Below are 55,341 nucleotides of genomic sequence, written 5' to 3'. Positions count from 1 at the left end.
TGCTGCGGCGACCTCGGACGCAAAAAACGTGCTGCCCCGTGTGGCCGCTTTGCTTGATGTGATGATCATTTCCGAAGTTGTGGGCGTTGTGGATGCCGACACGTTCGAGCGCCCCATTTACGCGGGCAACGCCATCCAAACGGTAAAATCAAACGACAGCGTGAAGGTCATGACCATCCGCACCGCAGGGTTCGATGCCGCCGCCACTGGCAACTCGGCCCCTGTTGAGGCCCTTGGCACAATCGCCACAACAGGCCTGTCCCAATGGGTTGAGGATAAAGTGGCTGCTTCGGATCGTCCCGAACTGACCTCTGCAGGGATCGTTGTTTCAGGCGGTCGCGGGGTTGGCAGCCAAGAACAATTCGCCCTCATTGAAGGACTGGCCGACAAGCTGAGCGCTGCGGTTGGTGCAAGCCGTGCTGCTGTCGATTCTGGCTACGCCCCCAATGATTGGCAGGTGGGCCAGACTGGTAAGGTTGTCGCGCCGGATCTCTATGTTGCCGTTGGTATCTCAGGTGCCATTCAGCACCTTGCGGGTATGAAGGACAGCAAGGTGATTGTGGCAATCAACAAAGACGAAGAAGCCCCCATCTTCCAAGTGGCGGATTACGGGCTGGTTGGGGATTTGTTTGATGTCGTGCCTGAATTGACAGGCAAGCTCTGATCCAATCAAACTTGGCTCTAAAGACCCGCGCCCTGAATTGGTGGCGCGGGTTTTGTTTTTTCTACAGCTTGAGGATTTTCTCTGAGAGGTCACGCGCCGCGCGGACATGGATATCAGGCCCAAGCAAAGCGCGCGCTATTTTCTCTTCTCCCAATCCAAAGAACATGCCCCGCGTTGGTTTTCTTGTTCCTCACGCGTTGTCACGCATATCGTCAATGAGGCCGCTTGGGCGGCTATTTCTTCCAACATCCCTTTGGTGACAAAAAGCGGATCTGCCCCCAACTCACGGCAATAGCCCGTTTCCGCAGGCGGGAGGTGCCCGGTCCATAGCAAGTGCACTGGGCAAATGGCGCGGTTCAAAAGGCTACGCATACGCGCCATGCAAGCCATCTTTAATTCATCCACAACGATCTGAAACCGATCTTCGGAACAGGTTAAAAGATGTTCTAACGTATGGCGCGAGAAGTGGAAATCCGTGAAATCAACCTCGCGATAGATTACCCGCAATATGTCAGAGGGTTGCAGGAACCTATCATTGCGGCGTTGATGCACCTGATAAAAGCGGTTGGTCAGGTGATGCGCACCTGTAATTTGCAACACAATCGCCTCGGCCCTACTCATCGCATCGGCGATAGCCCCATCGCCAAGCGCCAATTCCAACCCCGCATTCATTGCGGCCATATTCGCCACGGGGCGCCCCAACATCGCCGACAAGCGGTCAGGATAGGGCTGCGGCACGAATTTGCCGAATGTCTCAGAGCCGCCCAAACACAGCAAAAACGGCTTGGTTAGATCAATTTGCGGCCCACGAAACCGCATCGGTGACCCCTCATAGGTCACAAGTTTATAATCGAGGGGGCCATGCCCCTTGAAGGCAAAGCTCATTGCCTGCTCCCACCTTGATTCGTCTCACCCAAGGAAAAGAATGGCCAAAGCCTCTTACGAATTCCCTAACCATCAGATTTTACGAGATTTTATGTTGATTTTTGAATGATCCTGCAGCTTTGCGTTCTCAACTGCTGCAGCGCTTTTGCGCGGTTACGGCTTGTGTCTTTGGGGCTTCGCCTTTTATGGTGCGGCATGCAAAGACCACGCGTTTTCAAGACAAAGGTTCAGCGATGGAAATCAGCAAAATCGGCATCGTAGGCGCAGGCCAGATGGGCAATGGCATCGCGCATGTCTGCGCCTTGGCAGGTTATGAAATCTGGCTGAACGATGTCAGCCAAGATCAGTTGGACAAGGGCGTAGCGCTGATTGACCGCAACCTTGAGCGCCAAGTGAGCCGCGAGAAAATCTCGGCCGCAGATAAGGCAAGTGCCTTGGCGCGCATCCATACGACACTGCACCTCTCTGACTTAGGCAAAACTGATCTCGTCATCGAGGCCGCGACTGAACGCGAAACTGTGAAGCAAGCCATCTTCGAAGATCTGCTTCCACATTTGCAGCCGCATACTATTTTGACATCCAACACCTCCTCTATCTCCATCACGCGCTTGGCCAGTCGCACGGATCGGCCTGAAAAATTTATGGGATTCCACTTTATGAACCCTGTGCCCGTGATGCAGTTGGTTGAACTGATACGCGGCATCGCAACAGATGACGAAACCTTTAAGGCCTGTAAGGCGGTCGTGGATCGCCTTGGGAAAACATCGGCCACAGCAGAAGATTTTCCTGCGTTCATCGTTAATCGCATCCTGATGCCGATGATCAACGAGGCGGTTTATACCCTCTATGAAGGTGTCGGCAGCGTGCAATCAATTGACGAGTCGATGAAGCTTGGCGCCAATCATCCAATGGGGCCGCTTGAATTGGCGGATTTTATCGGTTTGGACACCTGCCTTGCCATTATGAATGTCTTACATGATGGATTGGCCGATACGAAATATCGGCCTTGCCCGCTTTTGACCAAATATGTCGAGGCAGGGTGGCTGGGACGCAAGACCGAGCGTGGCTTTTACGATTATCGGGGCGAAGTGCCCGTGCCCACCCGCTAGGGCCTAGACATAAATCGCGCGTCAGGGTTGTCTTTCAAAGACAAAACGTGCGCCCTCAAATCAGCCATAAATTGACGCGGGGAGGCGCTGGCCTCCTTCCAGTCTTCTGGTAGGATCGGGTGCCCGATTACAGGGGCCTGCGGTTTATCAAACGCATGGGCTACCTCATGCAGCAAAAGACCCTGCCGCAAAATGGGCGAAATCCGATTGGCAATTTGATACCACCGCGAATTTGATCCAGGGAAATTGAGCGGCAAAATTGTTGCCCCCGATGTGCGGATCATCTTTGCGGTAAACACATTCCATTCCGCTTCAACCGCAGGGCCGAAGGCGGTTTTTGCGGCGGCGACCACCCCTGATGGGAAAAGCGCAATCAACCCGCCCGCCTTGAGATGACTCATCGCTTTGTCGCGCATTTCAACCATTTTGCGCTGGGCCTCGGATTCATGAGGAAACGGCACGGGGATCATGTATTGAGCCGCGCTTTCATCAATCCCAGTCAACAGCGCGCGGGTCAAAATGCGGTAATCTGGCCTTTTGCGCCCGATCAGATCAGCCAAGATCATGCCATCCACCAAACCATGCGGATGATTGGCCACCAACACCACGGGTCCTGTTGCGGGAATACGGTCAAGCTGTGCCTCTGGGGTCAGCAAATCAATGCCCATGGCCTTCATCGTAGCAGGCCAAAACTCCTGCCCTTTCGGGGCACCAAGTTTTTCAAATGCACGCACGCGGCGGATAATCGTGATCTTGCCCGTCATCCATTCTATCGCGCGAATAATCGTGCGTGTGACGGGGCTGTCGAATGTGTTGGAGTAGGTCAGGCTGCGCCGATCATAGACGCGGCCTTGCGGCACTTCGGCCGCCACAATGGGCGCTGCGCCAGATTTTGTTTCTGTCATCTCAGTCACGCAGTCTGTCCCCTCCAGCCGCTTGTCGCAAACGAGCCTTAACGGCCTTCGCCAAATTTATCTGCGACAAGCTCCGTCAGCGCCTCTGCCAGAGATTGCGCTTGAGTGCCAGTCGTTTCAACCTCAATTTCCGTGCCAATCGAGGCAGCAAGCATCAAAAGGCCCATAATCGAGTCGCCCGAAGCAGAAATGCCATCTTTGCTCACTGTCGCTTCGGCATCGAATTTTTCGACTGTTTCGACAAATTTCGCAGAGGCCCGCGCGTGTAGGCCTTTTTCATTCACGATTTTCAGAACGCAGCGTACCGTCTCGGTCATTCAGGGGTTCCATCAAAGCTGTTGATATAGCGCCGCCCCGCCTCGGTGGCGCGCGCCACCGCTTGATCCAAGGGCAAATGGCGCGATTTGGCCAATTTGATCAGCATCGGCAGATTAACACCGGTCAGAATTTTGCGGTTGGCACTGCGGCACGCAGGCAAGGATAAGTTCGAGGGTGAACCACCATACATATCGGTAACCACAACCACACCATAGCCTGTATCCACGGCATCTGCGGCGGCAGAAATATCACGTTGGCAGGTGGCGCGATCATCTTCGGGGCCGATGGGGATCGCGCGGGCCGCGTGAACAGGCCCCACCACATGTTCAGTCGCGGCCAACAATTCGCGGGCCAATCCACCATGTGCAACGATAACAATCCCTATCACCCGCAAGACCCTATTGTATTTCAGGGCGTGGCGATGAGGCCGCGCCGCTCCAATTCTCTATGACGCTTTGACACTTGCCAGCCCGCTTGTGCAAGGTGGCTTACGATGATTTCCGTCATTGCAACAGAGCGGTGTTGCCCCCCCGTGCATCCAAACGCAACTGTCAGATGCGTTTTTCCTTCGTCAACATAAGCTGGAAGGAGCGTTTCAATCAGTCCCAAAACTTGGGTGGAGAAAGGCGCGAACCGCGGATCTTTGGCAATGAAATCGCGCACGGCTTGGTCGCGCCCATCAGATCGGCGCAGATCATCGTGCCAATACGGATTTTCCAAAAAGCGACAGTCAAACACCATATCGGCGCCAGTCGGCAGGCCGCGCTTGTAAGAAAAGCTTTGGATCGTCAGCGCCAAGCGATGCGGGGTTGTTGCGCTAAAATGGCGCGCAATCTCCTCGCGCAACTCATGCGGGCTGAGGGTGCTGGTATCGATCAGGCTTGTGGCGCGGGCGCGCACGGGGCTAAGCAATTCCTTCTCACGGCGTATGCCTGTCAGTGTATCCTCAGCGGGGGCCATTGGATGACGCCGCCGCGTCTCTGAAAAGCGGCGAACAAGAACATCATCGGCGCAGTCGAGATAAACCAGTTCGGATAAAACCTGCTCATGCGCGGCCAATCCATCGACCGCAGCAATCAATGCCTGTGCGGAGAAATCGCGGTTTCGTGGATCTGTGCCCAGCGCCAGAGGCCGCGTCAAAGGTGGGCCTTCCAATAGGCGGGGCAAGAGCGACAATGGCAGGTTATCAATCGCCTCGTATCCCAAATCCTCTAACGTATGGATGGCGCTGCTGCGGCCCGCACCAGACGGCCCTGTGACAAAGACCACCCGTTGCGCCTCGTCATCTCCCGAGGGGCGCGTGTGCTGTGGGTGGCCTGTTTTATCTTCGCGATCCATCGGCTTGGCACTTGTTAAGAACGGGTGGCATTGACTCCTGTTCACAACTGTAGCGCAAATGGGCTGCGATCCAAGCGATTACGCGAGCGGGGCGAAGCCATGTCGCAGGGCGTGAACCACCGCGCTGGTCTGCGGGACGCGCGCATTGACGCCCAAAAGACGCGCAAAATGCCCGCGCCACATCGCCATGCGGGTGGCAGGCAGGCGTGGCTGCGGCATGTCTTGCAGATGTAAGACAAGCGCAAGTGCCGCCTGATCCACCAATGGCCCCGCATTCAAAAGCCCAATCCCCCGCGCCTCAATCATCGGCAGGCGCTCAGGGGGCGCGCGCAAGGTTAAACCTTCGGTATCGGCCTCAAGCAGGATCGCGTCATCGCAGATCAGCTCTGCACCAAACGTCATCAAATCAAGCGCAAGCGAGGATTTGCCTGCACCAGATGCCCCCAAGATAAGCACCCCCTGCCCTCCATACGCCACCGCCGTGGCGTGCAAACGCAGCGCAGCACCATGCATATGGCCAAACTGGGCCAAGTCGAGCGCATTGGCAAAATCCCCACGATCCTCAGCCATAAATTAAATCGGCAAGCCCAAGATGAACCGCGCACCAAGCGGGTCGGAGGTGACATCAGCCTCAGTGGGGCGAATATTTTCAGCCCAGATCACCCCATCATGCGCCTCAACAATCTGCTTGGAAATCGCAAGGCCGAGGCCCGAGTGATTGCCAAATTGTGCTTGGGGCCGCTCTGAATAGAAACGGGTGAACACTTTCGTCAGCGCGTCATCAGGGATGCCTGGCCCTGTATCTTCTACTACCACCAAAATGCGATCCTCTCTTTTGCGCGCCCAGCTGCGGACGGCATCCCCAGCATCGCAGAAAGACAAGGCATTGGACAAGAGGTTGACAAAGACCTGCGCCAAACGCCCCTCTAGCCCGGTGATCAGGATGGGCGCATCTGGCAAATCCGTGATGAAACTCACATCTTTCGCGCGCGCCTCGCCCGCGTGATAGTCGCAGATGTTGCGCAAGGTTCGCAGAAGATCGAATTCTTCTTCCTCCTCCTTGACCAAATCAGCATCTAATCGCGAGGCATTCGAAATATCTGACACAAGCCTGTCCAATCGTTGCACATCATGGGTGATCACCTCATAGAGCCTGCTGCGCTGATCATCCGTATTGGCGCGCTGCAAAGTGCTGACCGCTGACCGCAAACTGGCCAATGGGTTTTTGATCTCATGGCTGACATCTGCGGCAAACTGCTCGTTTGATTCAATCCGATCATAGAGCGCGCCCACCATGCCACGCAGGGCCGCAGAGAGACGGCCTATTTCATCTAGCCGCCCCGTCAGATCAGGGATGCGGACACGGGTGAGGCTAAGCTTGCGGGCATTTTTATCGCGGCCCAGTTCGGCGGCATCGGCCAAATCGGACAGAGGATTGGCAATGGTTGAGGCCAAGACAAGCGACAAAACAATCGAAATATTTCGAATCACGGTTTTTCTGCGGCCAGAATGTGGCATCTGCTTGTGAACGAACCGTTAGCGCCTCAACAAATCGGGCGAGTTCGACAAAATTTGTCCAATCGGGGAAATGGTTGCGCTAACTGTGCGGATGCGTCCTGTTCAGTAATAAAACCGTCATGTTATACGGGGCTTACGCGGGGTTGAGTGCAGCTCTGTTCCCGCGTTGATTTTCATCACTGCCGGGCAGCATCGGCACAGGAGCACAAGAGAACATGAGCACAGGACGCGTGAACCCCGCCCATCGGCTGGAGCATCAAGGCATTTCGGATCTGGGCCAGGTTCACTATAACCTGCTTGAACCTGCACTGATCCAAGCCGCTTTGACCCGCAATGAGGGTCGCCTTGGCAACGGCGGCACTCTGTTGGTCAGCACGGGGAAATATACGGGCCGCTCTCCTAAAGATAAATTTGTTGTCGCAACTCCTTCGGTCGAACCGCATATCTGGTGGGACAACAACGCCCGCATGGAAATGGATGCCTTCGATCGCCTCTATTCCGACATGGTCGCGCATATGAAAGGCGGCGAATATTTCGTGCAAGATCTCTACGCTGGCGCGGATGCATACCACCGCCTTGATGTGCGCGTGATCTCGGAGTTGGCATGGCACAACCTGTTCATCCGTCACCTGCTGCGCCGCCCATTGCGCACAGAACTGGACAGCTTTGTGCCCGAATTCACAATCATCAATTGCCCCAGCTTTAAGGCGGATCCTGCGAAACATGGCTGCCGCACGGATACAGTGATCGCACTGAATTTTGACAAAAAACTGATCTTGATCGGTGGCACCGAATATGCGGGCGAAAACAAGAAATCGGTTTTCACCTTGTTGAACTATCTCTTGCCTGAGAAGGGCGCCATGCCGATGCATTGCTCGGCCAATCACGCCACGGGTAACCCTGATGATAGCGCGGTGTTCTTTGGTCTTTCTGGCACAGGAAAAACCACGCTTTCCGCTGATCCTGTTCGCGTGTTGATTGGTGATGATGAGCATGGATGGTCAGAAAATGGCATCTTCAATTTTGAGGGTGGCTGTTACGCCAAGACCATCAACCTGCGCAAAGAGGCAGAACCAGAAATCTACGCCACGACCCATAGTTTCGGCACTGTGATCGAAAATATGGTCTATGACGAAGAAACGCTCGAGCTTGATTTTGACGATGCAAGCCTGACGGCAAACACCCGCTGCGCCTATCCGTTGGAGCAGATCTCAAACGCATCCGACACAGGGCTTGGCGGGCATCCGAAAAATATCATCATGCTGACCTGTGATGCTTTTGGTGTTTTACCTCCGATTGCGCGCCTGACCCCTGCGCAGGCGATGTATCATTTCCTGTCAGGTTTCACCTCTAAGGTTGCCGGCACAGAGCGCGGCGTGACCGAGCCAGAACCAACCTTCTCAACCTGTTTTGGCGCCCCCTTTATGCCGCGCCGCCCTGAGGCCTATGGCAACCTTCTGCGCGAAAAAATCGCTGTTTACGGGTCGACCTGCTGGCTTGTGAACACGGGCTGGACGGGCGGGGCCTATGGCACAGGGTCGCGCATGCCCATTAAAGCAACCCGCGCCCTTTTGACCGCGGCACTAGATGGGTCACTCAATCAAGGCCAATTCCGCAAAGACCCTAATTTCGGGTTCGAAGTGCCTGTCGGCCTTAAAGGGGTGGATGATGCCTTGCTTGATCCACGCAGCACATGGTCAGATGCCGCAGCCTATGATGCGCAGGCCGCAAAATTGGTTGGGATGTTCGCAGATAACTTTGCGCAATATGTGCCCTACATAGACGAAGACGTAAAAGCAGCCGCGATCAGCTAAACCTCATCGCAAGAGCAAGGCTTCGAAAACCGCCCCCAACACAGGGGCGGTTTTTTCATCAGCCCATCAGACCGCGGCGCACCAAATTGGCCCCTGCCACCAGTAAAACGATCAAAGTGATCTTACGAAATTTGACGGGATCAAGCCGATCAGACAGCTTGAACCCCACCTGCATGCCCAGAAAGGCAGGGATGAGCAGCGCCACCGAAAACGGTGCCGTGGAAAGGTTCAGCACCCCTGAGGAAAGATGCCCCGTCAACAGGCTGACCGACCCCAGGCCATAGACCACACCCTGCACCAACATCTGGCGGGCCTTTGGGGTATCAAGAGCAATGAGATAAAGAACCGTGGGCGGCCCCCATGTGCCTGTCAGCCCCCCCAAAGCCCCCGCCAAAGTGCCGACACCCCATTCCGCCTTGCGGCGGTGCTGCGGTGGAATGTGAAATTTGATGCCCATCAACTGGATCAGGGTTAACACCACCACAGGCAAACCAAGGATCAGATACATCGTTTGGTTTGGTATGACGGTCACAAATTGCGCAACGATAACGATCATCACACAGACGATGAGGATATACCGCCAATATTCCGCGAACGCCGTTTTGGCCTCAGCCCAGCCATAACGGGCCACCTGCAATCCGTTGGAAAGGACGATCGGGAAAATGATGCCTGCAATCGCCAATTGCGGCTCTAGAAACATCGACAGACCCGAAATCATGATCAAGGGCATGGCAAAGCCAACCGCACCTTTCACGAAACCCGCTGCGAAAGTCACGCCAAGGGCGAGGGCGAAAGCCCAATATGGCATAAGGTGTAAGAAATCTGTCATGGCTGCTCCCTGCCTTGGTCAGGGTATTGCGCACATCCAACACCAAAACAAGCGCGACATTTTAATTCTTTTCGGTGCATTTTTTCGAATTAATGTTGCGCTGCACCTGCAAAATGATTTAGAAGCAGGTGCAGAATCGAAAGATAAGCTTGCCCTTGCGCACCCTCAATTTGGAGAGACGCTATGCCCCGTGACGCCGAAATGACCGCTGCCCCTGTGATCTTGGCCAATCTCACCGCTTTGACGGCAGAGGCCCTGCCCCCAGTCGAGGCGGTTTTGGCCCGTGCCAAAGACGCCGTGCGCGATTTGGTGACAGTGGACGGGAAAATCTCGGGCGCGGCGATTGAGACGGAACAGACTGCTGCCCATGGTCTGGCCTGGCTTGCCACCTATGTTGAGGCACTGCGCCAGATGCAAACATGGGCCGAACTCTTGGGCAGTGAGGGCAAGTTTGGTGATATTGAACAATTAATCTTGCAAATTGCTTTTGGCGAATATCTGGCCCAACTTCAGGGCGGGATTGCCATGAACCAAGGCGAAGTGCTGCGCCTGCCTGAACTTGGGCTTGGGAACACAGATGCAAATCTTCTGAAAACGGATGCAATCGCCACATTGGTCATACGCGGCAACACCCAAGCGGCCCGTTTGCGCCTTGTTGAGTTGATGCAGGAGCGCGCCGCAGAAATCACTGTTGGCGCCTCCGGCCTTGAAGATGAATTGGAAATGATCCGCGAACAATTCCGCCGCTATGCGCTGGAAAAGGTCGAGCCTTTCGCACATGACTGGCATCTGAAAGACGAACTGATCCCCCTCTCGGTGATCGAAGAGCTGGCAGAGATGGGCGTGTTCGGCCTCACCATTCCAGAGGAGTATGGTGGCTTTGGCCTGTCCAAAGCGGCGATGTGTGTCGTCTCGGAAGAACTTAGCCGCGGATATATTGGTGTGGGGTCCCTTGGAACGCGTTCAGAAATCGCGGCTGAGTTGATCCTTGCTGGGGGAACGGATGAGCAAAAGGAAAAATGGCTGCCCGCCTTGGCAAGCGCCGAGAAGCTGCCAACAGCCGTGTTCACCGAACCCAACACTGGCTCAGACTTGGGCAGCCTGCGCACCCGCGCGGTCAAGGATAAGGCGGGCAATTACCGCATCACGGGTAACAAGACATGGATCACGCACGCGTCACGCACCCATGTCATGACCCTCTTGGCCCGCACTGACCCCACGACCACCGATTACCGTGGTCTGTCGATGTTCTTGGCCGAAAAGACACCGGGCGATGACGAAAACCCCTTCCCCACCGCAGGTATGACCGGCGGCGAGATCGAGGTCTTGGGTTATCGCGGCATGAAAGAATATGAACTTGGCTTCGACAATTTCGAGGTGAAGGGCGAGAACCTTTTGGGCGGCCAAGAGGGGCAAGGCTTCAAGCAACTGATGCAAACTTTTGAAAGCGCGCGCATCCAAACCGCTGCCCGCGCCATCGGCGTGGCACAATCCGCCTTAGATGTTTCGATGCAATATGCCCAAGATCGCAAACAATTCAGCAAATCCCTAATCGAATTCCCGCGTGTTGCCTCAAAATTGGCCATGATGGCCGTAGAAATCATGATTGCGCGGCAACTGACCTATTTCTCCGCTCGCGAAAAAGACAATGACCGCCGTTGCGACCTTGAGGCAGGAATGGCGAAATTGCTTGGCGCACGGGTGGCATGGGCCGCCGCGGATAACGGATTGCAAATTCATGGCGGCAATGGGTTTGCGCTTGAATATAAAATCAGCCGTATTTTGTGCGATGCCCGTATCCTCAACATCTTTGAAGGCGCGGCAGAGATCCAAGCTCAGGTGATTGCGCGCCGCCTACTGGGCTAATCATGCGCGCCTTGAGGGCATGTGCCGCCCTTCTGGCACTTGCCGCCTGCAATGAAGACACGCCTATGCCCCCTGTCGGGGCATGGGTCTTGCAGTCTGATCCAAGCATAACCTTGGAGGTGGACGCAGAATTTAACTTTTACGGTCAAGGCCCCTGCAACCGTTATTTTGGTCGGTTCGAAGTGGTGGATACTGGCCTTAGGTCAGGCCTAATTGGCGCTACGCTGATGGCCTGCCCCAATCTCGACCAAGAATTCGCCTAATTCAGCGCCCTTGAGGCGACCCGCAGCACGGCTGTGAAGGATGGGCAATTGGTTCTGCGAAGTGCTGAGGGCGCAGCCCTCGTTTTCAGCCCTCAACCTTGACGGTTGAGGATATCCACTAAGCGCCCACGCGCGGCGGGAAGTGGGCGATCCCCCAAACTGGGGGCCAAATGATTGGCCAAGAAATGCCCTGTCAGGCGCAAGCCTGCTTGCCGTTCAGCGTGATCAGCGGGGCCAACCCCCTGCAAAAAACGCGGCAAGGGCAAAAGGCGATCTGCCCATTCACCCGCCGCATCGCGCGCCACAGCGCGCCCTGTGCGCGGCGACACATAGGCCAAATCCTGCGACACACCTGTGCGGGCGCAGTGGCTCAGATCAAGGCCAAAGCCCAACTCAGACAACAGCGCCAATTCCCATTGCACATAGGCATCGAGCCAATGATCCGCACCAAGCCCATCCAGCAGTGCAAGGCTATGGGCATAAATCGCGGGGTAAGCGCTGCGTTCAGGCAGGGCAAAAGACAAAAGTGCGCAAACCGCGTTGAGCCCTGCAAGCTGCACAGGGTCGCTCATCACAGGGGCCGCGCGCGCGATCAAAGGCTCGATTGTGAAGGCGCCCATATGATCCGCGAGACGCGCGCGCCATGTCGCCTGAAGCTGCGTTCCAACTTGCAAATGGGCGGCCATTTTGCGAGAGGCGCCACCCCGCAAAACGCCCACGAAACGGCCCTGCTCTGCCGTGAAAATTTCAAGGATGGCGGCAGATTCCCCATGGCGCCGCGCCGCGAGCAATACACCTTCTGCGTGCCATTCCATCAGATCAGACCCTTTGCTGAGGCTAAAGCAATCCCTCTTGATCTAGCATATGCCGACCCGCACGATCTTCCACCTCAATCACCCAAAGATCAGGGTCAAATTTGCGCTGTTTGGCGATGGCTGCATCCACCTCGGCCTCTGGCCCTTGCGTCAGCACATCCCAGACCCGCGCACCAGTCTCTAGATCAAACCCACGATGAAACAAGGAGGCAGTGCCATCAAGCAAGGACAGCTTAACCAAGACCGCACCCGCATCGCTATCACCCCGCGCCACGACAAAGGCGGGGATCTCGGACAAAGACAGCCGCCGCAGATAGGCCTGAACCCAAAACTCTGCGCGCAGACGGGGGGTCACTTGGTGTTCCCGTCCTTAAAATCGAGGCCCATTTCTGAATAGCGCTCAGATTCTTCGAGCCAATTCGGGCGCACTTTAACCTGCAAAAATAGATGCACTGTGCGGCCAAGAAACTCGGCCAATTCTTCGCGCGCGGCGCGCGAAACAGCCTTAATTGTTTCGCCCCGATGGCCCAACAAAATGCCCTTATGTCCGTCACGGCTGACGTAAATCACTTGATCAATGCGCGCGCTGCCATCATCGCGTTCCTGCCAACTCTCGGTTTCCACCGTCAATTGATAGGGCAATTCTTGATGCAGGCGCAGTGTTAGCTTTTCACGGGTCATTTCCGCAGCGATCATGCGCATTGGCAAATCCGCAATCTGATCCTCAGGGTAAAGCCACGGCCCCTCTGGCATCTCTTGCGCCAACCATTCGCGCAAATCGCCCACACCATGGCCGCGCTCTGCTGAGATCATAAAGGTTTTCACAAATGGAAAAGCCGCGTTGGCCTTTTCGGTCAGCTTCAACAACTGAGGGGCCTCAACGCGGTCGATTTTGTTTATCGCCAAAGCGATCTTCCGACCCGAGGCCTTTTCAAGCAAACCGCTCAAGATTTCCCTCACCCCTTCGGTCAATCCACGATGGGCCTCGATGAGCAGGACAACCACATCCGCATCTGCGGCCCCTGTCCAAGCGGCCGCGACCATCGCCCGATCCAAACGGCGGCGCGGCCGAAACAGACCAGGCGTGTCGACAAAAACAATCTGGCTTTCTCCCTCAAGCACCACACCACGAATACGTGCGCGGGTGGTCTGCACCTTATGGGTCACAATTGAAACTTTTGCCCCGACCATATGATTAAGCAAGGTAGATTTACCTGCGTTCGGCTCACCAATAAGGGCAACAAATCCAGCGCGGCTGGTCATGGGCAGTTCCTTTTTTCAACGATCTTTGGGCATAGCGGGAAATCAGCCCTAGCGCCAGACGCATTAAGCGGAACCACCCTCTAGGGCGGCAAGCAATTTTTTTGCGGCTTCTTGTTCGGCATGACGCTTGGCTTTGGCACTGGCCTGCGCGGCCTCGCCCGAACTGAGCGTAACTTCGATGGTGAAGGTGGGGGCATGATCTGGCCCCTCACGGCTTAGCTCGGCATAGCGAGGCAAGCCTTTGCCCTTGGCCTGCGCCCATTCCTGCAAGGCGGTTTTCGCATCGCGGGCGTCATCGGCCACTGTATCGGCCTTGCCCGCCCAAAGACGACGGATCAGCCCACGCACCGCGTCATAGCCTGCATCCAAATAGACGGCGGCAATCACAGCCTCCATCGCATCGCCCAAAAGGGCATCTTTGCGGCGCCCTCCCGTCATCATTTCGGATTTGCCCAATTTCAACACCGCGCCCAAATCTACGCTGCGCGCGACTTCGGCACAGGTTTCCTTGCGCACAAGTGCGTTAAAACGGGGGGCCAATTGCCCCTCTGGCGCGTCTTGATCCTGTTCGAGCAACAGCTCAGCAATGACCAATCCCAAAACGCGATCTCCCAAGAATTCCAAGCGTTGATTATCCGCACGGGTCGGAGAGGAGAGCGAAGAATGCGTCAAAGCCCGCAAAATCAATTCGGGGCGGGAAAAGCTATGCCCTAAACGGGCGCAAAACTCGTCAATCTCACGCGATAATTTCACTGTAATGCTCTAAAAAACCGATCACTGCGCCATGTCCAGAAATAGACCATGCGATTCCCTGCAGAGGAAAAGATCACCCGATCTGCGCGACCCAAAAGATTTTCAACAGGCACGAATCCAACCCCGCCAATAGAACGTGGGAAACGGCTATCTTGAGAGTTGTCACGATTGTCGCCCATCACGAAGACATGGCCTTCGGGCACGGTAAATTCGGGGGTGTTATCCGCGAAGGAGCGGTCATCAATATTTAACACCGCATGCGATACCCCATTGGGAAGCATTTCAATCGCGCGGTCTTTTTCGCAGATCCCACCCGCCCCAACAGGCGCATTGGAACAGCGCGGCAGGTGGCCCAACGGGCCTTGTGGCTCGAACGCCTCAACGAAAGGTGCTGTTGGCTCTTGTGGGACGGGCGTGCCATTGATGATCAACTGGCCGTCTTGAACTTGGATCACATCCGCGGGCAGACCAATAACACGCTTGATAAAATCTGCGTCATTGGTGGGATGGCGGAAGACGGCGATATCACCACGCTCGGGCAATGTCTCGAAGATGCGGCCCGAGAAGGGACACATCGAGAAAGGGCAGCTGTGACGCGAATAGCCATAGGCCATTTTATTCACAAACAGGAAATCACCGATCAGCAACGTGTCTTTCATCGAGCCTGACGGGATCCAAAATGGCTGAAAGAACAAGGTGCGAAAGACACCCGCAATCAACAGCGCGTAGACAATCGTTTTGATCGTCTCACCAATTCCCTCTTTTTTTGCCTTATAGCTTGCCATGCGTTTCGCCCCATCCGCTAAAAAATCGCGGTGGCCTTCGCCTGTGGCACCCTTGTGTCGCATCGCGGCAGGATTGCCAAAACGTCAACCGACCCATGCCCCTCATGGGCTGCGCGCGCCCTGCTGTCAAGCAAGCGAACGGTTTGGCGGGGTTGGCATAGCGGGAAGTTGCGCAGATATCCCATCAGGCAGCGCCTCGATCACAACGAATGCCTGCGCCCATGGGTGATCATCGGTCAATGTAACGTGGATAACGGCATCATACCCTTCTGGGACCATTTCGTTGAGCCGCTCTTGCGCCCATCCTGTGACGTGCATCACGGGCTGGCCCGTTTCCAAATTCGTCACCGACATATCGCGCCACGCAATCCCCATGCGCAGCCCCGTTCCCAGTGCCTTGGAACAGGCCTCTTTGGCGGCCCATCTTTTGGCGTAAACCGCAGCGGGGTTTTGCATGCGTTCGGCACGTTTTTGTTCATGTTCGGTGAACACGCGGTTGCGGAACCGATCACCAAACCGATCAAGCGCACGTTGGATGCGTTCGATATTTGCCAGATCCGTTCCGATCCCCAAAATCACGCGCGGGCCTCCTCCATCAGGCGGCGCATTTCACCGATGGCCGCAGACAACCCTGTAAACACCGCTTCGCCGATCAAGAAATGACCAATATTCAATTCGCGCACCTCTTTGATGGCCGCAATCGGGGTGACTGTCTCATAATTCAATCCGTGCCCCATATGCACCTCAAGGCCCAGATCAGCCGCCTGTTTTGCACCTGCAATCAAGCGGGAAAGTTCGGCTTTGTGGGCCTCCATCTCACCCTCGGCATGGTAATCGCAATAGGCCCCCGTATGCAGTTCAATAACAGGCGCCCCAATGCGCGCGGCCGCCGCGATTTGCAGCGGGTCTGCGGCGATGAACATCGACACACGGATGCCGGCATCGCGCAAAGGCGCAATGAATTCCGCAAGGCGCGCCTCGTCCCCTGCCACATCAAGGCCACCTTCGGTGGTGCGTTCTTCGCGCCGCTCAGGAACGATACAGGCGGCATGCGGGCGATGAGACAGGGCGATTCTTTGCATCTCCGCGGTGGCGGCCATCTCGAAATTGAGCGGGGTTTTAATCGCCGCCATCAGCCCCGCGATATCTTCGTCCCGAATGTGACGGCGGTCTTCGCGCAAATGCGCCGTAATGCCATCAGCCCCCGCCGCTTCGGCCAAGAGGGCAGCCCTCACAGGATCAGGAAGCGCACCACCGCGCGCGTTCCGCAATGTTGCGACATGGTCAATATTGACCCCCAGCCTAAGATCGCGGGTCATCTGGTGCCTCCCACCTATTGGACAATGAACATTAATCTAGCGTTTTGCGCCCAAAGTGCCAGCCTGTTCGCGGCGTTTCTCAATCTTCGCTCTGCGCTTGGCAATACGGCGCTTTTGATACGCACGGATCAGAGGCACACTGATAAAATAGGCCAAGATTGATGATAAAATCCCCGGAATAATCGCCCCAATCATCCATGGCAAAAATACCGTGTCATAGAAAATCTTGAGTTCATGCCAATGCGCGGGCGCCCCTGAGAAGATCGACCACAGGTTATGCAACAAATCACCCGCCGCCCCCCGAAACCGCGCAATCAACCCTGCATTCACATCACTGCGCATGGTTGAGCCAAGCATGAAATGCCCTGTTTCAAGCGAGATTATCGCGATCGGCACATAGGTCAGCGGGTTGCCGACAAAAGTCGCCAGAAGCGAAGCAATCACATTGCCCCGCAAAATCCATGCAAGCAGAGCTGCGATGAAAAAGTGGAACCCAAAAAAGGGCGTAAAGACCGCAAATACACCAGCGGCAACACCGCGCCCAATCGATTCCGCCGATCCCGGCAGGCGGTTCAGACGATGGGTGACATATTGGAAGGCACGCATCCATCCGCCACGCGGATAGACCCATTCGGCCACAATCCGAAGCAAGGGTCGCTGATCCCTTCGCTTAAACACCACGGATTGTTCCTCTCCCTTACTCGCGTAGCTACACCCGCGCCGTGTCGGGTCTAAGGACGCCTTTCGACATCTCGATAACGGCCAAGCTTAGCGACATCGCTATCAGCCTCCAATGCCATCATCACCGCATGCAGATGTTCAGCATCCCTTACATCAACATCAATTAATAAACGAAAGAAGTCTGGCTTTCGGTCGATAAAATGTAAATCAGAGATATTGGCATTTTGTTCGCCAATCAATGTGCAGATTCTTCCCAAAACACCGTTAAAATTCGAAATCGTCACGTTGATCGTGACGTTATGCACCGCAGCGTGCCGACCTTCTGACCAATGCAGGTCAATCCAACGCTCGGGCGCGTTGTCGAATTCAGCCAAAGATTCGCAGTCAATCGCATGAACCATTGGCCCACGCCCCCGATAGGTGATGCCCACAATCCGTTCACCTGGCACGGGCTGGCAACATTGGGCACGCTGCACATCTGACCCCGAAGGCAAACCAATCACAGCCCGCTTTTGATCGACATCGACAAAATCACCGCTGGTGGCGAGTTCTGGATAAAGCTTGGTCACCACATCGCGCGCCGAAATTTCAGCAGATCCGATCCGCGCCAAAACCTCGTCACCATCTTCTAAGCCAAGCGCCTTGGCGGCTGTGTCCAAGGCCTTGGGGGTGGATTTCTTATTGGCATGCTCAAACGCCACCCGCGCCAATTCGCGCCCCAATTTGATGTAACGCCCCCGATCCTCTTCGCGGAGGCGGCGGCGGATTGCGGCCTTGGCACGACCTGTCACCACGATATCAATCCATGTGGCCTGCGGGCTTTGACCTTCGGCGGTCACAACCTCGACCGATTGGCCATTTTTCAGGCGTGTCCAAAGCGGCACGCGAATGCCATCAACCTTGGCCCCCACGCAAGAATGGCCAATGCGCGTGTGAATCGAATAGGCGAAATCCAACGGGGTCGCCCCGCGCGGCAACTTCACAACATCCCCTTTAGGCGTGAAGCAAAACACTTGGTCGGAATACATTTCCAACTTCACATGTTCGAGGAATTCGTCATGATCCTCGGCCATCTCAAAGCGTTCTGTCAGCGTGGACAACCATTTTGCAGGATCAACCGCAAACGGGTTCGCCGCGCGCACACCGTCTCGATAGGACCAATGCGCCGCGACACCAGATTCAGCAACTTCGTGCATCTGGCGCGTGCGGATTTGGATTTCAACACGCTTACCATCTCGCCCTGAAACAGAGGTATGGATCGAACGATAGCCGTTCGACTTGGGCTGGCTGATGTAATCCTTGAATCTTCCCGGAACAGAACGCCATCTTTGATGCATCGCCCCTAAAACGCGATAGCATTCATCCTCTGTCTCAACGATGACGCGAAATCCGTAAATGTCAGACAAACGCGAAAACGCGAGGTCTTTTTCCTGCATTTTGCGCCAAATCGAAAAGGGCTTTTTGGCACGCCCATAGACATCGCCAGAAATGCCATGCTTGGCCAAAACGGCTTCGATATCATCGGTGATCTTTGGGATCACATCGCCCGATTCTTTCTGCAGGGTCAAAAAGCGGCGCATGATCGAATTGCGCGCTTCGGGATTGACCACGCGAAAGGCGAGGTCTTCCAACTCCTCGCGCATCCATTGCATCCCCATACGGCCTGCAAGCGGCGCGTAGATATCCATTGTCTCGCGCGATTTTTGCAGCTGCTTTTCGGCGCGCATATGGCGGATGGTGCGCATATTGTGCAATCGGTCGGCCAGTTTCACGAGGATCACGCGCAGATCCTTGGACATGGCCATGAACAATTTGCGGAAGTTCTCAGCCTGCTTTGATTCGCGATTGGACAGCTGCAAATTGGTCAGCTTGGTCACGCCATCGACCAATTCCGCAACATCCGTCCCAAAACAGCTTTCCAGTTCGGAATAGGTGCCCTTGGTATCTTCGATCGTGTCATGCAGCAGCGCCGTTGCGATTGTGGCATCGTCCAGCCGCATCTCGGTTAGGATCGCTGCCACCGCAACAGGGTGGGTGAAATAAGCCTCACCCGATTGGCGCATTTGACCCTGATGCATATCCTGCGCATAGGAATAGGCCCCCCGCAGGAGGGCCTCATTGCATTTTGGATTGTAGTTTCGGACAAGACTGATCAGATCATCGGCATCGAGAAGGCCGCTTCGATCTGATCCATTTCCGTCCATAAATCGCCTGTATTAGTTCTGCCCCTGCGCTTCAAGCAGGGCACGCAACATCTGTTCTTCGGTCATGTCATCCGCTTGTGGACGATCCTGATCGGCGCTTTGCAGCAATGTCATCGTGTCTTCTTCAGGCTCATCAACCTCAATCTGAGTTTGATGCGATTCAATGAAACGCTCGCGCAGGCCATCTGCGGATTGTGTCTCTTCTGCAATCTCGCGCAACGCAACGACAGGATTCTTGTCATTGTCGCGATCCACAGTAAGCGGCGAGCCAGACGCCATTTCGCGGGCGCGATGTGCAGCAAGCATCACCAATTCAAAGCGGTTGGGAACCTTGTCTACGCAATCTTCTACCGTCACGCGGGCCATACTAAACTCTCCAAGGCTGATTAAGGGAGGGGCGCAAGCCTCGTAAATAGTCAGACCGCCCCCGAAATACAAGTGCAAAAGACCGCGCGCGCCCTCACAGTGGATTGATCTCACGACACTCTTCGGGCGGCAATTTTGCGCGCAATTCAGAAACCGTTTCGTCAAGGATCGGGTGACACCAATTTGGGGCAACATCACAGAGCGGGATTAAAACAAAGCCGCGCTCAGCCATGCGGGGGTGAGGTAAAATCAATTGATCAGGCGCGCGCGATTGCGCCTCTTTTGTCGAGAGATTGGCCCAAACTTGCCATATGTCTGGGTCTGGCAAAACCAAATTGCCGAGGCCCAAAAGATCCAAATCCAACCCACGCGCGGCCCAGCGTTGTAAACGGCTGCGGCCAAAATCGGCCTCTATGGCATGCAGCTTTTCCAGCAGCAAATTTGGGCTTAATAGCCAGTCAAAGGAGATCGCCGCATTCACAAAATCAGGGCCAGAACCTGCAGGAAATGCAGGGGTTCGATAGAGTTGGCTCAATTTGAAATCGCCACCACCCTGCGCGGTCACATAGTCCCGCAACTGTGCAATCGCACGATCCAAAACCACGCGCGGCGCCTGCCCCTCGACAGGTAGATTTGAGCCAAGCGCGACAATTGCCTTGCGCGGCTCCGCATTAGAAAGGAAAGCTTGCGCCAAATGATTTATCCCCTATTTTGCTCTGCATTGCTGATCGTGATATTTTGACGAATTATTCAAGGCCGCGATTGGTCTGTTTATTATAAGGTCTTTCAAATGTTTTATCGTGATGAGCGCCTCGCGCTCTTTATTGACGGCTCAAATCTTTATGCGGCAGCCAAGGCTTTGGCTTTTGATATCGACTATAAACTCTTACGCCAAGAATTCATGCAACGCGGAAAACTTCTTCGCGCATTTTATTATACGGCCCTTCTTGAGAATGACGAATATTCCCCGATTCGCCCTTTGGTGGATTGGTTGAACTACAACGGGTTCACCATGGTGACGAAAGCCGCCAAGGAATTCACAGATGCGCAAGGGCGGCGCAAGATCAAAGGGAATATGGATATTGATTTGGCTGTCGATGCGATGGAAATCGCAGACCATGTCGATCATATCGTGCTGTTTTCTGGCGATGGTGATTTTCGCCCGCTTGTGGCTGCCATCCAACGCAAGGGCGTTCGGGTTTCGGTTGTGTCTACCATCCGCTCGAACCCGCCAATGATTGCCGATGACCTACGGCGGCAGGCGGACAATTTCATTGAATTGGACGAGTTAAAAGACGCAGTAGGACGCCCCCCGCGCGAAAATGGCGGTGAGGATGACTTTGAGGAAAGCTATTAAGGCGCGCTGCGCACGGCACCGCGCCCCTGTTCCTCCCCCACCAGATAGAGCGACAACATCTTCGACAAATCCCCCAAGCGCACAGGCTTGGTCAGATAGGCATCCATGCCGACATCAATCCCCTTTTGGCGGTCATGGCCAACGGCGTCAGCTGTGATGGCGATTATAGGGATTTTTGAGAACCCTGACGCACTTTCACGCGCCCGAATTTCGCGGGCCATTTCAAAACCATTCATCGTGGGCATGTGACAATCGGTGAGGATCAGATCGAAACAGTCTTGATCCAGCGCTGCAAGCGCCTCGCGCCCATTGATGCGCAGGAAATGTGGCATGTGTGAGGCGTTTGCGCCGATGCCGTTTAGGCAGAAACGCTAGACGGCGGGGCCACAAAGACTTAACTGTGGGGTGATCGGAGAGATACTATGCAAAAACCGCCCCTCACCCTCTATTTGGCCGCGCCGCGCGGATTTTGTGCAGGTGTAGATCGCGCAATTAAAATCGTGGAAATGGCTCTCGAGAAATGGGGCGCACCCGTCTTTGTGCGCCATGAAATCGTGCATAACAAATTCGTGGTGGATGCCCTACGCGAAAAGGGCGCAGTTTTTGTCGAAGAATTGGACGAGTGCCCCAATGATCGACCCGTCATTTTTTCTGCCCATGGGGTGCCCAAATCTGTGCCCGCAACCGCAGAGCGGCGGCAGATGATATATGTTGATGCAACCTGCCCGCTTGTGTCCAAAGTGCATATCGAGGCGGCGCGGCATCATGAGGCGGGGTTGCAGATCGTGATGATCGGCCACTCGGGCCATCCTGAAACGATTGGCACTATGGGCCAATTGCCCGAGGGCGAAGTTGTCTTGGTTGAAACAGTGGCGGATGTTGCGACCCTCACGGTGCGCGACCCCCTGAAACTTGCCTTTGTGACGCAAACCACCCTTTCGATTGATGACACCGCCGATGTTGTTGCGGCCCTCAAGACGCGGTTCCCTGCAATTATCGGCCCGCACAAAAAAGATATTTGCTACGCGACCACCAACCGCCAAGAGGCCGTCAAGGCGATGGCGGCCAAGGCAGATGCCATGCTTGTCGTGGGCGCGCCCAATTCCTCAAATTCAAAACGCTTGGTCGAGGTGGGGGCAAAAATGGGCTGCAACTATGCGCAGCTTGTGCAACGGGCGACTGATATTGACTGGCGCGCGCTTGAGGGGATTACCAGCCTTGGTCTGACGGCGGGCGCATCTGCGCCAGAGCTGTTGGTCAATGAGGTGATTGATGCCGTGCGGGCGCGCTATGATGTGACAGTCGAACAGGTTGAGACTGCCGTGGAAAATGTTGAGTTCAAAGTGCCGCGCATCCTGCGTGAGCCTGCCTAACCATCGCCCATGGATCCGCTTTACCCATTTGTTTTTGCAGGGCTGTTTTCGCCTGGGCCAAATGTTATCCTCTTGACCACATCAGGCGCGCTGTTCGGGTTTCGCGCGACCATTCCGCATATTTTCGGTGTCGCCGCAGGGGTGGGTGTGATTGCTGCTGCCTCAAGTCTTGGCGTCAGCGCAATTTTATTGGCCTATCCAGTGGCTGCCTTAGTGATGAAAATAGCCGCAGCATCTTGGATCCTTTATATGGCATTCACCCTATGGCGGGCCAAACCGGCAGATCCTAAGGCGCGACAGGTCGCAAAGCCGTTTACCTTTCTTCAGGCTGTGATGTTTCAATGGGTCAATCCCAAGGTCTGGGCCGTCAGCCTTGCCGCCGCCGCGGGCTTTGGCGCGGGCGGCACGCTTTTGACAGAAGCCTTGCGCCTTTCCTCCGCCTTTTCAGGAATTAATCTTTTTGTCTGTCTGTTTTGGGCAGCGGCAGGAACGGCCTTAGCGCGGCTTCTGACCACGCCGCGTGCATGGAATATTTTTCGCAAAACCATGGCAAGCGCCCTCGCGCTGACAGCCGCAATGGTCTTTATGTGAGCCCCGCCCTATATTGCGCCACAGGGTCAGGTTGCGACCCAATCAACCAATCAGGCCCGATGCAATGTTCCGATTTTTCGAAACACTGGTAGATCCCTATACGCCCTACGCCGATGAGGATACGCCCCCCAATCGACTCTGGCCGTTTTTGCGCGGCTATGCGCAACCCTTCAAACGGGTGTTCGTTGCAGCAGCCTTTATGTCGATGGTGGTCGCTTCGATTGAATTGGGGCTGATCGTCTATTTGGGGCGCGTTGTTGATCTGCTATCAGTCAATAGCCCCACAGAACTCTTTGCAAATCACGGGCTCGAGCTTGGCTTAGTCGCGCTCTTTGTGGTGCTAGTCCGCCCTTTGATGCAGCTTTTGGATGTGGGGCTTTTGAACAATGCGATCCTGCCGAATTTTGGCACGCTGATCCGTTGGCGGGCACATCGGCATGTTTTACGTCAATCGGTCGGATGGTTTGAAAATGATTTTGCGGGTCGTATCGCAGGGCGGATTATGCAAACCCCGCCCGCCGCAGGCGATGCGGTGTTTCAGATTTTTGACGCCATCACATTTTCTATCGCCTATTTCATCGGCGCGCTGATCCTACTGACCCAGTCAGACCCACGGCTTGCCGTGCCCTTGGTGATTTGGTGCGGGCTCTATGGGCTGTTGGTGCGCTGGACAATCCGCAATGTCACCCCCGCCTCCAAGGCCAGTTCAGATGCGCGATCTATGACAACGGGACGGGTCGTTGACAGCTATACCAACATCCACTCGGTCAAGCTTTTCGCGCATACAACACGCGAACTGGACTATGCCCACGAGGCCATTGAGCATACCCGCCAAACATTCGCCCGCGAGATGCGGATATTCACGATAATGGACGTCACGCTATTGACCTTGAACGGACTTTTGATCGTGTCCGTTGTCGGTTGGTCGGTTTGGTTGTGGTATACGGGAACGGCAACTGTGGGCGTTGTGGCGGCAGCAACCGCCCTGACCTTACAGCTCAATGCAATGACCGGCTGGATCATGTGGGCTCTCTCAAGCCTATTCCGGGAATTGGGGGTGGTGATGGAGGGGATGGAGACCATTGCCCAACCGATCACATTGCGTGACCGCCAGAACGCATCCGCCCTCAAATTCGAAAAAGGATTGATCGAATTTGACGCGGTCAGTCACCATTATGGGCGCGGCGCGGGTGGCTTAGATCGCCTCAGTTTAACCATCCAGCCCGGCGAAAAGGTCGGGCTTGTCGGGCGCTCTGGCGCTGGGAAATCGACCCTCGTGAAACTTTTGCTGCGTTTTTATGATTGTGAAGGCGGCGTAATCCGCATTGATGGCCAAAATATTGCCGATGTGACCCAGGACAGCCTGCGCGCCACAATGGGCGTTGTGCAGCAAGACAGCAGCCTGTTGCACCGCTCCGTGCGCGACAACATCGCCTATGGCCGCCCCGATGCAAGTGATGCTGATGTAATCCGCGCCGCAGAACGCGCCGAGGCCTTAGGGTTCATCCATGATCTTGAAGACCCAGAGGGCCGCACAGGGTTCGAGGCCCATGTTGGCGAACGCGGGGTGAAACTTTCGGGCGGGCAAAGACAGCGCATCGCGCTTGCGCGGGTGGTTCTAAAAGATGCGCCGATTTTGATTTTGGACGAGGCCACAAGCGCACTTGATAGCGAGATTGAAGCGAGCATCCAAAACACGCTGAGCGACCTGATGGCAGGCAAAACCGTGATTGCGATTGCGCATAGACTGTCGACCATTGCGCAGATGGATCGCATCATCGTTTTAGATGAAGGCCACATCATCGAAGATGGCCCGCATGAGGTACTTTTGGCAAAGGGCGGGCTCTATGCTTCGCTGTGGAACCGCCAATCGGGCGGCTTTCTTAATCCAGACGGAGGTTCCGCGTGAGCGAAGAAACCCTCACAATCACCCGCCTCGGACATCGCGGCGATGGCATTGCACAGAAAGCAGACGGAGGCCAAATCCTCGTCCCCCTCACCTTGCCTGACGAGGTGGTGCGCGGCGTAGTAAACGAAGGTCAATTGGACGGGGCCAAAATTGTGACCCCTTCCCCCGCGCGGGTAAAACCTGTCTGCGTGCATTATAAATCTTGTGGCGGGTGCAGCCTGCAACATGCCTCGGACACATTTGTCAGTGCGTGGAAGGCAGACCAAATTGCAATTGCGCTTGCCGCGCACGGGATCACAACCGATATCCGCGCAACCCTAACTTCGCCTGCGCACTCACGCAGGCGCGCCACCTTTGCCGCGCGGCGCACGAAATCGGGGGCGATGGTGGGGTTTCATGCCCGAAAATCGGACGTCCTTGTGCCGATCGGCGAATGTCACCTTTTGCCCGATGAGATGGTGGCCACGCTGCCCGTATTGGCAGAGATCGCCCGTTTGGGGGGATCGCGCAGTGCGGTTTTGGGCTTTAGCCTAACCCAGTCCGACATCGGGCTTGACCTCCACGTGACGGGCGGCAAGCCCTTGGATCATGCGCTGCGGACTGAATTGCCAAAATTCCGCTCCAAATTTCTGCGCCTGACATGGGGGGATGAGGTCGTCTTTATGGAAACCCCACCCTTTCACCAAATGGGGCGCGCCCGCGTCACCCCACCCGCAGGTGCATTTTTGCAAGCCACCAAAGCGGGCGAAGCAGCGCTTTTGGCCACTGCACGCAGCGCGATTTCGGGGGCCACACGCATCATTGACCTTTTTGCGGGATGTGGAACCTTTACCTTTCCACTGGCCGAAACAGCGCCTGTGCACGCAGTCGAAGGCAGCGCCGATATGGTCAAGACCTTGCAAGACGCCGCCCGCTATGCGGACGGGCTAAAGCCCATTAACGCCGAAACCCGCGACCTTTTTCGTCGCCCCGTTTTAAGTGACGAATTCGCCAAATATGACGCGGTGGTAATCGACCCCCCCCGTGCAGGCGCACAGACACAGGTGCATGAATTGGCGAAAACCGACATCCCCCAGATTGCATTTCTATCCTGCAACCCGATCAGTTTTGCCCGTGACGCAAAAACCCTCATTGACGTAGGTTATTGCCTTGAATGGGTGCAGCCCATCGACCAATTCCGTTGGTCGCCGCATATAGAACTTGCCGCCCGATTTACCCGACCCCATATGGGACGGTAACGCGCTCAAGGATGGCTGCTATGACCCGTGATTTTGCGACCACGCGACAGATACTTGCCGATTGGCTAGACCGCCCCCGCATCCGCCAATTCATCATCGGCGTGATCATTTTTAACGCCATTCTTTTGGGCCTTGAGACATCGCCCGAAGTTATGGACGCGGCGGGCACCATCATCCTGACATTGGACTGGATTTGCCTTGCGATTTTCGTGATCGAAATTGCGCTGAAACTGGTGGCCCATGGCGCGCGGTTTTTCAGCTCGGGATGGAACGTTTTTGATTTCTTGATCGTTGGTATCGCACTGATGCCCGCCACCCACGGGCTGTCAGTTCTGCGCGCCTTGCGCATCTTGCGGGTGCTTCGGGTCATTTCAGCCGCGCCACGATTGCGCCGCGTGGTCGAGGGGTTTGTCACCGCCTTGCCGGGAATGGGCAGCGTGTTCTTGCTAATGGGGATCATCTTTTACATCGGTGCCGTGATGGCAACCAAACTGTTCGGGGCATCTTTCCCCGAATGGTTCGGCACGCTTGGCGCGTCTTTCTATTCCCTGTTCCAAATCATGACATTGGAAAGTTGGTCCATGGGCATCGTGCGCCCCGTGATGGATGTTTATCCTTATGCGTGGCTGTTCTTTGTGCCTTTCATCATGGTCACGACCTTTGCGGTGGTGAACCTGCTGGTTGGCCTGATCGTCAATTCCATGCAAGACGCGCATGCCGAAGAAAGCAACGCCGCCACAGATGCCTATCGTGATGAGGTGCTAGACCGACTGCGCAAGATTGAGGAGCGGTTGGGGAAGTAGGCGTTCAAGCCCGCTTCCCCAAAACATCTACACCCAAGGTCACGAGAACCTTGGTCACGATATCCTCGGCATTCATGCCTGCCACCGCATACATGTCGCGCGGGCTGGCTTGGTCGATGAAAATATCGGGCAGCACCATGGAGCGGTATTTGATCCCCCGATCAAACACGCCCGTTTCCGCCAGATGATGCGCGACATGGCTGCCAAAGCCGCCAATCGCCCCTTCTTCAATGGTGATCAGCGCCTCGTGATGACGGGCGAGTTGGTCGATCAAATCTGTATCCAAAGGTTTGGCAAAACGCGCGTCAGCAATCGTGGGCGTGATCCCTTTCTGGGCCAAAATCTCCGCAGCTTCGCGCACTTCTTTCAGGCGGGTGCCAAAGTTCAAGAGAGCCACGCGATTGCCGTCTGCGATCATCCGCCCCTTGCCGATTTCAAGCGCCTGACCGCGTGCAGGTAACTCGACCCCAACACCTTCGCCGCGCGGAAAGCGGAAGGCAGAGGGGCGATCCCCAATCTCCAGGGCGGTGCGCACCATATGCACCAATTCCGCTTCATCGGCAGCCGCCATTACCACGAAATCGGGCAAATTTGCCAGATAGGCGATGTCAAAACTGCCCGCATGGGTCGCGCCATCGGCACCAACAAGCCCCGCGCGATCAATCGCAAAGCGCACAGGCAGACGTTGTATGGCCACGTCATGCACAACTTGATCATAGCCGCGTTGCAAGAAGGTCGAATAAAGCGCACAGAAGGGTTTTAATCCACCCGCGGCCATACCCGCCGAAAAGGTCACCGCATGCTGTTCGGCAATGCCCACATCAAAACAGCGTTCGGGAAAGCGTTCTGCAAATAGGTTCAGGCCTGTTCCGTCTGGCATCGCCGCCGTGACAGCCGTCACCAACGGATCCTCTGCGGCCTCGGCAATCAGCGCATCTGCAAAGACACGCGTATATGAGGGCGCGTTTGAGGGCGCTTTGTGTTGCTTGCCCGTGACCACATCGAAGCGCGCGGTGGCGTGGCCGCGATCTGGGCGATCTTCGGCATAGCCTTTGCCCTTCTTGGTAATCGCATGAATGAGCATCGGCCCATGCGCCCGCGCCTTGACGGTGCGCAAAACCGCAAGCAGCTGATCCATATCATGCCCATCAATCGGGCCGATATAATCAAAGCCCAATTCTTCGAACAAGGTGCCGCCGACTGTCGCGGATTTCAGCAGTTCTTTCGCACGGCGCGCCCCGTGTTGGAACGGCTGAGGCAAAAGCGATACAGCGCCCTTGGCGGCGGCTTTGAATTCCTGAAACGGCGCGCCTGCATAAAGGCGAGACAAATAAGCCGACATCGCACCTGTTGGCGGTGCAATCGACATTTCATTGTCGTTGAGGATCACAATCAACCGCTTTTTCAGATGGCCCGCATTGTTCAGGGCCTCATAGGCCATGCCTGCGGAAATGGAACCATCACCGATAATCGCAATCGCATCTCCCAAACCTGTCTCGCAGGCACCGCTTAAATCGCGCGCAACGGCAAAGCCGAGCGCCGCAGAAATAGAGGTGGAACTATGCGCAGCGCCAAATGGATCATAGGGCGACTCGCTGCGTTTCGTGAAACCTGACAAGCCACCCTTTTGGCGCAGACTGCGGATACGATCCCGCCGCCCTGTCAAAATCTTATGCGGATAACATTGGTGGCTGACATCCCAAATGAATTTGTCACGCGGGGCATCAAATACGGCGTGAAGTGCCACGGTCAACTCAACCACACCCAGACCAGCCCCCAAATGCCCACCCGTCTCGGAGACAGCCGAAATCGTCTCGGCGCGCAATTCATCGGCCAAGCGGATCAGATCATGATCAGAAAACCGCTGCAAATCGCGCGGCGTGGTCACTTGATCCAAAAGCGGTGTTTTAGGTCTATCTGTCATCGGCCCTCCAGTGGTCGCCATATAGCCATGACAGGGGCCAAGAGCAACGGATCACGCCTATCTGTCGCGGGCAATGATGAATCGGGCAAGGGCGCGCAGGCTTTGGGCTTTATCCCCGAATGGTGCGAGGGCCGTTTCCGCCTCAGCGACCAAGCGCGCTGCCTCAGCCTTGGCACCGTCTAGCCCCAGAAGCGTGACAAAGGTCGCTTTGCCCGCATCGGCATCTTTGCGCAGGGCCTTACCTGCCTTGCTGCTGTCGCCTTCCACATCCAAAATGTCATCGGCAATCTGAAAGGCGAGGCCAATTGCACGGGCATATGCCCTCAACGGTTCGGGATCTTGGCCCGCTATGATCGCTGCGGCATGGGCGGGCCATTCCAACAGCGCGCCCGTTTTATTGCTTTGCAATTCCGTGATTTGTTCAAGGGTCAAGGGGGACGCAGCGGTTTCTGCAGCAATGTCCTGCGCCTGCCCTAAAACCATACCGCGCGCACCTGCGGCTTCAGACAAGGTCGACACCAATTTGATCCGCACCTCTGCGGCCCCAAGATTAGGATCAGCCAAAAGCGCGAATGCAAAACTTTGCAGCGCATCCCCCGCGAGAACCGCAATCGCCTCGTTCCATTTTTTGTGAACAGTGGGCTGACCGCGGCGCAGGTCGTCATCGTCCATGCAGGGCAGATCATCGTGGATCAGACTATAGGCGTGGATGGCCTCAACCGCACCCGCCGCAGGAAGCGCGGAGGCCGCAGGAATGCCATATAGCGCCGATGCCTCAAGCACCAAAAACCCACGCAAACCCTTGCCACCCTGCAACGCATAGCGCATCGCCGCAGCAACATCATCTGAGCCATATTGTGCAAGCGCCTCGGTCAAGAACGCAGCAATGACGCGGGACTGGGTGCTGAGGCGGGTTTGAAACTCAATAGGGGCCAAAGGCGCTCAAAGCCCCTCAACTGAGGTGCTGCCCGTTGGCACGCCTGTGCCATCTAGGGTGATTTTGGAGACTTTTTCTTCGGCCTCTTTGAGCTTGGCCTCACAGCGTGCGCGCAGCGCAGCCCCCCGTTCATAGAGCGCGATGGATTGGTCAAGTGGCACATCCCCACGCTCAAGCTTGGCCACGACTTCCTCTAGGGCGCGCAAGGCGTCTTCAAAACTCATCTGCGCAAGGTCGTTGTCATCTGTCATTTCGAAGCTTCCATCAATTCTGTGACATGGGCCGCAACACTGCGCCCCAGTGAGGGCAGATCATAACCGCCCTCTAGCGCCGAGACCACCCGCCCCGCGCATTGGGTTTCGGCAAATGCGCAAATTTCTCGCGTCAGCCATGCAAAATCCGTTTCATCCCAATTTAAGTTGGCCAATGGATCAGCCTGATGCGCGTCAAAACCTGCTGAAATCAGGATAAGGTCAGGCGCAAATTCAGCCAATCGCGGCAATACATCGCGAAGATAGGCCTGTTGCATCAAGGCCCCGTCTGAATTGGGTGGAAGGGGCACATTCAGGATATTACCCGCCACGCCACGTTCGCCACGCGCCCCCGATCCTGGATAAAGCGGCATCTGGTGTGACGAGACAAACAAAGCGCGGGTTTCATCCCACAGCAAATCTTGCGTGCCGTTGCCGTGATGCACATCGAAATCTATCACGGCCACCCGTGCGGCCCCCGCCCGCTCGAGTGCATGTTTGGCCCCAATCGCCACTGACCCAAAGAGACAAAACCCCATGGCAGTTGCGGTTTCGGCGTGATGCCCAGGTGGCCGCGTGAGGACAAATGCGTTTTTGGCGCGGCCCTCCATCACGGCATCTATTGCTGCAATCACACCCCCTACGCCCGAAAGCGCGGCCTGCCATGACGCGGGCGACAGAAAGGTATCGCCATCAAGCGCAACTTGCCCTTGCGTGGGCAAAGCCGCTTTGAGTTGATCAATATAGGCTTGGGGGTGGCACAATCGCAGATCGTCTTCCGTGGCCAATGGGGCCGCGTGGCGTTCAAGCCCCACGAAATCTAAGCTATCCAAATGGGCCTTTATGGCCGCAATGCGCGCCACCTGTTCGGGATGACCCTCTGGCGTCAGATGATCTTGCGCAAATGGGTTTTCAAAAAGCCATGTCGCCATCAGTCAGGCACCAACATATAGCCCGCGCCGCGGACAGTTTGCAGATAACGGGGTTGTTTCGGGTCAGCTTCAATCTTGCGGCGTAGGCGGGTGATTTGCACATCAATCGCGCGCTCTTGCGCAGGGTCACCGCCTGCCATCTTGTCACGGCCCAATTCTTCGACCAACTGCTGACGGGTCACAGAACTGTTCACATGGGTTGCAAAGATCCGCATCAATGCGGCCTCGGTTGCAGTCAGGCGCAAAGGCTGATCACCCTGCCACAACTCGCCACGATCAATGTCAAAGCGCATGGCCCCAAGATGCAGCAATTTGGGCAGGTTTTGGCTGGCTTCGGGTTGCGGCATACGGCGCAGGATCGCGCCGATACGCAATAGCAATTCCTTGGGCTCAAAGGGTTTTGGCAAATAATCATCTGCCCCCGCCTCAAAACCCGCAATACGATCTTGCGCCTCACCCTTGGCCGTCAAAAGCAAGATTGGGCAATCCATCGTTTTGCGCAAATCTTGTGTCAGGCTAATGCCATCCTCACCCGGCATCATCACATCAAGCACAATCAAATCGAAATCCAACCCCTGCAACAGGCGGCGGGCTTGCGCAGCATCGCGCGCAACACTGGCCAGAAACCCGTTGCGGATCAGAAATTTCTGCAGCAGCCCGCGGATGCGCTCATCATCATCCACGATCAGGATATGCGGGTTGGTGTCTGCCATTTTAGGTATCCAAACCTGCTTGGAAATGGCGCAGCATCTCAGGATCCATCATCTGCTCAAGGACAGCACGAAATCCTGCCACGGCCTCTGGCCCCGCATTGCGATAGGCCGCGCGCATGCGGTTGCGCTGCGCCTCTGACAATTCGCGTTCAAGCTTGGCGCCTGTTTCGGTGAGATAAAGATGCCGTTCGCGCTTATCCTGCACTCCAACGCGACTTTCGACCAAACCATCGGCGATCAGACTGCGCAGAACACGATTGAGGGACTGCTTGGTCACGCCCAGAATATTCAGCAGGTTATTGACTGTCGTTCCAGGGGTGCGGTTGATGAAATGGATGGCACGATGATGGGCGCGACCATATTCGTAATTTTGTAAAATGCGATCAGGATCAGCGGTGAATCCCCGATAGGCGAAAAACATCGCCTCAATCCCGCGGCGCAGCTGCTCATCCGTCAAAAAGAGCAAGCTTTCGCCCGTGCCGATAGGGTTATTGACTGCACGCTCTGCCATCTTCATCTCCCGCATCGTTTTGGGTCTTTGGCATCGGAACCAAGGAGCACTTCATAGTTTATGTCAGCCTTGTTGACTTTCCAAGAATCAATTGTTACCGAATTGCCAGTTTTGCGAAATATTATGTCCGAAACGGCCGTATTTTGCACAACATTTGCAAACTGGCGCAGATATGCGCCCTGAAGGAAAGATGGGATTGGAAAGATGAGCGGCACCTACGATAACCGCGATGGGAAAATCTGGCTGGATGGGGCTTTGGTCAATTGGCGCGAGGCCAATGTTCATATTCTGACCCATGCGATGCATTATGCATCTTCCGTCTTTGAGGGCGAGCGCGCCTATGGTGGCAAAATTTTCCTCAGCCGCGCTCATTCCGAACGGTTGCATTTTTCCGCAGGCCAATTGGACTTCGAAATTCCGTTTACTGTTGACCAAATTGAGGCAGCCAAGACCGAGGTTCTCGCGGCCAATGGCCTGAGCGATGCCTATGTGCGCGCGGTTGCGTGGCGCGGCGCGGGTGAGGATATGGGTGTCTCCTCTCGCCGTAACCCCGTTCGTTTGGCCATCGCGGCATGGGGCTGGGGCAATTACTATGGGGATGCAAAAACCAAAGGTGCCAAACTTGATATAGCGCGTTGGAAACGCCCCTCGCCGGAAACGGCGCCAAGCCATGCCAAGGCCGCAGGCCTGTATATGATCTGCACAATGTCCAAGCATGAGGCCGAAGCCAAAGGCTGCTCAGATGCCATGATGTTTGATTATCGCGGCTATGTCGCCGAGGCGACAGGCGCAAATATCTTCTTCGTCAAAGATGGCGAAGTGCATACGCCAAAGCCAGATTGCTTCCTCAATGGCCTAACCCGCCAGACAGTTATCGGTATGTTGAACGATCGCCAAATCAAGGTGCATGAGCGTCATATCATGCCCGAAGAATTGGAAGGGTTTGAACAATGCTGGCTGACGGGAACCGCCGCAGAAGTCACCCCAGTGGGTCAGATTGGCAGCTATAATTTCGAGGTTGGCGCCCTGACGCGGGACATCTCGGACGCCTACGAAAAACTGGTTCGCGCCTAAGCGCCACCACGCATCACGGCCCGCAAGATCAGCTGACCTTGCGGGCCTTTTTATGATCTCCCTTGCATTTCTTAGAATTCATGCCACCATCAGTCTATGGTGATGCATACTCAATCCTTTAGCGCTTCCCATATTCCCGAAAAGGTCGCCTTTGATCGTGGCGAATTATCGGCGATCCTGTCGATTTATGGCCGCATGGTGGCTGCAGGTGAATGGCGCGATTATGGAATGTCGCTGCTGAGTGATGTTGCGATTTTCTCAGTTTTCCGCCGCACCGCCGAACACCCTATTTATCGGATTGAAAAGCGCCCCAAATTGGCAGGCAAGCAGGGAATGTATTCCGTGATTGGGATGGACGGGCGCATTCTCAAGCGCGGGCATGATCTGCGCAATGTGCTGCGCGTGTTAGAGCGCAAATTGATCCGCGCCGTAGACGATTAATACCCCGTCATTCTATCAAGACATGTTTGCGCGCGGTAATCTCGCCACCGCCAGACGTGCGAATGCGCGCCTCGGCATGGGCAAGCGGCTCATAGGCCACCGCCATGTGATGGGCATTTGCGTGCAACAGCATCTCTTCATCGGCCATGATCCCGACATGGCCCTTCCAAAACACCAAATCCCCGCGGCGCAGCGGTGCATCCTCCGGCAAAAGCGCGCCGAGTGCTGCCTCTTGTTGGTCACTGTCCCGTGGGCAGTCTTGACCACAGGCGCGCATCGCCAATTGGATCAGGCCAGAGCAATCAATGCCCCATCGGCTGCTGCCGCCCCAAAGATAGGGGGTTCCAAGGAATAGATCAGCCACGCCCACCGTATCCGAAAACCGCGCTGTTAAGGGGCGCAGGTGGGATTTCGGAACATGATGCCCCGTCTGGATGCGGTGAAAGCTTTCGCCCTCTTTCGCAGGCTCAACCACATTCACACGTGCGCCGAAAAAGATCGACACATCGGGCGGCGATTTTACATCGGGGCGCGGATAGAGATGGGTTGCAGGGGCGGTGACCCAATGAGTGACGGGCGTTTCTGCCGCAAGGCCCTGCGATAAAATATAACCGACTTGGGCGTCCCGCTCTGCTTGACCGAAAACTTGCCCATCACGCGTTTCAAGCGCCAAAAACCGCTCGCCAAACAACAATTGGCTCGCCCGCGTGCCCTTTGGTTCGGTCATGATATTGGCCAACGGTTGCTGCACCGTCATCCATGTGCCATCCAAGAATTCATCCGCCATAACCTGACCTTGCAGCGCCCGAAGCGCCACCCGCCCATTGCTTGCCGTGATCCGTGGATCGCTTGCCATGTCTTAAACCCCTTCAGACAGCACCGCGTATAGCGCACGAATGCCCTGACCCAAACCCCCTTTTGGGCGCGCAGGTGCATCACTTTGCTGCCAAGCAAAAATATCGAAGTGACAATAGCGCGCGGCGCCTTGGGTGAAGCGGCGCAAAAACAAGGCCGCCGTAATCGACCCCGCCATGCTCCCAGAGGGCGCGTTATCCAGATCGGCAATGCCCGGTTCAATCATAGCCTCATAAGGGGCGTGAAAGGGCATACGCCAAACAGGGTCGAACCGATCGGGGCTTTTGGCACTGATCTGTGCGGCAAGACCCTCATCATCAGTGTAAAATGGCGCAAGATCTGGCCCCACTGCGACCCGCGCAGCCCCAGTTAATGTTGCCATAGAAATCATAAGATCGGGGCTACCTTCGGCCCCAAGCGCCAAGGCGTCAGCCAAGACCAACCGCCCCTCGGCATCAGTGTTGTTGATCTCGACCGTCATGCCGTTGCGGGCGGTCAAAATATCACTGGGGCGAAAGGCTGAACCATCAACGGCATTTTCAACTGCAGGGATCAAGACCCGTAACCGCAGCTTTAGACCCGCATCCATAATCATCTGAGCAAGGCCCAAAACATTGGCAGCCCCCCCCATATCCTTTTTCATCGTGCCCATGGATGATCCAGGTTTCAGGTTCAAACCGCCTGTGTCAAAACACACGCCCTTGCCCACCAAGGTGATTTGCGGCCCGCCTTCGCCCCAAGTCATATCAATCAAACGAGGCGCGCGGGGACTGGCCCGACCGACCGCATGAATCATCGGGAAATTCTGCGCCAATAGATCGTCCCCAAGGATCACGGAAATCTTGGCGTTATAGCGCGCCGCCAAATCGCGGGCGGCCCCCTCCAATTCTTCGGGGCCCATGTCTTGCGCAGGGGTGTTGACCAGATCACGCACCATGGCCTCGGCTTGTGCGAGCCGTTCGAAATGCGGGGCATCTATGCCCGCAAGCGCCACCAAGGCCGCATCGCGACCCGATTTTTTACGATAGCGATCAAACCGATATCCCGCGAGTAAATACCCCAGTGCAATTTCTTCGCGAAGGTTTTGCGGGTGGCCCTCCAATGAGGCTGAGGCCACCTCGTACAGACCTTTTGGCAAATCAGAAATCGCGGCACCTGCAGCGAACCGTTTCCTGATCCGATCAGCGGACGTTCCTACCCCCAACAAAACAGCGGCAATTCCACCCGCCTCATTGGGCAGAAGACAGGTTTTGCCCAGTGCCCCGCTAAAGCCATGGGTCATGGCCCATTGCCGTGAGGCAGCGTCCAACTGGGCCAAAGCCGCATCAGCCCCATCGGCGCTGATCACATGAACAGGGATTGCGTCCGTATTAGGAAATTCATCTGGGCGGGCAAATCGCAGCGCGTGGGACATTCCGTCATTCCTTTGAGGTCAGGGCAATATCGCTGCACCGCAAAGTAACAACACCATCCCGCGCCGCAAGGGCGATCACACACTCATATCCTCAATATCGTAAATCGCATAAACTGATCGCTCACCCACACGGCGCAAACGGGCCAAGGTTGCGCCGATTGCGGCCATATCTTGGCGCGCCATCACGATATGAACATCGCGCGCCACCCGCGCCAAGGTCGCCATACCGATCTTGCTGGCAGAGTTGGCAATCTCAGCAACAATCTTTTTCCGTTCAAGAGTGCTGTCGACACAGTCAATCTGCGCGAGCGCGATCATGATCCACAGCAACTTCATATTCTGCTTGCGTCTCGCCAATATCGCGACAAAGCCGCTCTAACCTGTCGGGATCAAACCGCGCAGGTTCTTCAAAACGCAAGACGGTCACCACATCCGTCATTTTCCCATCCCACCGTGCGCTGCATGTGGTCACAGGGTGATATTTGGGGGTGAAGAAAAGGTTGATTTGAGGCAGGAATGAAAAGACAGTTTATAGAAAATTATCAGAGATTGTGATCAAGTGCTCTGAAGGGACATTATGGATGCACCGCATTAAATCACTGCCAAGTTATTTGCTTGAACGCTATCAGGATTGGAAAGTGAAATCCTTTCCTGAGAACCGTGATTGGTTTCGCAAATTGGCAACCGAAGGGCAGAATCCAAAGGCCATGGTCATAGCCTGCTGCGACAGCCGCGTTGCTGTGACATCCGTGTTTGGACAACGCACAGGTGAATTATTCATTCACCGCAACATCGCCAATCTGGTGCCCCCTTTTACCCCTGACGGGCAGCATCACGGCACCGCTGCCGCGGTCGAGTTTGCAATCAAGAACCTCAAAATCGAGCATCTCATCATCATGGGCCATTCCAATTGCGGCGGCGTGCGGGGGTGTATTGACATGTGCCAAGGCCGCGCCCCCGATTTGGAAAAGAAAGAAAGCTTTGTGGGCCGTTGGTTGGATGTTTTGCGGCCAGGATTTGAGAGGGTCAAATATATCACCGCCCCTGAGGTTCAACAAACCATGCTTGAAAAAGAGGGGATACAAGTCTCGCTTGAAAACCTGATGAGCTATCCCGTGGTGGCCGAGGCTGTAGGCTCAAAGAACCTGACCCTGCATGGGATTTGGGCCGATATCGCGGATATGGATATCGAAAGCTATGACGGCACATTGCGCCATTTTGTGAAAGTCTAAACTTTACCACTTGGCCCCGCTTCGTTAGGCAACGCTGAGCAAAATCTGGAGGTGTTCATGGACTCGATCCTGTCGCTCGCGGCGCAGAACCTGATCTCGCCCATCATCTTGTTTTTCGTCTTAGGATTTGCAGCTGCTTTTGCGCGCTCTGACCTCAGCGTGCCCGAGGCCGTAGCGAAAGGGATGTCGCTCTATTTGCTCTTTGCCATTGGCTTCAAAGGCGGGGCCAGCGTGGCCGCGCATGGCATTGACCAAACGCTGATCTTCTCGATTTTGGCTGGGGTGATTTTGTCGTTTGTTCTGCCTTTCATAGCCTTCGCTTTGCTGCGCGTGATGACGGGGCTAACGGCCATTGATGCCGCCGCAGTGGCGGCACATTACGGCTCGATCTCGATCGTGACCTTTGTCGCGGCAAGTTCAGTGCTGCAAACCGCAGGTTTGATGAGCGAAGGCTATATGGTCGCGGTCGCCGCCGCGATGGAGGCCCCTGCAATCTTAGCAGCCCTGTGGCTTGTGGCACGGGCGGATGCAAAAGCGGGTCAAGGCGGCGGTATGGATGCGGGTCTGCTGCGGGAAATCCTGCTAAATGGATCTATTGTTTTGCTCATCGGATCCTTCATTATTGGCGGGATCACAGGCCAAGAGGGCTTGGATAAAATCGCCTCTTTCATCGTATCCCCCTTCCAAGGTGTGCTGTGCCTTTTCCTTTTGGATATGGGCCTTGTGGCGGGGCGCGGCCTGCGGGATGCGCGGCATTTACTGAAGCCAGGGCTTTTCGCCTTTGGCGTGCTGATGCCCTTAATCGGCAGTTGTCTTGGCCTTGGAGCCGGGTTGCTTTTGGGTCTGTCGACAGGCGGCGTGATGTTGATGATGACGCTCTCCGCCTCGGCCTCTTATATCGCGGTGCCTGCTGCAATGCGCGTGGCCCTGCCTGAGGCCAATCCTTCAATTTATCTCACCCTATCACTTGGGATTACGTTCCCGTTCAATTTGACATTGGGCATACCAATTTATCTGGCATTGGCGCGCGCCGCCACGGGAGGCTAAGGCAATGGAAACACATAACGCAAAGCGGGTTGAGATCACAATTGAGGCGGTCATGGAAACCCGCCTCACGGATGCATTGGTCAAGGCGGGGGTGACAGGCTTCACGATCCTACCCGTTTTGGGCGGGTCGGGCCGTTCAGGACAATGGAGCCGCGAGGGTCAGGTCAGCCGTGCAGGCGGAATGATCAACGTGGTCTGCATCATTCGCCCAGAAAAGCTAGAGGCGCTGCTCAAAGCGGCATTCGCGGTGGTGGAGCGGCATATCGGCGTGGTCAGCGTGACTGACTGCGAAGTCCTCCGCGCCGAACGATTTTAAGAAAAAGGGGGGCCAACGGCCCCCCGATATATCTGATGCGCAACGCCGTGCGTCAGCCTTTTTTCAGAACCCGATTGCCCAAGGTTTCTGCAATCTGAACCGCATTCAACGCAGCACCTTTGCGCAGGTTGTCACTGACGCACCAAATATTTAGACCATTCTCAATCGTGCTGTCCTGACGGATGCGGCTGATGAAGGTGGCATAATCGCCGACACATTCCACAGGGGTCACATAACCGCCCGCCTCACGCTTATCGACCACCATCACACCTGGGGCCGCGCGCAGGATGTCACGGGCTTCTTCCTCGTCTAGGAAATCTTCAAACTCGATATTGATCGCCTCGGAATGGCCCACAAAGACAGGCACACGCACGCAGGTTGCAGTTACCTTAACCGAAGGATCGAGGATTTTCTTGGTCTCAGCGACCATTTTCCACTCTTCCTTAGTAGACCCATCTTCCATGAACACATCAATATGCGGGATCACGTTGAAGGCAATCTGCTTGGGGTAAACGCTCGGGGCAACTTCCTGACCTGGAACGAACATTCCCTTGGTCTGGTTCCACAGCTCATCCATCGCATCTTTGCCTGTGCCAGACACAGACTGATAGGTCGACACCACAACACGCTTGATCCGAGCGCGGTCATGAAGCGGCTTCAATGCAACAACCATCTGGGCGGTGGAGCAATTGGGGTTCGCGATGATGTTCTTCTTCGCATAGCCCTCAACCGCCTCAGGGTTCACCTCAGGGACAACCAAAGGCACATCAGGATCATAGCGATAGAGCGAGGAATTATCGATCACGATACAACCTTGCGATGCCGCAATCGGTGCATAGGTTTTTGTAGCTTCAGACCCAACCGCGAAAAATGCTATATCCCAGCCTGTGAAATCGAATGTATCGAGATCCTTGGTCTTTAGGGTCTTGTCACCAAAGCTGCATTCTGTGCCAAGCGATTTACGCGAGGCAAGCACGGCGATCTCGTCAACAGGGAATTGACGCTCGTCTAGAATGTTGAGCATTTCGCGGCCCACATTGCCCGTGGCGCCGACAACGACAACTTTGTAACCCATGTTCCATATCCTTCAGGCTTACGACTGCGCATGCCCTTAAATCATGTGCGACCAAAGCGAAAGGGGCACTTGGCGCGCAATCTGGTCGCGCTTAGTCAAGGCGATCTTCGCTAAAGAGGTAAATTGCGCATCCGATCAGAACGGCAAGCGCAAAGACCCCAAACAAGGCCCCATAGGCGGCAGGCAAGGCCATCGTGCCTGACAGCGCAGTGAAGAAAGGGGCTGAGGCGAATTGCATCACACCCACCCCACCGATGCCAAACAAATTTATCAAGGTCACACCACGCCCAACCAAATGCGGGGGAAAGAAGCTGCGCCCATGGGCAACAAGGGCAGGGAAGGACGCCCCAAACAACCCCAAGGCCGCAACCAGAACAGTAGCTGTCAAAATACTGCTTTCGGGCACAGCCCAAATCGCCAAACAGGCGAAGGCCCCCAACAGGTTCCCAATCAAGATAACCCATTTGCGCGTGCCAAAGAACCGATCCAGCGGGCCATAGGCAAAACTACCCACCACCATCGCAACCCCCATGATCAGGCTCACCGTGCCGATCTCAGCAACAGTTAGACCAAAGACATCCCCCATATAAGGCCCAACCCACAGGCCACGCACCCCCGCTGACGGGGCATAGCCCACAAACATCAACGGGAAGATAAGCCAAAGCGCAGGAATGCGCAGCAGATCCATCAAGCTGCCTTTTTGATCGCCTTCTGGGTTGGCGGGGTCTTTGACCAAGAGGAACAAAGCCAGCGCAACAAGACCCGTCACAAGCGCCAAGCCCCAAACGGTTTCGCGCCACCCCACGGCCTCAACCGCCCAAGCCATGGGTGTTGCAGCTGCCAAGTTGCCCATTGATCCAATGCCAATCGTCACACCTGCGAGCGTGGCAAAGATGGCCGCAGAATAAACCCGCGCAAAGATGTAATAGGTTGCCATCAAAACGGGCGAACAGCCCAATCCGATCAACCCCATTGCAATTTGCACATCGCGCACATCCGCCGCAGTCGCAAACAGGGCAGCACCCCCCGCACCGCCAACAAGCAGCAACACCGATGCGGTCAGGCGCGGCCCAATGCGGTCAAGTGCGATACCCACAGGAATTTGCATCGCGGCAAAAACGGCGAACCACACGCCCGAAGCTGTCGCCAAGCTTTGCGGCGTAGCCCCGATATCCGATGCCAAAACAGGGGCCATGACGGCCAAAAACGCACGATAAAACTGGCTCAGCACATAGGCGAGCACAAGAAAAGCAATGCCCGCTTTCATGGCTGGCTGTCCTCCTCATCCCTCAGGCAAACTGATGCCGTAGCACCAAGGCAAGGGCAAGCCAGAAGTTAAATCTGATAATTTTTGTCGGAATTTATTTGACCCCCTGCGTGAATCGTGATCAAAAGCGGCATCCCGACTAAAATTGTCGGAAATAACTCAAACAGGAGCTTTAGGATGAACCGACCTCTCTCCCTGCTGCTTGGCAGCGTCGTTTTTCTAACCACCCTAACCGCGGCACAGGCACAGGAATTGAACCTGTATTCATCCCGCCATTACGACACGGATGAGCGGCTATATTCTGATTTTACCGCTGCAACAGGCATCACCATCAACCGCATTGAAGGCAATGCAGATGAGCTGATCGCGCGGATGCAGGCCGAGGGCGCCAATAGCCCCGCAGATGTGTTTTTGACTGTTGACACAGTGCGCTTGGCGCGGGCCGCCGAAATGGGACTGTTGCAGCCCGTGGAAAGCGATGTGCTAGAAGCCCGCATTCCTTCTTATCTTCAAGATGACAGCAACCAGTGGTTCGCATTCTCGCAGCGCGCACGGATTTTGTTCTATGACAAAACCGATGTCGCCAACCCGCCCCAAACCTATCAGGACTTGGCGAAGCCCGAATATGCAGGCCAGATCTGCATCCGCTCTGCCACGAATGTCTATACACAGAACTTCACAGCAGCCTTGATCGCGCATTTGGGTCTCGATGCTGTGCAGGACTGGGCCAACGCCGTGGTTGAAAATTTCGCCCGCGCACCACAAGGTGGCGACACGGATCAGCTGCGCGGCATTGCCTCTGGTGAATGTGATATTGCGATGTCGAACACCTACTACTTCGCCCGCATCCTGCGCCAAGGGGATAACCAAATCACCCCTGACCAACTGGCCAATATCGGGTGGGTGTTTCCAAACCAGAACGATATCGGCGCGCATATGAACGTGTCTGGCGGTGGGGTCGCGGCCCATGCCCCGAACCGCGAGAACGCGATTGCCTTTCTGGAATATCTGACCTCGGATCAGGCGCAACAGTATTTCTCAGCGGGCAATGATGAATACCCTGCCGTTCCGGGTGTTGGCCTCGCCCCATCGGTCGCGGCACTGGGCATCTTCCGCCCTGATGCGATTGATCTGTCGGATATTGCCGAAAATGTCGGCGCAGCGGTTGAGGTTCTGAACACCGCAGGTTGGGAATAGGTTCGCGCAACAGGCCACGAACCACCAAACAACTCACGAGCGCCCTATCAAGGGGCGCTCGTTTGCTTTTGGGGCGCTGAGGCGTGTTATGTCCTGACCCCACATTGCCCACCTATGGGCGCGGGCTATCACCAACCCGTTCACCTATCTTCTCGGCTCAGGCTCCAACATAAGATGGCTACTGGGATCAAACCAACGGCACCAATGATCAGACTGGGAACTGCGGCCTCAGCCAATCGTTCATCCGCGGCCAGTCGGTGCGCTTGCACAGCGAGCGTATCATAGTTGAAGGGGCGCAGGATCAAGGTGGCGGGCAGCTCCTTCATCACATCCACGAAAACAATCAGCAGCGCGGTCAAGATCGAAGGCTGCAAGATCGGCACATGAATCCGCCGCAACATAGGTGCAGGCCCATGCCCCAATGTGCGCGCGACCGCGTCCATATTCGGGTTCAGGGTGGCCATGCCCGCCTCATAGGTGTTCAGCGCCACCGCCATGAAACGCACCATATAGGCCATGATCATCAGCCAGATCGACCCGCTGATCAAAAGGCCCGTATCAATACCGAAATTCGTCTCCATGAAGTGGTCAAGCGCATTGTCAAAGGCCGCAAAGGGAAACAGCAGACCCACCGCAATCACACCACCGGGCACCGCATACCCAATGCCCGCAACCCTAAGGGCCGTTTTTGACATCGGCGTGGGCCGCAAGCGCGCACGAAATCCAAGCGAAATGGCCGCCCCGACAGTCAGCAAGGCCGCAATCGCGGCAAGTGTCAAAGAGTGCCGCAAGAAGCCCAAATAGCGTTCTGTGAAAAGGATATGCGCTTGATCAGCCGCAAGTGTGATCAAGATACACACGGGCAAAACAAAGCCGAAGAGAACGGGCAAACCGCAGAATAAAATAGCCCCAAAAGCAGCGCGGCCATTGAGGGTGACAGGCTCCATCACCTCAAATCTCCGGCCCGCGTCATGATGACGGGAATGGCGGCGCTGTCGGCGTTCTAACGTGGCAAGGGTCAAGGCCACAATCAACAGACACAGGGCAAGCTGCGCCGCCGCCGCGCGGTCAAACAAGCCAAACCAACTGACATAGATGCCCGTGGCAAAGGTCTGAACACCGAAATAGGCGGTGGTTCCGTAATCAGCCAAGGTTTCCATCAAAGCAAGCAGCACACCCCCTGCAATCGCCGGGCGAGCAACGAGCAGACTGACGCGCCAGAATGCGCCCCATGGCCCCTGCCCCAACGTGCGCGCCGCGATATAAGCGGTGGCGCTTTGGCGCAGAAACGCTGCGCGCGCCAGAAGATAAACATAAGGGTAAAGCACCAAGACCAACATTGCCGCTGCACCACCAAGTGATCTGATTTCAGGGAACCAGTAATCGCGAGGGCCCCATCCCATAAAGGTGCGCAAGGTGGACTGCACAAGTCCTGGATGATCAAGCAAATCCGTATAGGCATAAGCCAGAACATAGGCTGGGAAGGCCAAAGGCAGGGCGAGGGCAATTTCCAACACCCGCCGCCCAAAAAACCGCGTCATGGTGACAAGCCATGCGGCACCCGTCCCAATTACAGCCGTTCCTAGCCCTACGATTACACTGAGTTGCAAGGTCGCCCCGACATAGCGGGGCAGAACGCTTTGGCTAAGACTAACAATTGTGTCGAAACCACCCGAAAGCGCGGCAATAGCCACAGCAATCATCGGCAGAAGGCATAATGCGACCACAAGCTTGCCCAAAAGGCCAAACCAATGATCCCCCGTGATGCGCATTTTCTCAGTCATGAGAGAGGGCTTATGTGATTTTCAGACCTGAGGGAAGGCATCCGATTAAAACAGTCGGAAATATGCACCGCTAGTCTGTTTCTTCCTTGCCGCGCAAAATTGCCGTCATCCGTGGCACGCTTGGTGCCCCAATGCGGCCATGGGTGCGCAAGACAGGCTTTTGGCTATCCGCAGGACGGCTATCTTCGCGCAGCACGATATAAACACCTGACGCGATGATAACGGCTGCACCGATTACTGTGGCTTGATCCACCCCTTCGCCGAAAAACATTGTGCCAAAAAACACGGCCCAAAGGATCTGCGAATATTGCATGGGCGCAACGATCACCGCATCCGCCATGCGATAGGCCAAAATCACAAGCCACATCGCAAGCAAGGCCAAAATTGCGACCAGCGCCATCAATGCCATATCCAACAGCGGCATCGACTCGTAGACGAAAGGCAGAAGCGCGCCCATGACGATAAAATTGGCCATCATCGGATAAAGCATCAGGGTCACGGAGCGTTCCTCAGACCCGATCTTGCGCAAAATCACCGAGACTAAGGCGCCGCCAAATGCCGCCGCCAATGCGGATAAATGCCCAAGGTTCAAATCCGCCGCCCCTGGTCGAAGCACGATCAAAACACCGACAAGCCCAACGACCACCGCGCTTGCGCGCCGAATGCCAATGCGTTCGCCCAACATAGGGATGGCCAGCAATGTGATCAGAACTGGCATCGCAAAAATGATCGCATAGGTCTGGGTCAAGGGCAGGGTTGAGAATGCGTAAAATGCAGTCGCCCCCGTGAACACCACCGCAATCGAACGCAATGCTGTCCAGAACGGGTATTTGGGCCGCAAAGTTTCTGGCTTGGGCTCGCCCATCAGCAACAACATGGTGACGGGAAAGCCAAACAAAACCGAGAAGAACACGATCTGAAAGACCGAATAGCTCGCGCCAAGATATTTGATCACCACATCATGGGTGGCGTAAATTCCGAATGCCGCCAATGCGATCAATGCGCCTTTGATGTTGGTGCTCTCGCGATCTTTGGACATGGCATTTCCTTGGCTTATTCCTCAATCAAGGCATCGGCACAGCCGCTTGCCAAGATTGAATATGCAAGATGGCGATATTCCTGCCCCCGATGCTGCAGCTTTGCATCGGGTGGCCTATATACACAAAAACACCCGCTCAACCTTGCGGTCAAGCGGGTGCAAATCAGAACAGGGCCGAAACTTACAAAGACGCGTCTAGCGCTTTGACAATGGCATCACCCATCTGAGCGGTCGAAACGGGCGAGCCGCCTTCTGGCCCCATCAAATCGGCTGTGCGCAGACCATCAGCCAAAACGGCCTCAACCGCTTTTTCCAAACGGGTCGCCTCATCCCCTTGATCAAAGCTATAGCGCAGCGCCATCGCAAAGCTGAGAATGCACGCAATCGGGTTTGCTTTGCCTTGGCCTGCAATATCAGGTGCAGAGCCGTGAACGGGCTCATACAATGCTTTGGGTCGGCCATTGGCCATCGGTGCGCCCAGACTTGCCGAAGGCAGCATGCCCAAAGACCCTGTCAACATTGCTGCCAAATCAGACAGCAGATCACCAAAGAGGTTATCAGTCACGATCACATCAAACTGCTTTGGCCAACGGGTCAGCTGCATTGCGCCTGCGTCAGCATACATGTGCGACAATTCCACATCAGAATATTCAGCAGCATGCACTTCGGTCACAACCTGACGCCACAATACGCCCGATTCCATAACATTGGCCTTCTCCATTGAGCAGACCTTGTTGTTGCGGCGGCGCGCAAGTTCGAAGGCCGACCGCGCCACGCGGGCGATTTCACTTTCAGTGTAACGCTGGGTGTTCACGCCAACGCGCTCATTGCCTTCTTTATGGATGCCGCGTGGCTCACCGAAATAAACGCCGCTGGTCAGTTCGCGGATAATCATGATGTCGAGGCCGCCAACCACATCCGCCTTCAACGAAGAAAAATCCGCGAGGGCATCGAAACACTGCGCAGGCCGAAGGTTCGCATAAAGATCCATCTCTTTGCGCAGGCGCAGCAGGCCGCGCTCAGGCTTTACGCTGAAATCGAGATTGTCATATTTCGGGCCGCCGACCGCGCCAAGCAACACGGCATCAACGCTTTGCGCTTTTTCCATCGTCTCATCGGTCAAAGGCGTGCCATGCGCATCATATGCGCAACCGCCCACCAGATCTTCGGTGACATCAAAGGTCAGGCCACGCTTTGCGCCATACCAGTCGATGATTTTGCGCACCTCGGTCATAACCTCGGGGCCGATCCCGTCACCGGGAAGAATGAGAAGCGATGGGTTGCTCATGGAACTAATCCGTCTTGAAAATCCTGATTGCACACGCCCTATCCTTTGGCTGCGTCAGGGTCAAGAAAGGGCCAGTCTTTCATCAGGTGTCAGCGCCGCGATGATCCTCTTTTGATAGCTGCGGATCATGTAGCGCAACCGCAGCAAGGTCATTGCCCTGATCAACAGGCACATTGGCAAAAAGGCCCCCACACCGATGAGGATGCAGGGGCCTGAAATTTATCCAGTCAGATCAGGGCAAAAGCGCAGACGCGCTTGAAACTAGACCCAAGGACGCGCGGATTGCGCGGTTGCTTCAAAGACGTCAATGGCCTCGACCTTGGTCAAGGACAGCCCGATATCATCCAATCCATTGAGCAAGCAATGTTTGCGGAACGGGTCGATTTCGAAGGCGATCTTCTGGCCATCGGGGCGGGTGATCTCTTGAGCCTCAAGGTCGATGGTCAAGGTGGCATTCGCGCCGTTTGACGCGTCATCCATCAGTTTATCGACCTCTTCCTGCGGCAGAGGGATCGGCAAAATCCCGTTCTTAAAGCAGTTGTTGAAGAAAATATCAGCAAAGCTCGGTGCAATCACGCAACGAATGCCAAAATCCAACAATGCCCAAGGCGCGTGTTCGCGCGAGGAGCCGCAGCCAAAATTGTCGCCAGCGACCAAAATCTGCGCGTCCCGATAAGCAGGTTTATTCAGAACGAACTCAGGGATTTCATTGCCTGATTGATCAAAGCGCATCTCGTCAAAGAGGTTTTTACCCAAACCAGAGCGTTTGATCGTTTTCAAAAACTGCTTGGGGATGATCATATCTGTGTCGATATTGATCAGCGGAAGCGGGGCGGCAATCCCCGTCAGGGTTGTAAACTTATCCATAGGCCTCTCCTTGAGATCGGTCAGGCTTTAGCCAATCTGGCACGCAGGGGCAAGCCATACTCGCACCCCGCGCTCATGGGATCATAAAACTCAGACCTGCCCAACGCGTGCCCCACACACGGCCATCTTCTTGGGGTGTAATCTCATCCAAAACCACGGCATCGGCGAAATAGGCGTAACCTGACATGACAGGCAAGTTCACCTCGCCTTGATCATTGGTGCGATGCAGCGTGATCGTGACCTCGCCTTCGGGGCTGCGCGCAAACAGTTCAACCTGAACAGCGGCGCGCGGGGTGTCTTGATCAAAAAGCTGCAGCAAGAACCCATCGCTCACATCGTCAAGATAGGGGTTCTCCAATGCAACGAATTCGGTCGACAGACCAAATCGCTGATCTTGCCCTGCCCCCTCGCCTACGGCGAACAGCGCCTTCACATGGCGGGTATAGGCCTCGGAAAAACCTGCGCGCGGCAGGTCGCGTGCATCGTGGCGCGCTTCGATCGCACCAAAATCTTTATGCGCGGCAAATGCTGCAAATGTTTCCCATTCTGACCATGTGACCAATTTCGGCGTGCTTTCGTGAATCATCACCACCAAACCATCAGCAGCACCCGCAACATGGGCGGCAGGGCGATCCCCAAAACGCCCCTCAACAGGCCGCAAACCGTTGGCATCAGCAATTTCAAACCGCGTGAAATCTCGCGGCAGATACACCATCGGCGCACCGCGAAATTCAGTGCCAACACGCAAGTCAGCGCGAATTTCTCCGCCAGACGGAACCATGTATTCGAGGGGATCAATCCAAAATTCATGCGCGAATAACTTGCCCGCCAACAAAATTGCGCCAATGTTCAGACAAACGGCCAGTTTCATTGCATCTCTCCCCTTAACCTAGGCAGTGACCATGATCTTAACACGCATTTTGTCAAACAGTTCCCACATCACTTTTTTGTTGGCGATGCTGTGCTTGATGTTCAGCACATCAGCGCGGGCCCATGAAATCCGCCCCGCAGTGGCCGATGTGTCTGTCACCACCGATGCGGTGGAGATGAGCATCTCCCTGACGCTAGAGCCGCTGATTGCAGGCATTAACCTTGCGGGTCTAGAGAACACCAATGACGCGCCAGAGGCGTTGATCTATGACCAATTGCGCGCGCAATCGCCCGAGGCCCTGCGCGCCGCGTTCGAGGGGGCATGGCCGCGCATTCAGGACAATATCCAGATTATGGTGAATGGGGTGACACTGCCCCCTGAATTTGTGGGTGTCAGCATCGCACCCAATCCCGATTTGGAATTACCACGCGACACCACTTTGACCCTGCGCGCAGATTTACCTATAGGGGATGCACCCGTTCAAATTGGCTGGAGCGCGGCTTATGGCGAATTGGTGCTGCGTCAGGTCGGCGGCGGCGCGGATGCCTATCAAGGCTTTCTCACCAATGGTGAATTATCAGCACCTTTGCCCCGCGGCACTGCCCTCAGCGAGGGGGCATGGCCCGTCTTTACCCGATATGTTGTCGCTGGGTTTGAGCATATTATCCCCTTAGGGATAGATCATATTCTGTTTGTTTTGGGCCTGTTTTTCTTCTCGCTGCGCCTCAAGCCTTTGTTGCTTCAGGTCAGCGCATTTACTTTGGCCCATACCATTACGCTCGCCCTTGCAAGTCTTGAGATTGTGCGCGTCCCCGCCTCGGTGGTCGAGCCATTAATTGCTGCTTCAATCGTCTATGTGGGTGTCGAAAACATTCTTGGCCGTGAAAACCTACGCGCCCGTACGGCGTTGGTGTTCGGGTTTGGCCTGTTGCACGGGCTCGGCTTTGCCTCGGTTCTTGGGGATTTTGGGATCACTGCAGACCGCTTTGGCGTGGCATTGGTCGGGTTCAATATTGGAGTCGAATTTGGTCAGCTTGCGGTAATCGGTCTGGCCTTCCTTGCGGTTGGCCTCTGGTTTGGCAAGCGTGATTGGTATCGCCCCTTCATCGCAATCCCCGCCTCGGTGGTCATTTCCGCCATTGGGGCCTATTGGGTGGTCGAGCGCACTTTGCTGTGACGCAACAAAAAAGCCCCGCCAAATCGGCGGGGCTTTTTCGAAATTCACCAAAGGTGAAATTACATCATCTCGCGCACATCGGTGAGGCGTCCTGTTATCGCCGCAGCCGCAGCCATTGCAGGGCTCATCAAATGGGTGCGACCACCGCGCCCCTGACGCCCCTCAAAGTTGCGGTTTGATGTTGCTGCACAGCGTTCACCAGGCTGAAGTTGGTCAGGGTTCATCGCAAGACACATGGAGCACCCCGCGAGACGCCATTCAAAACCTGCCTCGATGAAGATATCAGCCAAACCTTCTTCTTCAGCCTGCGCGCGCACAAGGCCAGAGCCGGGCACAACCATCGCGCGCTTTACAGCGATTTTCTTACCCTTAAGAATTTCAGCTGCCGCGCGCAAATCTTCGATGCGGCCATTTGTGCAAGACCCGATAAACACCGTGTTAATCTCGACATCCTGCAAACGCTGACCCGGTTTGAGGCCCATATATTCCAAGGAACGGCGTGCGGCATCAACCTTGCCGCCTTTGAAATCTTCGGGTGCAGGGACAACATCAGTGATTGGCAATACATCCTCAGGGCTAGTGCCCCATGTCACCACGGGCGCGATATCCTCGCCGTTGATGGTGATGACCTTATCCCAATGTGCGTCCTCATCTGAGAACAGGGTCTTCCACCATGTCAAAGCAGCCTCCCATTGCGCGCCCTTCGGCGCGTGGGGGCGGCCCATGACATAGTCAAAGGTCTTTTGATCAGGCGCGATCAGGCCCGCGCGCGCGCCGCCCTCAATCGCCATGTTGCAGACCGTCATGCGCCCTTCCATCGACAATTCGCGAATGGCTTGGCCGCAATATTCGATCACATAGCCTGTGCCGCCCGCCGTGCCCGTATGGCCGATGACGGATAGGGTAATGTCCTTGGCCGTCACGCCTGGGCGCAGACTGCCTGTGATCTCGACTTTCATATTCTTGGATTTTTTCTGGATCAGGGTCTGGGTGGCCAGAACATGCTCAACCTCAGATGTGCCAATCCCATGCGCAAGCGCCCCAAAAGCCCCATGGGTCGCGGTATGGCTGTCGCCACAAACCACGGTCATGCCTGGCAATGTCCAGCCCTGTTCAGGGCCAACAATATGCACAATGCCCTGACGCACATCAGAAACGGGGTAATAGTGTATCCCGAAATCCTTGGCGTTTTTATCAAGTGCCTCAACCTGAATGCGGCTTTCCTCACTCATCCCACCTTTCAAACGATCAGGTGTAGTGGGGACGTTGTGATCTGGCACAGCGATGGTTTTCTCTGGCGCACGCACCGTGCGCCCTGCCATGCGCAGACCCTCGAAGGCCTGAGGGCTTGTCACCTCATGCACAAGGTGGCGATCAATATACAAAAGGCAGGTGCCATCCTCAGCCTCATGGACGAGATGGGCATCCCAGATTTTGTCATAAAGGGTTTTTCCTGCAGTCATGTCTTTACTCCTTACGGGCGATTGGATCAGGGAAATCGGTTTGCGTCACAAGGACGGCAAACGCCCCCTGTCGCCAGAGGCACGCCCGAAAAAGCGCCACGGCAGGCGCGCGCGATCATCCATGTCAAACACCCGTGTCATATGGGCCATTTACTGCGCTTGAGGCTGCGGCGCAAGCGGTGAGCGCGCGACCTAGCCTTTGAGATCGGAGAGGTTAAAGGATGGCGCCAGCATATCTGGGTCAAGCCGCAATTCGATCAGATGCAAGCCTCCCTGCAAGGCCGCCTCAAAGGCAGGCGCGAATTCGGCTGTGCGGGTCACCAAATGACCCGTCCCGCCATAGGCTTGTGCCAAGGCGACATAATCAGGGTTGAATAAATCGGTGCCAGACACGCGCGCTGGATAGGTTTTCTCTTGGTGCATCCGAATGGTGCCGTAGCGGCCATTATTGGCGATCACCACGACAATATCCGCCCCAAATTGCCGCGCTGTCGACAGCTCCTGCAAGGTCATTTGCAAGCAACCATCCCCCGCCATGCAAATCACAGGGGTTTCACGATGCGCCAGTTTGGCTGCGACCGCCGCAGGCAATCCATATCCCATCGAGCCAGAAGTCGGCGCAAGCTGTTGACCGAAGCGGCGATAAGAAAAATAGCGATGCACAAAAGCCGCGTAATTGCCTGCGCCATTGGTCACGATCCCACGCCCCCCAAGAATACGGGACATCTCAAGCACGACTTCCTCAAGGCGCACATCACCCGTTGTGATTTGGGGGTTTTGCCACACGCGATAGGCCGCATGCGCGCGCGCGGCGCGACCCTGATCTTGTGCGGGGATATCGTCTAGAACCGCTCGCGCCACCCGCAGAAAAGCTGGGATTTCACAAACCATACTTGCATCAGGGCGAAAGACGCGACCCAATTCATCCGGATCAGGATGCGCGTGATAAAGCCGCCCCTGCCAACCCTTACGCGGATCGCGCAACACATATCCGCCTGTCACCACCTCACCCAAGCGGGTGCCTAGGGCCAGAACCCCATCCGCCTTGGCAAAACTTTGCATGGTTGCAGGACAGGCCCCGACACCCAAATACCCCGCGAAGCAAGGGTGATGATTATCAACGTAATCCTGCCGCCTGAAACTGGTGGCGATTGGGATGTCAAAATGTGCTGCAATCTTTTCAGCATCCGCGCGGGTCTGTTCTGACCAATCGCTGCCACCCACCACCATCATGGGTGATTTGCACGCGGCGAGGGCGCCAAGCCATTCCCGAACAATCTGCGGATCAGGCAAAGAGGACGAAACACCCGAATGGGCCAAATCAACACAGTCCGCCACAGCCGAAAGAATATCCTCGGGTAGAGCCAAAACCACGGGCCCCTTCCGGCCCGATTGCGCCACGCGAAACGCGCGCGCGATATATTCTGGCAGTCGGTCAGTTTGCTCCACCTCCGCGACCCATTTCACGAGCGGGCCGAAAAACGCACGATAATCAACCTCTTGGAAAGCTGCGCGATCCCGATGCGCCAGCGGAACCTGCCCGACAAAACAGACCAAAGGGGTGCTGTCATGCATGGCCACATGCAGACCAGAGGCGGCATTGCTGGCCCCAGGCCCGCGGGTAACGAATAAAACGCCCACCTCGCCCGTGGTTTTTGCATGGGCCTCGGCCATCATGGCCGCACCCCCCTCTTGGCGACACACGATGTTCTCGATTTGGTGATCGTAAAGCCCATCCAATGCGGCCAGAAAACTTTCACCTGGAACAGAGAAAACACGCCGCACCCCATGCGCTGCAAGTTGATCTGCAAGGATTTTGCCGCCATGGCGTGAAGGGGGGGTCATTGTTTCAATCTCTATCCTGACTATCTTTGCGAGCAGCATAGACGAAGAAGGGTGCGAGATGTCCAGAGGAAGATTAATCGGGCTGTGCGGGGCGTTGCGCAAAGTATCAAGCAATCGAAAACTGATGAACACGGCTGCGCAGAGCTTTGACCCCGCTGAATTTATTGAAGCGAATTTGCAGCTTCCACTCTATGATGGGGATGTTGAAGACAGCCAAGGCATCCCTGACGCGGTGATCCGCCTGCGCGATCAAATCGCAGCGGCGGATGCGGTGATCATCTCGACCCCCGAATATAACAAGGCGCTGTCAGGCGTTTTAAAAAATGCGCTTGATTGGATCAGTCGCACCGACAGCAACCCGTGGCGCGATAAACCCGTTGCGATTATGTCTTCAGCAGCAGGGCGCGCAGGCGGCGAGCGGGCGCAATATTCACTGCGCCTCTGTCTAACGCCATTTCGTCCACATCTTTTGACTGGGCCCGAGCTCTGTTTGGCGCAAGGGCCAGATCAATTTGATGGCGAGGTTCTGATCAATGCGCGCGCGCAAAAAACCCTTGATGAATTGATGGGTGAATTGCGGCGTGCAGCGGGGCTTTAGGCCTGTGCTGGCAAGGACACAGCGGGTGCGAAATCAGAGGGGATGGTGTCGCGCCCCTCTAGCACCAAATCTGCCATGACATCGGCAACACGGGGGGCAATGCCAAACCCAATCTTAAAGCCACCATTGGCAATAAAGTGATCCGTCCGAAGCGGATGCCGCCCCAGCATTGGCGCGCGGCTTTTGGCACGGGGGCGCAGACCCGCCCAACGCGTGACAACCTGCGCCTCTGCCAAAGCGGGGCATAGCCTGCGCGCCTTTTCAATCAAAAAATCTAGATTGGCGTCCGTGGTGGATGGGTCATTAAAGTCCCGCTCCGACGTTGACCCGATGGCAACCTGCCCGCGCCCCTGCGGCCCTTCATGCGGCACGAAATGCACCCCATCTATGAAAAGCTGTGGCAGGCTGCCCATATCCGAATCAAGGATTGCCGCCTGTCCCTTTTGGCCCGCGCCCACCGCCACGCCAAAAGCATCGGATAGCTCTGCCAAACCTGCGGCACCTGTAGCCTCAACCACGGCCCCCATCAGCGGGGCATCACTGACGATCTGCCCACCCTTGGCCCGCAAAGCTGCGACCAAGGCGGCCAAACCTTGACGCGGGGCAAGCCTTGCGCTGAGACTATCGAAAATAACCTGCGCGGTGGGGCTTGTGATCCATGGCGCATAATCGGCGGCAGGGCGGATGTCCCAGATATAGCGGCCCTGCCAATGGGTCTTGGCCCCACTTTGACGCGCGCGCGCCAGATCAAGCCCTGCCTGATCCATGATCGGCTGCACGCGTCCGACCCGCGCATAGCCAGAAGGCAGGTTCGCGGCATCAGCGACACCTGCCCAAAATACGGCTGCCCCATCAAGAGCTTCGAATTGGAATTGTTTTTTCGCGTTCCATTGTTCGGGCACGTGAGGGGCCAAGGCCCCCACAACACCGCCAGAGGGACCTGCGCCAATGCCGTTAGGATCGATGACTTGCACCTTTGCGCCGCGCGCGGCACAGGCCCATGCAATGGCAAGCCCAAAGATCCCTGCCCCCAAAACTGTCACATCGTAGCGCATGATTTCGCCCCTTGCCAAATTTCGGCGACAGGCTCAGTTTGCCACAAGCCCGCAATGTCGCGGGTCTTTTAAGGCAAGCCATGAATAAGAGCCAGCCACATCCCCTTGAATGGCGGACGGGTGATGTTCCCGTCTCGCGCCAATTCGATGATCCGTTCTTTTCCCTCGATAACGGATTGGCGGAAACCACCTATGTCTTCCTCAGCGGCAATGACCTACCCGAACGGTTTTGCGATGGGTTTCACATTACGGAGCTTGGCTTTGGCACAGGCTTGAATTTTCTGGCCAGCCTTGCTGCGTTTCGCGCGGCCAAGACCGCGGGCGTTTTACATTTCACATCTTTTGAAGCCTTCCCACTGCAAAGCGATGATTTGACCCGCGCATGGGGGGCGCATCGCGCGAATTTGCCCGCCGATGCCTGTGCCGCGCTGACACAAACCCCCAATTTGCCACCACAAATCATAGGCCCTGACTACGTTTTGCAGCTTGTTTTTGGGGATGCGCGCTTGACATTGCCCCAATGGGATGGGGTCGCAGATGCGTGGTTTCTTGACGGGTTTTCACCTGCCAAAAACCCCGAGCTTTGGGAAGATGATCTTATGCAAGCCGTGGCAGAGCATACCAAACAGGGCGGCACTTGTGCGACCTACACCGCCGCAGGCGCAGTGCGCCGCGCCCTTGAGTGCGCGGGGTTTTCTATCACGAGGGCGCAAGGGTTTGGCCGCAAACGCCATATGACGAAGGGGCGCAAGAATTGATCGAGCAGAACACCCGCAAGGGCATTTTCCTGATGATTGCCACGACCATCGTCTTTGCCATTCAAGACGGGATCAGCCGCCATTTGGCGGGTGAATACAATGTCATGATGGTCGTGATGATCCGCTATTGGTTCTTTGCGGCATTCGTCATTGCCATATCCGCCCGCAAGGCAGGCGGCCTCAAGGCGGCTGCTGCCACCAACCAACCCTTTCTGCAGGCCTTCCGTGGGGTTCTTTTAGCCGCCGAAGTTTGCGTGGCGGTGTTGTCCTTCACGCTTCTCGGTCTGGTCGAAAGCCACGCGATCTTTGCCTGCTATCCGCTTTTGGTTGCGGCCCTATCTGGGCCAATCCTTGGGGAAAAGGTGGGCTGGCGCAGATGGGCGGCCATTGGCACGGGCTTTATCGGCATCCTCATCATCCTTGAACCTGGCGTGA

General features: G+C 55.8%; 61 protein-coding genes and 1 pseudogene (2 of these 62 cut by a window edge). 22 read left to right on the top strand and 40 right to left on the bottom strand.

Going from position 1 to position 55,341, the window contains the following annotated elements:
- Positions 1-664: the 3' portion of an electron transfer flavoprotein subunit alpha/FixB family protein gene (locus tag AAC637_RS12535; protein WP_340303863.1), read on the top strand. It extends 263 nt beyond the left edge of the window; 664 of the gene's 927 nt are visible here — the last part of the coding sequence; the start codon falls outside the window, past its left edge; it ends in the stop codon at positions 662-664.
- 135 nt (positions 665-799) lie between these two features.
- Here AAC637_RS12535 and AAC637_RS12530 read toward each other — a convergent pair whose 3' ends face one another.
- Positions 800-1,549 carry a DUF6473 family protein gene (locus AAC637_RS12530; RefSeq protein ID WP_340303862.1) on the bottom strand — a complete coding sequence of 250 codons (750 nt, stop codon included), beginning with the start codon at positions 1,547-1,549 and terminating at the stop codon, positions 800-802.
- A gap of 233 nt (positions 1,550-1,782) precedes the next feature.
- On the opposite strand from AAC637_RS12530, the gene AAC637_RS12525 reads away from it, so the two are divergent.
- On the top strand, positions 1,783-2,658 hold the full coding sequence (locus AAC637_RS12525; RefSeq protein ID WP_340303861.1) for a 3-hydroxybutyryl-CoA dehydrogenase: 876 nt from the start codon (positions 1,783-1,785) through the stop codon (positions 2,656-2,658).
- Here AAC637_RS12525 and AAC637_RS12520 read toward each other — a convergent pair.
- From AAC637_RS12520 to AAC637_RS12495, 6 genes and pseudogenes are all read right to left on the bottom strand, one after another.
- Positions 2,655-3,563, bottom strand: a complete 909-nt coding sequence (locus tag AAC637_RS12520) for a lysophospholipid acyltransferase family protein (RefSeq protein WP_340303887.1) — start codon at positions 3,561-3,563, stop codon at positions 2,655-2,657. The two genes, AAC637_RS12525 and AAC637_RS12520, sit on opposite strands and share 4 nt — an antisense overlap.
- 47 nt (positions 3,564-3,610) lie before the next feature.
- A complete protein-coding gene (locus AAC637_RS12515; RefSeq protein ID WP_317657279.1) occupies positions 3,611-3,889 on the bottom strand; it encodes an HPr family phosphocarrier protein in 279 nt (92 codons plus the stop codon).
- Positions 3,886-4,278, bottom strand: coding sequence for a PTS sugar transporter subunit IIA (locus AAC637_RS12510; RefSeq protein ID WP_317657278.1), 393 nt, complete (start codon positions 4,276-4,278; stop codon positions 3,886-3,888). Before AAC637_RS12510 ends, AAC637_RS12515 begins: the two co-directional genes overlap by 4 nt.
- 20 nt (positions 4,279-4,298) lie before the next feature.
- Positions 4,299-5,228, bottom strand: coding sequence for an RNase adapter RapZ (gene rapZ / locus AAC637_RS12505; protein ID WP_340298307.1), 930 nt, complete (start codon positions 5,226-5,228; stop codon positions 4,299-4,301).
- A 78-nt stretch (positions 5,229-5,306) separates the two neighbouring features.
- Entirely contained in the window at positions 5,307-5,798 is a 492-nt protein-coding gene (locus AAC637_RS12500) for an HPr kinase/phosphorylase (RefSeq protein WP_340303860.1), read from the bottom strand.
- Between the two features lie 3 nt (positions 5,799-5,801).
- Positions 5,802-6,707, bottom strand: a pseudogene (locus AAC637_RS12495) (sensor histidine kinase); the annotation flags it as partial.
- 254 nt (positions 6,708-6,961) lie between these two features.
- On the opposite strand from AAC637_RS12495, the gene AAC637_RS12490 reads away from it, so the two are divergent.
- Entirely contained in the window at positions 6,962-8,560 is a 1,599-nt protein-coding gene (locus AAC637_RS12490) for a phosphoenolpyruvate carboxykinase (RefSeq protein WP_340303859.1), read from the top strand.
- Positions 8,561-8,618: 58 nt separating this feature from the next.
- Here AAC637_RS12490 and AAC637_RS12485 read toward each other — a convergent pair whose 3' ends face one another.
- Complete coding sequence (locus tag AAC637_RS12485; protein ID WP_340303858.1) at positions 8,619-9,389, bottom strand: sulfite exporter TauE/SafE family protein; 771 nt, start codon at positions 9,387-9,389, stop codon at positions 8,619-8,621.
- Between AAC637_RS12485 and AAC637_RS12480 the strand changes: the two genes are divergently transcribed.
- The 3 genes from AAC637_RS12480 to AAC637_RS12470 are packed head-to-tail and all read left to right on the top strand — an operon-like array spanning position 9,388 to position 11,518.
- Positions 9,388-9,594, top strand: coding sequence for a hypothetical protein (locus AAC637_RS12480; RefSeq protein WP_340262949.1), 207 nt, complete (start codon positions 9,388-9,390; stop codon positions 9,592-9,594). The genes AAC637_RS12485 and AAC637_RS12480 overlap by 2 nt on opposite strands.
- Positions 9,573-11,255 carry an acyl-CoA dehydrogenase family protein gene (locus AAC637_RS12475; protein ID WP_340303857.1) on the top strand — a complete coding sequence of 561 codons (1,683 nt, stop codon included), beginning with the start codon at positions 9,573-9,575 and terminating at the stop codon, positions 11,253-11,255. The genes AAC637_RS12480 and AAC637_RS12475 overlap by 22 nt, the downstream gene beginning before the upstream one ends.
- A gap of 2 nt (positions 11,256-11,257) precedes the next feature.
- A complete protein-coding gene (locus tag AAC637_RS12470; RefSeq protein ID WP_340303856.1) occupies positions 11,258-11,518 on the top strand; it encodes an META domain-containing protein in 261 nt (86 codons plus the stop codon).
- Between the two features lie 92 nt (positions 11,519-11,610).
- On the opposite strand, the gene recO is transcribed toward AAC637_RS12470, so the two are convergent.
- The 11 genes from recO to folK all read right to left on the bottom strand — a co-directional run bounded on the left by recO (position 11,611) and on the right by folK (position 20,398).
- Positions 11,611-12,333: a DNA repair protein RecO gene (gene recO, locus AAC637_RS12465; protein WP_340303855.1), complete on the bottom strand. Its 723-nt coding sequence runs from the start codon at positions 12,331-12,333 to the stop codon at positions 11,611-11,613.
- Positions 12,334-12,355: 22 nt separating this feature from the next.
- Positions 12,356-12,688 carry a DUF1491 family protein gene (locus AAC637_RS12460; protein WP_340303854.1) on the bottom strand — a complete coding sequence of 111 codons (333 nt, stop codon included), beginning with the start codon at positions 12,686-12,688 and terminating at the stop codon, positions 12,356-12,358.
- On the bottom strand, positions 12,685-13,596 hold the full coding sequence (era, locus tag AAC637_RS12455; protein WP_340303853.1) for a GTPase Era: 912 nt from the start codon (positions 13,594-13,596) through the stop codon (positions 12,685-12,687). The genes AAC637_RS12460 and era overlap by 4 nt, the downstream gene beginning before the upstream one ends.
- Positions 13,597-13,659: 63 nt before the next feature.
- Positions 13,660-14,349: a ribonuclease III gene (gene rnc / locus AAC637_RS12450; RefSeq protein ID WP_317657266.1), complete on the bottom strand. Its 690-nt coding sequence runs from the start codon at positions 14,347-14,349 to the stop codon at positions 13,660-13,662.
- Positions 14,346-15,134: a signal peptidase I gene (lepB, locus tag AAC637_RS12445; protein WP_340303886.1), complete on the bottom strand. Its 789-nt coding sequence runs from the start codon at positions 15,132-15,134 to the stop codon at positions 14,346-14,348. Before lepB ends, rnc begins: the two co-directional genes overlap by 4 nt.
- A gap of 126 nt (positions 15,135-15,260) precedes the next feature.
- Positions 15,261-15,713, bottom strand: coding sequence for a holo-ACP synthase (gene acpS / locus AAC637_RS12440; protein ID WP_340303852.1), 453 nt, complete (start codon positions 15,711-15,713; stop codon positions 15,261-15,263).
- Positions 15,710-16,453, bottom strand: a complete 744-nt coding sequence (locus AAC637_RS12435; protein WP_340303851.1) for a pyridoxine 5'-phosphate synthase — start codon at positions 16,451-16,453, stop codon at positions 15,710-15,712. Before AAC637_RS12435 ends, acpS begins: the two co-directional genes overlap by 4 nt.
- Before the next feature lie 36 nt (positions 16,454-16,489).
- Entirely contained in the window at positions 16,490-17,131 is a 642-nt protein-coding gene (locus AAC637_RS12430; protein ID WP_340303850.1) for a DUF2062 domain-containing protein, read from the bottom strand.
- Between the two features lie 53 nt (positions 17,132-17,184).
- Positions 17,185-19,338 carry a RelA/SpoT family protein gene (locus AAC637_RS12425; RefSeq protein WP_340303849.1) on the bottom strand — a complete coding sequence of 718 codons (2,154 nt, stop codon included), beginning with the start codon at positions 19,336-19,338 and terminating at the stop codon, positions 17,185-17,187.
- Positions 19,339-19,350: 12 nt separating this feature from the next.
- Positions 19,351-19,704 carry a DNA-directed RNA polymerase subunit omega gene (gene rpoZ / locus AAC637_RS12420; RefSeq protein WP_213675507.1) on the bottom strand — a complete coding sequence of 118 codons (354 nt, stop codon included), beginning with the start codon at positions 19,702-19,704 and terminating at the stop codon, positions 19,351-19,353.
- A gap of 94 nt (positions 19,705-19,798) precedes the next feature.
- Positions 19,799-20,398: a 2-amino-4-hydroxy-6-hydroxymethyldihydropteridine diphosphokinase gene (folK, locus tag AAC637_RS12415; protein WP_340303848.1), complete on the bottom strand. Its 600-nt coding sequence runs from the start codon at positions 20,396-20,398 to the stop codon at positions 19,799-19,801.
- Positions 20,399-20,494: 96 nt separating this feature from the next.
- On the opposite strand from folK, the gene AAC637_RS12410 reads away from it, so the two are divergent.
- Positions 20,495-21,061, top strand: coding sequence for a LabA-like NYN domain-containing protein (locus AAC637_RS12410; protein WP_317657259.1), 567 nt, complete (start codon positions 20,495-20,497; stop codon positions 21,059-21,061).
- Here AAC637_RS12410 and AAC637_RS12405 read toward each other — a convergent pair.
- Positions 21,058-21,393 (bottom strand): response regulator, encoded by a 336-nt coding sequence (locus AAC637_RS12405; protein WP_340303847.1) that lies wholly within the window; start codon positions 21,391-21,393, stop codon positions 21,058-21,060. The genes AAC637_RS12410 and AAC637_RS12405 overlap by 4 nt on opposite strands.
- 90 nt (positions 21,394-21,483) lie before the next feature.
- Here AAC637_RS12405 and ispH point away from each other — a divergent pair, with 90 nt between their 5' ends.
- The 5 genes from ispH (at position 21,484) to AAC637_RS12380 (ending at position 26,975) form a co-directional block, all read left to right on the top strand.
- Positions 21,484-22,434: a 4-hydroxy-3-methylbut-2-enyl diphosphate reductase gene (gene ispH / locus AAC637_RS12400; RefSeq protein WP_340303846.1), complete on the top strand. Its 951-nt coding sequence runs from the start codon at positions 21,484-21,486 to the stop codon at positions 22,432-22,434.
- Positions 22,435-22,443: 9 nt separating this feature from the next.
- The gene (locus tag AAC637_RS12395; RefSeq protein WP_340303845.1) at positions 22,444-23,025 is read left to right on the top strand and encodes a LysE family translocator; all 582 of its coding nucleotides are present in this window, start codon (positions 22,444-22,446) and stop codon (positions 23,023-23,025) included.
- 64 nt (positions 23,026-23,089) lie between these two features.
- The gene (locus AAC637_RS12390; RefSeq protein WP_340303844.1) at positions 23,090-24,934 is read left to right on the top strand and encodes an ABC transporter ATP-binding protein; all 1,845 of its coding nucleotides are present in this window, start codon (positions 23,090-23,092) and stop codon (positions 24,932-24,934) included.
- Entirely contained in the window at positions 24,931-26,172 is a 1,242-nt protein-coding gene (locus tag AAC637_RS12385; protein WP_340303843.1) for a class I SAM-dependent RNA methyltransferase, read from the top strand. The genes AAC637_RS12390 and AAC637_RS12385 overlap by 4 nt, the downstream gene beginning before the upstream one ends.
- 20 nt (positions 26,173-26,192) lie before the next feature.
- Entirely contained in the window at positions 26,193-26,975 is a 783-nt protein-coding gene (locus tag AAC637_RS12380; RefSeq protein WP_340303842.1) for an ion transporter, read from the top strand.
- A 4-nt stretch (positions 26,976-26,979) separates the two neighbouring features.
- Here the strand turns inward: AAC637_RS12380 and dxs are convergent, their stop codons facing one another.
- The 6 genes from dxs to AAC637_RS12350 are packed head-to-tail and all read right to left on the bottom strand — an operon-like array spanning position 26,980 to position 32,243.
- Positions 26,980-28,899, bottom strand: a complete 1,920-nt coding sequence (dxs, locus tag AAC637_RS12375) for a 1-deoxy-D-xylulose-5-phosphate synthase (protein WP_340303841.1) — start codon at positions 28,897-28,899, stop codon at positions 26,980-26,982.
- 57 nt (positions 28,900-28,956) lie between these two features.
- Positions 28,957-29,826, bottom strand: coding sequence for a polyprenyl synthetase family protein (locus AAC637_RS12370; protein WP_445322742.1), 870 nt, complete (start codon positions 29,824-29,826; stop codon positions 28,957-28,959).
- 15 nt (positions 29,827-29,841) lie between these two features.
- Positions 29,842-30,087, bottom strand: coding sequence for an exodeoxyribonuclease VII small subunit (locus AAC637_RS12365; protein WP_340303840.1), 246 nt, complete (start codon positions 30,085-30,087; stop codon positions 29,842-29,844).
- The gene (locus tag AAC637_RS12360; protein WP_340303839.1) at positions 30,084-31,019 is read right to left on the bottom strand and encodes a histone deacetylase family protein; all 936 of its coding nucleotides are present in this window, start codon (positions 31,017-31,019) and stop codon (positions 30,084-30,086) included. Before AAC637_RS12360 ends, AAC637_RS12365 begins: the two co-directional genes overlap by 4 nt.
- Positions 31,019-31,732, bottom strand: a complete 714-nt coding sequence (locus AAC637_RS12355) for a response regulator (RefSeq protein WP_317657249.1) — start codon at positions 31,730-31,732, stop codon at positions 31,019-31,021. Before AAC637_RS12355 ends, AAC637_RS12360 begins: the two co-directional genes overlap by 1 nt.
- Before the next feature lies 1 nt (position 31,733).
- Entirely contained in the window at positions 31,734-32,243 is a 510-nt protein-coding gene (locus tag AAC637_RS12350) for a MarR family winged helix-turn-helix transcriptional regulator (RefSeq protein ID WP_317657248.1), read from the bottom strand.
- 204 nt (positions 32,244-32,447) lie between these two features.
- On the opposite strand from AAC637_RS12350, the gene AAC637_RS12345 reads away from it, so the two are divergent.
- Both AAC637_RS12345 and AAC637_RS12340 read left to right on the top strand, forming a co-directional pair.
- Positions 32,448-33,317, top strand: a complete 870-nt coding sequence (locus tag AAC637_RS12345; RefSeq protein WP_340303838.1) for a branched-chain amino acid aminotransferase — start codon at positions 32,448-32,450, stop codon at positions 33,315-33,317.
- A 96-nt stretch (positions 33,318-33,413) separates the two neighbouring features.
- On the top strand, positions 33,414-33,758 hold the full coding sequence (locus tag AAC637_RS12340; protein WP_340303837.1) for a DUF2794 domain-containing protein: 345 nt from the start codon (positions 33,414-33,416) through the stop codon (positions 33,756-33,758).
- 7 nt (positions 33,759-33,765) lie between these two features.
- Here AAC637_RS12340 and AAC637_RS12335 read toward each other — a convergent pair whose 3' ends face one another.
- From AAC637_RS12335 to AAC637_RS12320, 4 genes are all read right to left on the bottom strand, one after another.
- Positions 33,766-34,614 carry a C40 family peptidase gene (locus AAC637_RS12335; protein WP_340303836.1) on the bottom strand — a complete coding sequence of 283 codons (849 nt, stop codon included), beginning with the start codon at positions 34,612-34,614 and terminating at the stop codon, positions 33,766-33,768.
- 3 nt (positions 34,615-34,617) lie between these two features.
- The gene (locus AAC637_RS12330) at positions 34,618-36,027 is read right to left on the bottom strand and encodes a leucyl aminopeptidase family protein (protein ID WP_340303835.1); all 1,410 of its coding nucleotides are present in this window, start codon (positions 36,025-36,027) and stop codon (positions 34,618-34,620) included.
- Positions 36,028-36,102: 75 nt separating this feature from the next.
- Positions 36,103-36,345: a hypothetical protein gene (locus AAC637_RS12325; protein ID WP_340303834.1), complete on the bottom strand. Its 243-nt coding sequence runs from the start codon at positions 36,343-36,345 to the stop codon at positions 36,103-36,105.
- Positions 36,323-36,466, bottom strand: a complete 144-nt coding sequence (locus AAC637_RS12320; RefSeq protein ID WP_340303833.1) for a hypothetical protein — start codon at positions 36,464-36,466, stop codon at positions 36,323-36,325. Before AAC637_RS12320 ends, AAC637_RS12325 begins: the two co-directional genes overlap by 23 nt.
- Before the next feature lie 142 nt (positions 36,467-36,608).
- On the opposite strand from AAC637_RS12320, the gene AAC637_RS12315 reads away from it, so the two are divergent.
- The 3 genes from AAC637_RS12315 to AAC637_RS12305 are packed head-to-tail and all read left to right on the top strand — an operon-like array spanning position 36,609 to position 38,622.
- Complete coding sequence (locus AAC637_RS12315) at positions 36,609-37,259, top strand: carbonic anhydrase (RefSeq protein WP_340303832.1); 651 nt, start codon at positions 36,609-36,611, stop codon at positions 37,257-37,259.
- Positions 37,260-37,316: 57 nt separating this feature from the next.
- Positions 37,317-38,306 carry a sodium-dependent bicarbonate transport family permease gene (locus AAC637_RS12310; RefSeq protein ID WP_340298279.1) on the top strand — a complete coding sequence of 330 codons (990 nt, stop codon included), beginning with the start codon at positions 37,317-37,319 and terminating at the stop codon, positions 38,304-38,306.
- Between the two features lie 4 nt (positions 38,307-38,310).
- Positions 38,311-38,622: a P-II family nitrogen regulator gene (locus AAC637_RS12305; RefSeq protein ID WP_340303831.1), complete on the top strand. Its 312-nt coding sequence runs from the start codon at positions 38,311-38,313 to the stop codon at positions 38,620-38,622.
- Between the two features lie 52 nt (positions 38,623-38,674).
- On the opposite strand, the gene AAC637_RS12300 is transcribed toward AAC637_RS12305, so the two are convergent.
- Together AAC637_RS12300 and AAC637_RS12295 are read right to left on the bottom strand one after the other, a co-directional pair.
- The gene (locus AAC637_RS12300) at positions 38,675-39,697 is read right to left on the bottom strand and encodes an aspartate-semialdehyde dehydrogenase (protein WP_340303830.1); all 1,023 of its coding nucleotides are present in this window, start codon (positions 39,695-39,697) and stop codon (positions 38,675-38,677) included.
- 91 nt (positions 39,698-39,788) lie between these two features.
- Positions 39,789-40,964: an MFS transporter gene (locus AAC637_RS12295; protein WP_340303829.1), complete on the bottom strand. Its 1,176-nt coding sequence runs from the start codon at positions 40,962-40,964 to the stop codon at positions 39,789-39,791.
- 177 nt (positions 40,965-41,141) lie between these two features.
- On the opposite strand from AAC637_RS12295, the gene AAC637_RS12290 reads away from it, so the two are divergent.
- On the top strand, positions 41,142-42,161 hold the full coding sequence (locus AAC637_RS12290; protein WP_340303828.1) for an extracellular solute-binding protein: 1,020 nt from the start codon (positions 41,142-41,144) through the stop codon (positions 42,159-42,161).
- Positions 42,162-42,301: 140 nt separating this feature from the next.
- On the opposite strand, the gene AAC637_RS12285 is transcribed toward AAC637_RS12290, so the two are convergent.
- From AAC637_RS12285 to AAC637_RS12265, 5 genes are all read right to left on the bottom strand, one after another.
- Positions 42,302-43,945: an ABC transporter permease gene (locus tag AAC637_RS12285; protein ID WP_445322740.1), complete on the bottom strand. Its 1,644-nt coding sequence runs from the start codon at positions 43,943-43,945 to the stop codon at positions 42,302-42,304.
- A gap of 70 nt (positions 43,946-44,015) precedes the next feature.
- Positions 44,016-44,984 carry a DMT family transporter gene (locus AAC637_RS12280; protein ID WP_340303827.1) on the bottom strand — a complete coding sequence of 323 codons (969 nt, stop codon included), beginning with the start codon at positions 44,982-44,984 and terminating at the stop codon, positions 44,016-44,018.
- Between the two features lie 181 nt (positions 44,985-45,165).
- Positions 45,166-46,272 carry a 3-isopropylmalate dehydrogenase gene (gene leuB, locus AAC637_RS12275; protein WP_340243754.1) on the bottom strand — a complete coding sequence of 369 codons (1,107 nt, stop codon included), beginning with the start codon at positions 46,270-46,272 and terminating at the stop codon, positions 45,166-45,168.
- Between the two features lie 261 nt (positions 46,273-46,533).
- Positions 46,534-47,139 (bottom strand): 3-isopropylmalate dehydratase small subunit, encoded by a 606-nt coding sequence (gene leuD / locus AAC637_RS12270; protein WP_340303826.1) that lies wholly within the window; start codon positions 47,137-47,139, stop codon positions 46,534-46,536.
- A 73-nt stretch (positions 47,140-47,212) separates the two neighbouring features.
- Positions 47,213-48,010: a DUF4198 domain-containing protein gene (locus AAC637_RS12265; RefSeq protein WP_340303825.1), complete on the bottom strand. Its 798-nt coding sequence runs from the start codon at positions 48,008-48,010 to the stop codon at positions 47,213-47,215.
- Positions 48,011-48,107: 97 nt separating this feature from the next.
- Between AAC637_RS12265 and AAC637_RS12260 the strand changes: the two genes are divergently transcribed.
- Complete coding sequence (locus tag AAC637_RS12260; RefSeq protein WP_340303824.1) at positions 48,108-49,187, top strand: HupE/UreJ family protein; 1,080 nt, start codon at positions 48,108-48,110, stop codon at positions 49,185-49,187.
- A 59-nt stretch (positions 49,188-49,246) separates the two neighbouring features.
- Here AAC637_RS12260 and leuC read toward each other — a convergent pair whose 3' ends face one another.
- On the bottom strand, positions 49,247-50,650 hold the full coding sequence (leuC, locus tag AAC637_RS12255; RefSeq protein ID WP_340303823.1) for a 3-isopropylmalate dehydratase large subunit: 1,404 nt from the start codon (positions 50,648-50,650) through the stop codon (positions 49,247-49,249).
- 192 nt (positions 50,651-50,842) lie between these two features.
- Positions 50,843-52,495 carry a thiamine pyrophosphate-dependent enzyme gene (locus AAC637_RS12250; RefSeq protein ID WP_340303822.1) on the bottom strand — a complete coding sequence of 551 codons (1,653 nt, stop codon included), beginning with the start codon at positions 52,493-52,495 and terminating at the stop codon, positions 50,843-50,845.
- A gap of 58 nt (positions 52,496-52,553) precedes the next feature.
- Between AAC637_RS12250 and AAC637_RS12245 the strand changes: the two genes are divergently transcribed.
- Positions 52,554-53,093, top strand: a complete 540-nt coding sequence (locus AAC637_RS12245; RefSeq protein WP_340303821.1) for an NADPH-dependent FMN reductase — start codon at positions 52,554-52,556, stop codon at positions 53,091-53,093.
- Here AAC637_RS12245 and AAC637_RS12240 read toward each other — a convergent pair.
- Positions 53,090-54,148, bottom strand: a complete 1,059-nt coding sequence (locus AAC637_RS12240) for an NAD(P)/FAD-dependent oxidoreductase (protein WP_340303820.1) — start codon at positions 54,146-54,148, stop codon at positions 53,090-53,092. The two genes, AAC637_RS12245 and AAC637_RS12240, sit on opposite strands and share 4 nt — an antisense overlap.
- A gap of 80 nt (positions 54,149-54,228) precedes the next feature.
- On the opposite strand from AAC637_RS12240, the gene mnmD reads away from it, so the two are divergent.
- Positions 54,229-54,906, top strand: a complete 678-nt coding sequence (gene mnmD / locus AAC637_RS12235; protein ID WP_340303819.1) for a tRNA (5-methylaminomethyl-2-thiouridine)(34)-methyltransferase MnmD — start codon at positions 54,229-54,231, stop codon at positions 54,904-54,906.
- On the top strand, positions 54,903-55,341 hold the 5' portion of the coding sequence (locus tag AAC637_RS12230) for a DMT family transporter (protein ID WP_340303818.1). It continues 524 nt past the right edge of the window; only the first 439 of its 963 coding nucleotides appear in the window; its start codon is at positions 54,903-54,905; its stop codon lies off the right edge, out of view. The genes mnmD and AAC637_RS12230 overlap by 4 nt, the downstream gene beginning before the upstream one ends.

The organism is Roseobacter sp. HKCCD7870 (assembly GCF_037830315.1).
GTDB lineage: Bacteria > Pseudomonadota > Alphaproteobacteria > Rhodobacterales > Rhodobacteraceae > M30B80.
The sequence above is the reverse complement of the archived record's forward strand: the minus strand, read 5'-3'. Positions and strand labels throughout refer to the sequence as shown.

Coding starts and splice junctions, on each gene's coding strand:
- leuB (WP_340243754.1), bottom strand. CDS start 46,272: ATGAGCAACCCATCGCTTCTCATTCTTCCCGGTGACGGGATCGGCCCC.
- AAC637_RS12310 (WP_340298279.1), top strand. CDS start 37,317: ATGGACTCGATCCTGTCGCTCGCGGCGCAGAACCTGATCTCGCCCATC.
- AAC637_RS12240 (WP_340303820.1), bottom strand. CDS start 54,148: ATGCGCTACGATGTGACAGTTTTGGGGGCAGGGATCTTTGGGCTTGCC.
- AAC637_RS12480 (WP_340262949.1), top strand. CDS start 9,388: ATGGCTGCTCCCTGCCTTGGTCAGGGTATTGCGCACATCCAACACCAA.
- AAC637_RS12260 (WP_340303824.1), top strand. CDS start 48,108: ATGTTCAGCACATCAGCGCGGGCCCATGAAATCCGCCCCGCAGTGGCC.
- AAC637_RS12490 (WP_340303859.1), top strand. CDS start 6,962: ATGAGCACAGGACGCGTGAACCCCGCCCATCGGCTGGAGCATCAAGGC.
- AAC637_RS12530 (WP_340303862.1), bottom strand. CDS start 1,549: ATGAGCTTTGCCTTCAAGGGGCATGGCCCCCTCGATTATAAACTTGTG.
- era (WP_340303853.1), bottom strand. CDS start 13,596: ATGACCAGCCGCGCTGGATTTGTTGCCCTTATTGGTGAGCCGAACGCA.
- AAC637_RS12330 (WP_340303835.1), bottom strand. CDS start 36,027: ATGTCCCACGCGCTGCGATTTGCCCGCCCAGATGAATTTCCTAATACG.
- AAC637_RS12315 (WP_340303832.1), top strand. CDS start 36,609: ATGCACCGCATTAAATCACTGCCAAGTTATTTGCTTGAACGCTATCAG.
- AAC637_RS12305 (WP_340303831.1), top strand. CDS start 38,311: ATGGAAACACATAACGCAAAGCGGGTTGAGATCACAATTGAGGCGGTC.
- recO (WP_340303855.1), bottom strand. CDS start 12,333: ATGGAATGGCACGCAGAAGGTGTATTGCTCGCGGCGCGGCGCCATGGG.
- AAC637_RS12335 (WP_340303836.1), bottom strand. CDS start 34,614: ATGGCAAGCGATCCACGGATCACGGCAAGCAATGGGCGGGTGGCGCTT.
- mnmD (WP_340303819.1), top strand. CDS start 54,229: ATGAATAAGAGCCAGCCACATCCCCTTGAATGGCGGACGGGTGATGTT.
- AAC637_RS12245 (WP_340303821.1), top strand. CDS start 52,554: ATGTCCAGAGGAAGATTAATCGGGCTGTGCGGGGCGTTGCGCAAAGTA.
- ispH (WP_340303846.1), top strand. CDS start 21,484: ATGCAAAAACCGCCCCTCACCCTCTATTTGGCCGCGCCGCGCGGATTT.
- AAC637_RS12285 (WP_445322740.1), bottom strand. CDS start 43,945: ATGACTGAGAAAATGCGCATCACGGGGGATCATTGGTTTGGCCTTTTG.
- AAC637_RS12250 (WP_340303822.1), bottom strand. CDS start 52,495: ATGACCCCCCCTTCACGCCATGGCGGCAAAATCCTTGCAGATCAACTT.
- dxs (WP_340303841.1), bottom strand. CDS start 28,899: ATGACAGATAGACCTAAAACACCGCTTTTGGATCAAGTGACCACGCCG.
- AAC637_RS12320 (WP_340303833.1), bottom strand. CDS start 36,466: ATGACGGATGTGGTGACCGTCTTGCGTTTTGAAGAACCTGCGCGGTTT.
- AAC637_RS12280 (WP_340303827.1), bottom strand. CDS start 44,984: ATGTCCAAAGATCGCGAGAGCACCAACATCAAAGGCGCATTGATCGCA.
- AAC637_RS12515 (WP_317657279.1), bottom strand. CDS start 3,889: ATGACCGAGACGGTACGCTGCGTTCTGAAAATCGTGAATGAAAAAGGC.
- AAC637_RS12350 (WP_317657248.1), bottom strand. CDS start 32,243: ATGGCAGAGCGTGCAGTCAATAACCCTATCGGCACGGGCGAAAGCTTG.
- AAC637_RS12295 (WP_340303829.1), bottom strand. CDS start 40,964: ATGAAAGCGGGCATTGCTTTTCTTGTGCTCGCCTATGTGCTGAGCCAG.
- AAC637_RS12365 (WP_340303840.1), bottom strand. CDS start 30,087: ATGACAGATGACAACGACCTTGCGCAGATGAGTTTTGAAGACGCCTTG.
- AAC637_RS12470 (WP_340303856.1), top strand. CDS start 11,258: ATGCGCGCCTTGAGGGCATGTGCCGCCCTTCTGGCACTTGCCGCCTGC.
- AAC637_RS12425 (WP_340303849.1), bottom strand. CDS start 19,338: ATGGACGGAAATGGATCAGATCGAAGCGGCCTTCTCGATGCCGATGAT.
- leuD (WP_340303826.1), bottom strand. CDS start 47,139: ATGGATAAGTTTACAACCCTGACGGGGATTGCCGCCCCGCTTCCGCTG.
- leuC (WP_340303823.1), bottom strand. CDS start 50,650: ATGACTGCAGGAAAAACCCTTTATGACAAAATCTGGGATGCCCATCTC.
- AAC637_RS12345 (WP_340303838.1), top strand. CDS start 32,448: ATGAGCGGCACCTACGATAACCGCGATGGGAAAATCTGGCTGGATGGG.
- AAC637_RS12355 (WP_317657249.1), bottom strand. CDS start 31,732: ATGGCAGACACCAACCCGCATATCCTGATCGTGGATGATGATGAGCGC.
- AAC637_RS12265 (WP_340303825.1), bottom strand. CDS start 48,010: ATGAAACTGGCCGTTTGTCTGAACATTGGCGCAATTTTGTTGGCGGGC.
- AAC637_RS12500 (WP_340303860.1), bottom strand. CDS start 5,798: ATGGCTGAGGATCGTGGGGATTTTGCCAATGCGCTCGACTTGGCCCAG.
- AAC637_RS12435 (WP_340303851.1), bottom strand. CDS start 16,453: ATGACCCGCGATCTTAGGCTGGGGGTCAATATTGACCATGTCGCAACA.
- AAC637_RS12405 (WP_340303847.1), bottom strand. CDS start 21,393: ATGCCACATTTCCTGCGCATCAATGGGCGCGAGGCGCTTGCAGCGCTG.
- AAC637_RS12410 (WP_317657259.1), top strand. CDS start 20,495: ATGTTTTATCGTGATGAGCGCCTCGCGCTCTTTATTGACGGCTCAAAT.
- AAC637_RS12340 (WP_340303837.1), top strand. CDS start 33,414: ATGGTGATGCATACTCAATCCTTTAGCGCTTCCCATATTCCCGAAAAG.
- AAC637_RS12380 (WP_340303842.1), top strand. CDS start 26,193: ATGACCCGTGATTTTGCGACCACGCGACAGATACTTGCCGATTGGCTA.
- AAC637_RS12395 (WP_340303845.1), top strand. CDS start 22,444: ATGGATCCGCTTTACCCATTTGTTTTTGCAGGGCTGTTTTCGCCTGGG.
- AAC637_RS12475 (WP_340303857.1), top strand. CDS start 9,573: ATGCCCCGTGACGCCGAAATGACCGCTGCCCCTGTGATCTTGGCCAAT.
- AAC637_RS12290 (WP_340303828.1), top strand. CDS start 41,142: ATGAACCGACCTCTCTCCCTGCTGCTTGGCAGCGTCGTTTTTCTAACC.
- AAC637_RS12360 (WP_340303839.1), bottom strand. CDS start 31,019: ATGGCGACATGGCTTTTTGAAAACCCATTTGCGCAAGATCATCTGACG.
- AAC637_RS12325 (WP_340303834.1), bottom strand. CDS start 36,345: ATGATCGCGCTCGCGCAGATTGACTGTGTCGACAGCACTCTTGAACGG.
- AAC637_RS12525 (WP_340303861.1), top strand. CDS start 1,783: ATGGAAATCAGCAAAATCGGCATCGTAGGCGCAGGCCAGATGGGCAAT.
- rpoZ (WP_213675507.1), bottom strand. CDS start 19,704: ATGGCCCGCGTGACGGTAGAAGATTGCGTAGACAAGGTTCCCAACCGC.
- lepB (WP_340303886.1), bottom strand. CDS start 15,134: ATGGCAAGCTATAAGGCAAAAAAAGAGGGAATTGGTGAGACGATCAAA.
- AAC637_RS12390 (WP_340303844.1), top strand. CDS start 23,090: ATGTTCCGATTTTTCGAAACACTGGTAGATCCCTATACGCCCTACGCC.
- AAC637_RS12520 (WP_340303887.1), bottom strand. CDS start 3,563: ATGACAGAAACAAAATCTGGCGCAGCGCCCATTGTGGCGGCCGAAGTG.
- rapZ (WP_340298307.1), bottom strand. CDS start 5,228: ATGGATCGCGAAGATAAAACAGGCCACCCACAGCACACGCGCCCCTCG.
- AAC637_RS12485 (WP_340303858.1), bottom strand. CDS start 9,389: ATGACAGATTTCTTACACCTTATGCCATATTGGGCTTTCGCCCTCGCC.
- AAC637_RS12300 (WP_340303830.1), bottom strand. CDS start 39,697: ATGGGTTACAAAGTTGTCGTTGTCGGCGCCACGGGCAATGTGGGCCGC.